Source organism: Vibrio owensii CAIM 1854 = LMG 25443 (assembly GCF_000817815.1).
GTDB classification, from domain to species: domain Bacteria; phylum Pseudomonadota; class Gammaproteobacteria; order Enterobacterales; family Vibrionaceae; genus Vibrio; species Vibrio owensii.
In genome coordinates this window covers 1-40,384 of record NZ_JPRD01000050.1, presented here as the reverse complement: position 1 = coordinate 40,384, position 40,384 = coordinate 1, and the positions used below count along the sequence as shown (strand labels likewise).

Genomic DNA, 40,384 nt, shown 5'->3' with positions numbered 1-40,384 from the left:
CTCTACTACTTCACATCCAAGTTGATTACAGTAAACATAAATACATCGATAAACTTCTTTACCTATATTGTTCTTCAAGATCCTAAATCGATACTTTGGAGTCCACACTATATGGTATTGACATCGCCAAAATACGTGGGAAGCTTGATTGTATCTACTCATGTTATTTGTCCTCTTTGACTTCTGGAAAAATCAAAGACGCATTTAGCATGAGTAGTTTTACAGGCAAAGCCGAAACGGATGATAACCACCTACTGAAGTAGGTGGTTTAGGGCTGAAAATAAAAGAGATCGCATATTGCAATCTCTCTAAATGACTAGTGAATTTCACTAAACCGCCAGTGACATTCACGATAAAGCTTAAAACTGGCAGAAGATCTCATTTCGAGATCTTCTGTTTATCGATACACTTCAAGCAATTGCTGAAACTTTAAATCTATGACGATGTAAGTCGCGGCATACATGATTGCGAAGGTAATCGCACTGACGCCTAAAATTAGCTTGGGTGAAATCACCCTTTTTAATGGTTTCTTGAGGTATTTGGCCTTAAGGTTAACCAGAGAGACTTTCTCTTGCTCTGCCAAACGTTCATCACGTACTAAGCGATAAATGGTATTGCCGATTTCTGCGAGCTTTTCGTTACCGCGTTCTTCACGGCCGTATTTGCCCTGAAAGCCAAGTTGAAGCAGTAAATACAGAAACTCGATAACGTGACGATACTTGCGTGGGTCTGCTTTTAACCGCTCGAGAATAACGAAGAACTTATCACCGCCAGATGTTTCGTTGTGGAACTCTGACAACAAACTGTTCTGGCTCCAATGGCTATTCGCCCCCCACTCTTGTCGACAAACCGATTCATCAATTGCAGCACACAAACAGTAGCGAATGACCAAAATAGATGCGCGATCCAATTCCATTTCATTGAGCTTACGTTCGCCTTTTCTTATCTCGCGAGCCACTTGCTCACGAAACGGCATTGGGTCATCAAGCCAAGGAATTGAGGACATACAAGACAAACTGGCGACCAACCATGAGAACTGATCGACCAAAGGATTGATGCCCATGTTTTCGATGTTTAGGTCTTGTACCGCGATGTTACGAGATAAGTCAGGCGCTGGCATCACCTCCATAGGTTTACCAGGCTCTGGTTGGAATAAGACTACGGTAACGTCGGTTTCTGCATAACTCATAGACGAACAGCCCATAGTTGCAACGACAAGTTAGCAAAGTCGCCGGCTACGTGAACCGCTATCGCTGCTGTGTTTTTCAGTGCCGCCCACTCTTCACCTGTCTTATCCAGTTCGAAATAGGTGTAGCCAGCGTGGTAAGGCAATGCACGAGGTACAACTGGCATTGGTTTTATCTCGATACCCGGCAGTTGAAGGTTAATCAAGTCACGAATGTTATCGATAGAACCGATCTTCGTTTGGCTAACAAACTGGGTATGAAGAACATCCAAAGTAACATCGGCTTTAACCGCGAGGATAAACGTCGTGGTGTCAATGATCTTGCTGTCTGGAATCGCTGCCGTTCTAATGCCGTAGTTTTGGTCTCTCAACGTGAGTGGCATTGCACGCTGCTCAGACATCACACTTAATGTCATCTTCGCACTATCAAGTGTGCGCGATAGACAGCTGGTCAAATCGCCGTGATTGTACTTGGTAAACTCAACTGGTCGACGAGATGCCGAACACAAAGTTGAAAGCTCCCCTTCTGCTTGAAGAAGAATGCGGTAAAACGATTCAGGATGAACCCCTTCGGCACTCGCAAAATGCCAGAATAATGGCTCGTACCGGTTTAGAGCTTGGAGCAGCATGAAATCAGAAACTGAAGATACGCCTTGTTGGTCGACAACACCTAGTCGTTGAACGATAGACTCTGCGCGGTGTTTCAGCATAGAAGCAAATTCAGTTGCGAACTTGTTCAGTATGGTTGAAGCATGGATATCAATACAAGTCGGAATAAAGCTCTCATCTAGGATAACACTGCCATCTGGCTTCACTTCTGAGATCTTTAGAATTGGAATCGATGTGTACGAACTCTTGTCTTCGTGGTCGTACATCAAGCAAAAGTTAAGCTTACCGACAATGATATTTGCCATGTCTTCTGAATAATAACAAGCATCGACGGCTTCTTGCGATTCCATCGTGTAACGTGCGCCGTCTTTCTTGGTGCCGAATAGCTCCGAACGTTCAGAAGGTAACGGACAGCAAAGGTAAACCACTTTATCGGCAATCGAAGGATCAACATCTTTTACTTCTGGCAGTTCAGCGAGCAGTGGCAGATCAAAAGGAGTTCTGTCTTGAAGAATGCCTTCAGCTCGAGTAATACCAATTTTACCCAACGCCAGCAGTTGCGAGTTGATCTCTAAACGTTTAATTCCCCAATGTAGAGGCGACGCATTGGCGCTCAGCATGCTCGACAGTTTACTTTGTGAACGATCGAGTTGCTGAAAGTGCTGCGGCTTCATGAACATTCCATCTTGCCAAACAACTGGATTGTATAAAGACATGCTTTTATTCCTTAAAAGTAAACTTGTTCAATGCCGCGAGTGTTGTCGGAAATTAACTCACTGCCTTCTAACTTGAGTTTGATGTAGTACTCGCTCTTCTCTTCAATCACTTCGACTTTACGCCAAGAAGAGCCGTCAATATCGCGAAACGCTACCGAGAACCCAACGGCACGGGTCGCAGGGTCAAGCTCCAAGAACTCATGGATTTTTTCACCCGGTTGCATTTGGTATTCGTAACGTTTGATGTATTCATCGCCCAGTGACGCTTTATCATTCTCAAACAAGGCAAAGAAATCTAAGCTTCGAAACAATACTGGTGATGTCAGTTCATGCACGCGCAAAATCACCGGAGAGGATTGTCCGCCTTCACGAACGTTAAGAACCGAAGAAGCCTCAATCACTAACTCGATTGACGACGTTTCAGGTGTAATACCTGTTGATTCTTTAAATTGGTCCCACATGGAACAGCCGGATAGCAAAGCACATCCGAGCAACATCGCAATACTACGCATGGCTTCCCTTAATCGCTTTGGTGTAGTTTTTCTTGATCAAACCTTTCAACGATGTCTCATTCATTTGGCGACGGTTATTCGCATAGAACTCCAGATATTCACCCCACAATTTTGATTTGGTAGTGAACATAGATCTACTTGCGACGTCGTTTGCAAACGTGACAGGGTCATTCGTTTCAGATTGCTCGATCAACAACTCATTGAGTGCTTTATTAAAAATAATTTGATGGTCGTTGATCTCATCTAACATCTGCTCGACCAACTCATTAGGAGACAGTAGATTCTGGCTGTTTAGTGTCAGCATCAATTCAGCTAGGTTGGAATCCGCTTCGCTTAAGCCCTGCTCACCTTTAAGTGACTCCACTTCATGAAGGTCTTTTTGCAAGTTGTCGATACACAAACGAAGACAGGTTCCCATTTGTTTAAATAGGAGAGCTTCATTGCTGATCAATTCTGGATTATTGATCCCTAAACCTTCGTAGAACGCTTTGCTAATGTCGGAAGAAAGAGTGCCTTCCTCAGTAGCGATAGATTCATTGCTGACGAAACCCACTTTGGTTTCCGTAACTTTTGATTCTTGCTGAGCAGATTGCGTCGAAGGAATAAAGGCTTGTGTTACCTCCTCCCATTTCTGACCAACAGGTTCTGTTTTTTGTACCGACTGTTGGACTGGTGGTGGAGTTGGTTGTTCAAATTGTTGTGGGCGAGATTGGTGAACTTGAGGTTTCACTTTCTCAGGTTGAGAGACAAACGCTTCAGAGTTATCTACACCATCTGAATTCACAAAATCTTCAGGAATAAAACTGTTTTCTCGACGAGGCTGTGTTTCTGGTTCAACAGATGCATTACTCGCGGCGGATCCAGCTAACCAATCTTCTGGGATTAGGTTCGGAATATCGAATTCAGAGTGAATACTGAAGCTATCATCCACAACTTGTCTTGTGTTTTCAATTGGCTTAGTTTGTGCGGCTTCAGGCTTTTCGACATCACGGATAAGATGGTCATCTTCACGCTGCATCGAAAACTTGAGGTGTGCGATAGGGTCATCGCTGTCCACATCGTCCTGTTTCGTCTCCATGAACAGATCTTCTAACGCGCCGACTTTTTCGTCTTCCTCAACGACAGCCTCACCCAAATTAACTAGCGGATCATTTGAGACACGTTCAGGAGCAATATCGGCAGCAATATCTTGAGCCGCAGAAACGTGCTCTAAAGAAACACCAATTTCGTACTGGCCAAGGGACACTACGTCACCATCAACAATCGAAACTGGTTGGTTTTTAAGGATCTTATTGCCGTTTACCATAGTGCCATTGGTTGACACATCACTGATGTAATATGTGTCGCCGTAAACACTAATAAGGCAGTGGGTTCCAGAGATAAAACGATTATGGTCAGTTAAAGGCAGTGTACAACTTGGCGCACGCCCTACTGAGCCACCACCTTCAGGCATTTCAATATGCTTAGCGCCCGTGTATTCCTCCGGGCACTTTGAAATGAATAGGACTAGCTGATGTGTTTGCATTGCTAAACCTTAAAATAGTAGGGAAACGGACAGCTCTACTCCACCAATTCCATCATTGACTACTGGAAGAATGTAGGAAGCTTGAGGAATGATCTGGATGTGGGCATCTGGATTACTACCAAGTTTTATTGCGGTACCAAGAGTGACAACCGCACCAAGTTCAAACTGGTCAATGTCTTCAATGCTTTCGTAACGGTAACCGTCTTGGTCTACTTTCCAACGGTTTGAATACTGCGAATAGCCGAACGAAAGTCCAGCGCCGACGTAAGGGGTAAAGATGCTCCAAGAGCTCAGGGCATATTGTGGAACAACACGAAGCTCGTAGTTTGTGACTTCTTGATAAACACCGTTTGAAGGTGCGTCGACATCTTCAGCAAGGTAATTAAGGCCCAACCACCAACGCCAACGGTTGTTGTTTTCATCGATCGGACGTGTATGAACTAGACCGTATCGCAACGTGTCTACATCACCGCTAGAACCTTCATCATAGTCAATACTTTCGATTGTCAGCATGTTGACTGAGCCACCATATCGTTCCCCCTTCGCAACAGCAAAAGTAGAAAATAGACACATGGCTGAGATTAGCCCAACTTGACTTGGTTTTAGCATTTCGTCCCTCTTTGAAAGCCTTGTAATTATATTCAGGGGCGAAAGATATCAAGTCTCTTTGCTTTTTCAATATGGTAAAAAATAGTGCCGTTAAATAAGGCAAATAAACTACAAATTAAGGCAGAATAACTAAGAAAAATTGCAGAAAGCAGGATGATTATATTGATGAAAATCAGAGCGAATTTGTCATGACTTTGGTGAAGGTTTAAGGCTGATCAGAAATTACAACCATGTGTAATGTTGCAAAGTTGAGGTCGAATACGATAAATTGGGCATATAATAGTAAAGACTAATCAAGAATGATTTAATTTAGATAATGTCAGATTGCTCCCGTTAATATTGCGTTATCATAAACTATGAGAAATAATAAAAAAGTGTATTTATTAACCAATTGAGAGCTTTTAATGCGACACACATCACTGTTACCAATACGTTAACAATCAGCACTTTCAACGAAAAACGTGAACGAAGATCACGCATAGTTAAATTATACGTATTTAGCTATTATTTATTATTCAATTTCTTTCTTTTAACTATAAAATCCCACCAAAAATACATCGTAGCACCACATTTGTCATTTTCCTGTGAGTCGCTAGTTTTTATAATCAGTTGGAATTGGAAAATATGTTTTTCAGCGACTTCACTAGAAGGCCGATCGATGAAAGTAATCCAAGCGGCTCAAACCCTAATGGCTTAGATGATTTTGACGAAATAAAACGTCAAATAAATAACCTTAACAAAGTAACAGGCAGAGTTTCTTGGAAGACAGTTCAAACGCTGTCCAAAAAGATTCTAAGCACTCAAGGCAAAGACTTTCGTTGCAGTTGCTATTTCACGGTTGCAGCAACCTCTAATGACGGTTTGAAAGGCCTAGTTGAAGGCTTGAACTCGTTGCTCGACTTATGCGTGGTGTACTGGTACACCGCTTACCCAGAGCATGCAAAAGCGAATGCCCGTATCAGCGCTATCGAGTGGATGGTTGAATACACTGAGAAACGGATTAAAAAGCAACGCGCATTACCAGAGGAGCTTCCTCTTATCGAAGCAGCACATCAACTGTGCTTACGCATCGAGGAAGAGTTGCGCCTTCACTACGGCATTAAAGCCCCATCTTTTGGTCGTATTCGTCGTATCTTGAATCAGTGGATTGAAGAGATTAAGGAAGCAAAAGCCAAAGAAGTCATGGCGTTAGAGGCGAAGCAACCAAAACCAGAAGTTCAAGCGCCATCAACAGGGATTAAAGTTGAAATCGCCCCTCCACCGAAAGTCGACGCTAAACAACCACCAGCAACACCACAGCCCGAGTCACAGAAATCGAGCCGATGGGCACTCTTCTCTGTGGTTGGTTTGTTGACAGCAGCATTGGCTTCTCACTTTATTTACAAGCAGCATCAATACGAAACGCTGAAAGATGATATCAAACACGCTTCACTGACAGAACTGACTAATATCGTTAGCTCGTTTAGCGTTGAAAACAAAGATCACCGACTTGCTTTACGTTCAGCGACTGTAGAACGCCTTGATACATTGATGACCGATTGGACACTCGACCCAGTGAAGGTAAGTAAAGTAAACACCATTGATGAACTGACTTATGAGTTGACAGAAATCTACCCAGATTCATCATCTGCTCAGCAACTTCGTGAGAATTTTTTAGACCAACGTTCTCGTTTCGAAAATGAATTCGATGTCATATACAAACGGTTTGCCTATGCTAGGACGGTATTTGCCAATGTCGCTAAACAGAATTCAGATAAAGACTCGAAGAAAGCGTATGAATACAGTAATTCGCTATTTCCACTTCTAGGTCGAATTGAATACGCAGAAAAGAACACGCAGCAAAAGGAAATTGAGCGCTCCCTCCTTTTACTGAACACCTACCTATATAAAATTAATCAGCTAAAAACTGCGTCAAACGACAATAAATAACAATACAAGTAAAGAAGTTATAGGCTTATGTTCAAACAAAAAATACTGAGAAACCCGATCGTGGTTTCTACCATAGTGGCTCTGGTTTTAGCCGCGATATTTGCAGCAGTATATTTATTCTTACTCGAAGATGCAGATAAGCTTTATCTATGGGTTGGTCTCGGAGTCATTGTCACCTTTTATCTTATATTCCAGTTTTCACTATGGCTTAAGAAAAAGAACAACTCAAAAGCTCAGCGTCTAGAAACAGAAGAAGAAGCCCTTTCGATGGTGATTCGCCCTCTTCTGACTAATTCAGGCAAGAAGCCAATCTATCTTATGATTGGTAATAAAGCGTCTGGGCGACGTCAATTCTTGTTTAATTCGAGCGCAATTAAACCAATGGATCGTTCTCGCACTGCAAAAAACGATTTCTTTGAATGGTATGAATCGGACAGCGCGGTTTACGTCAAGCCAGATCAGCGTCTCGTGTTCCAAGAGGTATCAAGCAGCGATGCGTCACTGTGGAATACCTTTGTCGATGAAGTGATTCGTCACCGTCCGAGAAAGCCATTTTCAGGTTGCCTGTTCTTTACCGACTTTGAGTTCATGATTGTTTCTGAACCAGAGCAAAAAGATTACACCATCACGGCCTTATTGCAGCGTTTGAGCTCCATCAGCGAAAAAACTTCTTCAGCATTGCCTGTTTACCTGATGATGTCAAAACTCGACAAGCTGGATGGCTTCAAAGAATACGTGCATTTTAGCTCGCTTAAAACGCGTGTAGAGTTTTTGTCTATCCCTTTGAAAGAAGCAAAAGGTGTCATCACAGAGTATTACCGCGATGGTTACCGCAACCTAGTCAAAGTGCTTGAAAGCAACGCTTTAGATGCATCAGCAAACTCAACCGATATCGACGAGAAACAAGCAATCCTTGCGTTTCCTAAGCAATTTGAACTTTGCCAAGCGGAAATCAGTTATGTACTTGAACGCCTTTGTGACGCGAACAGCGGCGTTTATTCTCTCGATATCCGAGAAATTTTCTTCTGCTCTAGCTTACAAGGTGGTCGTAAGTACAACCTGTTAGCAAAAAGCTGCAGCAATTACTTTAATTTGCCGATCATTGCGTCAGAGCATACACAACTGACAGAAACGCCCTACTTCTCTCGTTTCCTGATTGATTCTCAGATTTTGCCAGAGAGCGATTTTGCCGGTGAGAACAAAACGTACCTGCGTTTGATCCAACGTCAAAGCCATTTGGCTATGTTGGCGTCCGTTATCTTATTGGCAGGCGGTACCTATTTCTTTGTTACGACACTAGACAGCAACCTACGTGTCATCAATCAACTGCTTGGCATAGATGACAAAGGTCAGGTAGAGCAAGAAGCAAGCTTTAACCAGTTATTGGTTAACGCAACACGCGCAATTCAACCTTCATACAGCGCATGGCTAGAAGGCTCTCGAGCCCTAGACGAAGAAGTCTTACCATTGAACATCAGTCGCCTAGACCAAAGCACAAGATTGGCATACGAAGCTCTGCTTAAAGAAGTCGCACAACAGCTTATGCCCGTCGTAGAGAGAGGTTACCGTCTCGAGTTGACTCACAATCAACATGATATTGCCGCGACGTTGCCATTGCTAAAAGGCTACTTGATGTTGAATGACCCATCAAAACGTGACATTCAGTTTCTACGTCGCCAAACACTTCAGACTCTCAACGATTTGAGCGATAAGCCAGATGTTGTTAGCCAAGCAATGCGTTACTTAGATGCCTACTTCCGCACTCAATTTGCACCGGTTGATATCAACATGGACATTGTGCGCGCGACTCGTCGCTCATTACTGGCTAACTCCAACGTAGATCTCGTTTACGCGGGCATTTTGAACCAGGCGGATGCCATTGACCTTGGCACGCTCGATCTTCAACGTGCCGTTGGTTTTGAGTTCAACAACGTGTTTAACGAACCGCTAGACGACAATCGACTTGTGATAGATAAGGTTTACACCTCAACAGGTTTTAGTACCTTCTATCGCCCTCGTGTTGATTTGATGTCACAGCAAGTGATCAGCGATAACTGGGTTTTAGGTTTATCAAACCACGTGATTCCAACCAAGCAAGAGCAGGATGCGTTTAAGACTCAGGTTCGTAAGAAGTACACCGATGACTACATCAACTACTGGCGCAACGCACTGAGTGAGTTAAAAGTTCAGAACTACAGCAATGTGGGTGACTTGACGAACGCTATCGACCTTATTTCAGGTCCATCTTCGCCAATGACGACCGTACTTAAGCAAGTTTACGCGAACACTCAGTTCTCTCCTGTTGGCGAAAAGAACGCGTTAATCGCTAAAGTGAACCCGAAACTCGCGGAAGTGGCAGACTCGGCATCAGAAGCAGTAGAAGAAGCCGTACAACCAGATTACTTACTGATGAAGCGCGTTGAGCAAGCTTTCCACTTGTTGAACCAACTTCAAGTTAGTGAAACACCAAACTCCCCTACTCCATGGGATGAAACCATTACAGCCTTGAGCCGCGTTCGTACTTACATGAAAGACATCGCTGATGCGCCTGATCCACAAATGGCTGCGTTGGCAGCTGCTCAGCACCGCATGAACAGCACAGAAGCGGATCCGCTTATCAAACTTAAGCAGATTGCTCAAAAGTCACCAGAGCCAGTACGCAGCTGGTTGCTTGATGTGGTTCAGCAAAGCTGGTCAGTGATGATTGCAGAATCAGCAAAAGGCATTCAAACCCAATGGTACAGCGAGATTTACACCAAGTTTAAAGAGCTAGGACTTGGTAAATACCCATTTGATTTAAACGCGACAGAAGAAATCTCGATTGAAGACTTCGAATTGTTATTTGCATCAGGTGGTTTGTTAGACACGTTTATTCAGAAGAACTTCGCACCGTTCTACGATACAAACTTGTGGATACCAAAACAGGTGGATGGCGAGACAATGCCGCTTTCACCTGCCCTATTGGTGCAATTGCGCAATTACAACGTTATCCGCGATACGTTGATCAATAAGAGCACAAACCGAGTTTACATCCCGTTCAGTGCGAAAGTATTAGACCTTGATTCCAGTGCTATCAGAGCCAGTCTTAAAATTTCAGATACTGATATCAACTACTATCACGGTCCGAGCCGAATTCGTGAGATGGAGTGGCCGCCGCAGAACGGTGACTTCAACATTAGTATCACGATCCAAGATGTGACAGACGAGGGCAAGCAGCACGTTCTTAATAAGAGTGGTCAGTGGGCGATATACAGATTGCTAGGTGATTCGACCCTGACAAACACTCATAACGGTAGCTTCGTCAGTGACATAAAAGTGTCTGGGAGGGACTTGAGCCTTCGTATCACTCCTTTGACACAGAAAAACCCATTCACTCTAGCCGAGCTGTATAACTTTACACTCCCAGAGTCGATTTAATAACTATATAAAAACCAGAATAGGCAGAACACATGATTTCAAACATGACTTTACAAGGCTTAGACAAGTTAGACCGCAAAATCCTTTCCAGTCTGTTATCAAACGGACGAGAGTCAATTGCGAATCTATCTAGAAACATCGGTTTGTCTCGTACTGCTGTCGCAGAAAGAATCAATAGGTTGGAAAAGACTGGGATCATCAAGGGCTACACTGCCCAGATCCGAGTCGAAAATGAGGGTCGCAAAGCAGCCAGCTATCTGCTGATCTCTTGTGAAAAGGGCAAGAAAAACGAAGTAACGAGTGCCCTTAAAGAGATTCCAGAGGTACGACTGACAAGCGTTGTGGGAGGTAGCTTCGACATTATTGCTCTTATCGAAGCTCCGGACCTTCAGTCTATTCACCACCTATGTAATGAAATTGAATCTTTCAGCGGAATTCAAAAACTCGATACGACGGTTGTACTCCACCAACCAATCAGTCGATAAGTTATTTGGTTCCCGCCGAACATTCTTTTCAGACTAAAAAGCCGCGAATACATCGCGGCTTTTTTTGTGTTCTTTTTGTACCTAACGCTTCTTACGCATCCGATTCTTATTCATCCATTTCGGAATCATCGCAAAGCATTAGATACTACCAATCACACGTATTTTAGCGTCTGCTTCGCTAGGACTACCTAACCAGAAAGTTTGACCTAAATGGTTCCCTTCCCCATTACCCAGTTGGTTATCTGGAATAGAATCAAGGTTAACCGTCAACTTAAGATCCCACGACATCGGGTCACGCAGAATAAAACGCATCAACCCCACCAACGTCTTGTGCAATTCACCATCGTAGGAGAACTGTTTAAACGTTTCAAAATCAATGTTGTCGATACATAAGTTAAACTTGCCGTTCAAATCCGCAATGCTTTGGCCCAAGTGCAAGCTTTGTCCCAACACACAGTTAGCGCGATTGAGTTTGTTACGCTGACTTTCAGCGATTTCTACGCGTCTATAAACCCACTCTTCAATACGCACATTCGGCAGTGAAAAGTAGTGCGAAACAATACCGGATATCAGCTTAGGAGAGCGTGTACGTGTCGATAATTGGTTAACGTAAGACAGAATCTTCGCTCGGTCTAGCTCCGCGACATCACAATCTTGCATCACGCCAGACAGACCTGCCAAATGCAATATCCTTCCCGAGAACGCGTCGCTCGCGCCACTTTGGTATTGCACGTGATAGCGATACTTCTTCCAAACTCGATACAACAAACTGGTGTAGCGGTTATGGAAAAAGTCGAAGAAGTCTTTTACCGGGTTATCATCAGGATCTCGCCCTGCAAGCTTCTCTGTATAAGAGGCTGGCAGTGGTGAACTTGAGCCATGCAAACCAAGAAAGTTAGTCTCAACACGAGAATACTGTTGCCCGTTTCTCTCCATATGAGTGATAAAGTCCATATCACTCTTCGGAAAGCACAGATTTGGCGACACACTGAATTCAATCCGTTCCTGATGGAAGTATTTGTTCTCACCTACTGCGACAAAATTGGAATTTGGCTCTAGTTGGTAGTGTTTCTCCAGCAGAAGTACCGCTTGGTAGAAACTAAACTCATTCGACTTATCAGAAAGTGTATTAATCATAGAATCGTCTGCTGTCCGATTAGGCTTGCCCAGTTGTACACTTCGCCAGTGGCTTCATCAAACACCTCCAGTTCAGTAAAGGAGTTCACACTCGAATACAGACGGATGAATTCGTTCAGTACCGTTGCCATAAGGAACATATCGCCTTCATTCACGAAGAACTTAGAGTTAGTCACCAACTTGAATTGGTTACCACGTACAGAAACGCCACGGAACACACGGTCAATTGGCTTCATCTCTGACGAAATAATGCCATCAAGTCGATGAATCGACGCGCGGTGGGCTTGTCTATCGACACGAGAATGGAAGTCGTAAGTCGAGAGCAACACTTTCAACACATCGATATTCGCTAAAGACAGGTAGTTGAGCGACATGTTGGCAATCAACTGCCATTGAAGCTCGCCATTCACCTGAGGGCTTACCGATTGTGTTGGCTTAGTGATGTTTTTAAACGTCGCATACGTTGGTGACTTATGGGTTGCGTAGGTAATGTCACCCACCGAAAGACGTTCTGCCAAATCCGCGTTGCTGCATTGCAGTTTCATCAATACCGTTTCAGTCCCTAAATCCGCAATGTCGCCATTGTGAGTATGGAATGAGATATAGCGCTCTAACCCTCTTCCACTTACTCGCTCACCTACTTTGGATTTGTAGAACTCTCGCTTATCACGTTGGTTGATTTGGTGCTCAAACGACTCAAATTCGATTAACGGTTTACGACGGCGTTCGTCCTTACTCCAACTCTCCACTTGCTCAATCCCATACACTTCATAGTGTTCTTGAGTATTGCTTTGAGGGCGTACTTTGTATTCATTACGGCGATGCTCTAGGCGAATTGGATCACCGTCTTTCTCGAACAAGTTAACGGCTGGCGTACAATGCAATCTTAAGTGCTTATCTTTCAAAACCACTTCAGAAGGTAAAGCACGCTTAAAGTGGAATTTGATTTTGACCGTGCTGCGTTGCGGAATGCCTTTTAACCACTCTAATCCCTTGATGTCGAAGAACATGAACTTATCTGGCAAAGAGAAGAATTCTTGTAGCAAGCGGTAACCTGCGAAGGAGTTTTTGCTGTAAGGCAGCAAAGCTTCGTCTTCTTCATGCCCTACTGGCTTAACGTATTCTGGCCCTAGGCGGTGTTTGTAGCCACCACCAACATCTAGCTCGACGTAATCTAGGTAGCGGAACAACCATAAGAAGACGGTGCGAGTAATATGAATCTCACCATGCAAGTGCAAGCGCAACGTATCTAAACCGATACGAGACAGTTCAAGACCATGCTCCGTCGATAACGTCACATCAATCGCTGAACTGGTGCGGCTGTTGGTTTGTTCGATATTAGTGATCGTGATTGGGTACAGATTCACATCGTAACAAGTGCGGAACAAGCACTGCGTGCCTTCGACTTGTTCACTCGCCATCTCCGCGCCACGTTTCACCACAGTTTTCTCAGTAACACTTCCCGTATGTGGTTTCAGCTCACTGATGCACAAAGACGGAATTGAACGCATGTAATGCGGCCACAGCAGAGTCATCAGAGATTGCGTCAGCTCCGGCAGTTCGTCGTCAATCTTTTCGCGGATACGTCCGGTCAGAAAAGCAAAACCTTCAAGCAGTCGCTCGACGTCTGGGTCGAAGGTTCCTTCAGAGAGAAAGTGAGTTAACTTCGGGTGATATTTGGCAAACTCACTACCCGACTCGCGCAAATACGTGAGTTCATCTTGAAAGTATTTACTGTTACTCAAGTGGCACCTACTAAACGTTAAATTGGCCGTCGGTTCCCATGTAGACATCGATCGACATTGGGACTTTACCGCCGTTATGGGAAACTTCGCCGCGAATACCAAAGCCGAGTTGTAATGGGTTATGGTGGTCTTCACGGTAATGAACCTCGACATTCAGTAGTCGCGGTTCAAAGCGTTCTATGGTTGATGTGATGTTTTTTTGAATGTGGCGAACGAGGTTTGTGTTATTGGAAAGCACATCGTTGAAATCTGGCAGGCCGTACTCATCATCAATCATGGCGTTGCCAGAATGTGTGTTTAATAAGTCGGCAAGGTGCGAATGAATAGACTCAATTAGGTGCTTGTGAGAAACCACTTTCTCGTAGCAGTTTTTTGGCTCACCCAATTCAATCCGTTCTAGAAGACGATAACCTTTTTCCATGTTCGTTCCTACGAAAAAAGCAGCCAGTCTTCACTGGCTGCTTGATGGTTTCAGTAATGGGTTATTGGTCTAGTTTACCAACTAGAGACAAGTCGAAGCTTGCGCCCATGTACTTGAAGTGAGGACGTACAGACATCGATACTTTGTACCAACCTGGATCGCCTTCTACGTCTGATACCTCTACCTTCGCAGCGCGAAGTGGACGGCGACCACGAACTTCCGCTGGCGGGTTCTCCTGGTCAGAAACGTATTGACGGATCCACTTGTTCAGTTCGATTTCTAGGTCGGAACGCTCTTTCCAAGAACCGATTTGCTCACGCTGTAGCACTTTGATGTAATGCGCCAGACGGTTGATGATGAACATGTAAGGAAGCTGAGTACCTAGCTTGTAGTTCATCTCTGCTTGTTTGCCTTCAGGCGTGTTCGCAAACACTTTTGGTTTTTGAACAGAGTTTGCAGAGAAGAACGCCGCGTTGTCAGAACCCTTACGCATCGTTAGAGCAATGAAGCCCTCTTCTGCTAGTTCGTACTCACGACGGTCAGAAACAAGGATCTCAGTTGGGATCTTAGTTTCGATTTGACCCATTGCTTCAAAGTTGTAAACCGGTAGGTCTTGAACCGCACCACCACTTTGAGGACCAATGATGTTCGGACACCAGCGGTATTTAGCGAATGACTCACTGATCTTAGACGCCATCGCGTACGCTGAGTTGCCCCATAGGTAGTTATCGTGGCTGTCTGTTACTTTCTCATCGTAGTCAAACGCCTTAATTGGGTTATCTTCTACAGAGTAAGGTGTACGTAGCATGAAGCGAGACGTACATAGACCTAGGTAACGCGCATCTTCGTGCTCACGCAAACCACGCCATTTCGCGTACTGTGGACCTTCGAATACAGACTTAAGGTCTTTTAGATTTGGTAGCTCTTCGTAGCTATCTAGGCCAAAGAATTTAGCCGATGCAGACGTGATGAACGGTGCGTGAGACATTGCGCCCACGTTCGCCATGTATTCCATCAATTTGATGTCAGGCGTTGATGCTGACATGTCAAAATCACAGATTACAGCACCAACAGGTTTACCACCGAATTGGCCGTATTCACGTGTGTAGATCTGCTTGTAAAGACCAGACTTCACCACTTCTGGTGCGTCTTCGAAGTCATCAAGAACTTCGTCTTTCTTCGCTGAGATCAATTCAATTTGAATGTTCTCACGGAAGTCAGTGTGGTCAACAAGGTACTTAAGACCACGCCACGTTGATTCAACCGCTTGAACTTCTTCGCTGTGAAGAATCGCATCAACCTGGTTCGACAGTTTTTGGTCGATTTCAGAGATCATCAGATCAACCAAAGATTGGTCTACTTTCTCTGTGTTCGAGCTGCTTAGTAGCTCACTGATGAATGCTTCTACGCCGCGTTTTGCAACGTCAAAACCTTCATCACTTGGCTTTAAACGAGTTTCATTAAGAATGCTATCCAGAAGTGAGCCTGACTCAACTAAGGCTGCTTCTTGTTCTGGCGCTTGTGCTTCTGCAGACATGATATCCCTTACTCTTCTTTCGCTTCTTGGTCGGCGCCAATGCTTAGTTCATCCAACAGTTTCTTTCTCGCTTCTTCGTCTTGAAGAACCGATGCGATCTTCTTACGGAACGCAGGAACGTTTCCTAGAGGACCTTTCAGTGCAACCAAGGCTTCGCGAAGTTCAAGCAAGCTGTTTAGCTCAGGTACGCTTTTCGCGATAGCTTCAGGAGAGAAGTCCTTCATGTTTTGGAACGTTAGATCAACGCCGATTTGACCACCTTCTTCTTCAGAAAGACGGTTTTCAACATTCACTTTAACGTTTGGAGACATGCCTTCTAGCACTTCGTTAAAGTTGTCTTTATCGATATTGATTGGAGTACGTTCTTCGATTGGCGTCTCATCTGCACGTGCAGTAAAGTCGCCAACTACCATCATGCTCAGCGGCAGCTCTACGTCGTCTTGCGTATCACCTGTTGCTGGAACATAACGGATATTAATTCGCTCTTTAGGAGCCACCGAGCCGTCACGTGACATAATTAGTTCCTTATTTAACTCTTTAATTAGTCATAAATTGCTTTCCACTCTTCATACTTCTCAGGCAAAAGATCCTTACTTCTGAATAACTGATGGAGTGTTTTTCGAATCAGGTCTTCCAACTGTGACGATAAGTGGGGTTCCCAGCTCGCGAGATTAAACGCTTTTTGTACTTCCCAACCCTTCTCAAGATAAGGCAGACACAACGGGTATAATCCAACAGACTGGTAAGCTGCTATCAATTGTAAATACAGCATAAACTGACCACGTCCCGAGCTATCCAGCTCGAGTTTGCGGGCAAGTTCTGCGGCATATTCCCCTAGGTTTTCTAGAGTGATATCCTCCATCGGCAGCGAATCTTCTTGTGAAATCACAACCGTTTGAACAACGGACTGAGACGTCGAAGAAGTTGCATCCTGAGTCGATAACCAGCTCAAGGTCGCTTCATCTGCAAATGGTAAAGAATTCTTAAATGAGAGGTGCTCGATGCCCTCTAGCGAATCAACAAAACGCTGCACTTCTTGTTTCACAGCGGTCGCTGCATCGTCGAAGCCCAAGTTATTGAGCATCGAATACACAAAGTAATGACCTGTCAGCCAAAACGGCGCATCCGTTAATGTGCGCTCTAAACGTTTAATGGTGTCGATGTCGCTTTCTTGATTGGCTTTATCTCGGTATTCCGCCTGTTGATCGGAAGACACCGCCAAGCTCAATGGAGTTTGATTGTTTTGATGATCAGGCAGACCATCAATATCATCCCAAGTCAGATGACGATAAATTCGGTAAGCCAGCGGATCACTTGGATTTGCATGAAGCATGACTTCTGCAACCTTCTTCAAGGTGCGCTTAGAAGCCGTCGGTGAAGAGAAGTCCGTATCGACATCCACTTCTTTTGCTACCGCTTTCTTAACTGGTGCAGGTTTAGGGGCCGGCGTAACCGTCTTTGCTGGAGCGGTTTGCACTTCGCTCTGTGCCGGCGTTTCTAATGCGGCATGCTGCGTAGTGGGCGTAGATATCGCCTGTTCAACAGTGACCGATGCATCATCAATTTGGTCATCAGCCGCAGCTTGTTGAGATAAAACGTTGAGCTGCGTGCGAATCTCAAAGAAATCGGCTTCTGAGTCTTGGTAAACATCGTCGAATTGTCGCTGAACCTCTTCAATGGTCGAAATGCAGCTTGAAACCAGCTCCCATGACTGAGCACTTTCTGCTAACTTACCGCTTACCAATTTGAACTGATGGTTCAGCCATTCGACCGCGCCATCTCTGCCCCGCTTTCGCGAAGGATACAGTTCAACACCAAAGCGAATTAACGCCTCACTAAGCAGCTTTAGACCTTGCTCAAAACCTTGAAGACCAAACTCTTCCGTTAACGCGCGTACAAGGTAACAAATGGCTTTTAAGTCTTTGCTGTGGTGCTCTAGCACTTCAGTCGCATGCATTTTTACGACGCCCCAATCGACCGTTTCACCAAATAAGGAACCGAATTTCTTTACTTCAGATTCCATCATCTCGTAGCAAAACTCGTAGCGAGCATCTTCACCCACTGGCGTTGCATCAGAGATAGGGGCCAATAAGCGTTCGATATCGATAACAGACATTAGCCTCTCCCCTCTGCTAGATAATCTCTCAGAGCGCGTTCAACGGCGATTGCACCACGTGCTGGGCGAGAAAGTTGATGACTTTTATCAATTGAATCCGTAGCCATGCTCTCAAGCAGATCGGTAATTTCACTAAACTTCTTCGGCGCGTTTTGCTCAAGGTCAGCCAGTGAATCGTGCAATTTTTGCTTATCAAACACCGATTGCTCAGTCACGGTGCTAAATAGAATGTATTCGCTACGAGCAACAATCAGATCTTTGACCTTTTTGTTCAGCGCTGGCGTGTTACCAAAATAAGTCTTAGCGGCCTTCGCCTCTTCAATGGCTTTGGTGTAGTAGTGATCTTTTGCGTGCTGCTCGATAGACTCGTTGATGTTTGCCATGACCTTGTTTGGCAACACTTGACTGTAGAAGTAGGCTTCCGATTGATTTAACAACCAAGCCGCTTTCATCTCTTCGTCAGCCAACTTAGTTTCACCATCAAGGATTAGATTAGCAATCTGCTCGTCTTTGCTTCCCGCAACCGCAGAGATTTTCATCGAATCAACCGACGCGACATTCAAACCTGCCATCACTTTGGTTAAGGTTTTGTCTGCGTATGGGAATAAAGCACCATCATCGACCAATTTTTCTCGTAACGTCACCAACTCTTTACGCAAATCTACTAGCGTCTTCGGTAAGTCATCCGCTAGAGCTTGATAAGAGGTCAATTGCGCCTGATTATTTTTGTACAGCTTAGACAGTTTCATTTGCTGCACTTGGTAGGCTTCACGATAAGGTGCCGTCGACATGACGTCTTTTTCCATATCATTGAGCGCCTGCTCGATAGCCCAAGGAGGCTGAGCCAAGAAAGAAGCGGTTTGTGCTGGTTTGATCGTACTCGCCAAAGGAGTTTCGTTTTGTGAAATTGTCGGTTCCGACTTCACAATCGTTTTCCACTCAGGCTGGTTTTGTTCATATAAGTAATGGCCTGTAATTGCCATCACGCTCAATACCAAGCTAGCTTCGAGCACTTTAAAGCGACCGTAGCCGGATTTGTCTTGTGGTTTACAATGCGTCAGCAATAAGTCGGCATTACGCAAGCTGCTAAAAATCGGCGCATTCGACTGTGAATCAATAGATTGAGTGTCAATGCGTGCAAGTTGCTGTGCAAATGAAATCGCTGTGTAGCCATGCCCTCTTGGGTTATTAATCACTTGCTTAAGCAGCTTCCAAATATGGTTTGGAATTAATGCCGGACGTTTGCGATCTTTTAATTGCTTGTGCCAAGCGTCACCAAAGATCGAACCAATAAATAAATGGCCCGTCAGTAATGCAAGTGAATAAACATCGTCTTGTGGCTCGGTAGTACCTGTCTCAAGATAAAGAGGTGAAGCGTAACTTAAACTTGCCTCAGCATGAGATTCTGTCTCACCAATATAGCGAGCCGCACCAAAGTCGATGAGCTTGACGTAGTCGCCTTCGCTCACCAAAACATTTGATGGTTTGATATCAAGATGACAGATACCTCGGGTGTGCATAAATTCCAGCGCACCTGCGAGTTGGTAAACTAGCCAAGCAATATGGTCGTGACGGAAACCTTTAGAAGAGTGACGCTCCATCTTTTCTGCGAGTGATTCGCCTTGAATCCACTCGTACATTAAGTATGGGCGTTCAAATTCGTTACCGATTTTAATGAAATCCGCAACGCTAGGATGTTGAGAAAGTTCTAATCTGCTTGCCTCATTGACCAACATCTTATTGGCAATGTCTGGCGCATCTTCGTTGACGACTTTACAGCAGATTTGTTTTTCTGGTTGGCCTTTTTTGGCGAGATGGTAAACCGTAGTTCTACCATTTTTCGATGGCAGCGTGTCTAGAACATCAAATTGTGAAAAAAGCACGTACTCAAGCTTTGGCTTATTTTTCTGCGCCAACCTTTGCTCGTTCTGTTTCTTTTTCTCAATGGCTTTGACAACCAATTGATCAATATATCCTTTGGCTGCTCCCTGCTTATCAGACACTTTGCACTCTTTTATCGAACAAATATCATTAGGCCGAAATAATATTTGCTGAAACATCCTTGTTTCAAGGCTGGTATTTAAAACGAACAGTAACGCTATTACTTTAGTTATAATTACTAAGTTATTAGACTCTTTGACTTACGCTTTCACTACATAAGTTATGTTGTTTTCATCGATTAAATACCATGCCGAGATTATGAGAGCATTTTAATAAGGTTTTGCGTGTTGTTTTGTACTAGCACGCCAGTAATTGAAGTAGCCCTTTATCACCATTAAAATCAAACATTAATAGCGATGCAGGTTGGTTAAAATGATGATTTTTAACCGTAAATCCAATCAAAGCGAGTGAAGAACTACTGCCCATCGTGCCCCATAACTCATTGATAAGCTGCGGCTGTTCTGGATTGGTGAAACGTTCTGCTTTGGCCCCCAATGCAAAGCCGTAATCTTCCGTGTGCATACGGAGATTCGTCATATCGGAATACACTTCACCAAATGAATCGAGCTTTTTACTCGCGCGCTGAACAAGGCGAAACATGCCTCTTCGGTCTGACGTATTTAATTCCGTATCAATATAGCCAAGCTGCGCTTGAGGTTTAAGTTTCAATGTTTCTACCGTATTTCTTCGGCAGAGAATTAAGCCAGCCCCTCCCTCACTCGGAATAATGCCCCACGGATTATTGGTACTCATAACCATGGCATCATCGATGAGCGCTTGCATCGTATCCACCATAGAATCGACGCTAATACACATCATGGCATCGTATTTATCCAAAGACTTCATAGCCTGTAGCACGAAGCTAGGCCCACTGGCATGCACTGCTTCGACCACAGAAAGAAAGTCAGAATAGTCACTTTCACCAAGCCATTCTTGCATCTTTACTAATGAAATTGTCGTTGGCACAGCAATAAGTAATGGAATCGGCTTCAAAGAACGAGGTAACTGCACAAGCAAGGAATTCAGTAAATTTGCAGTTAATTCGCACGTTTTTTCAAATAACTCGTTCTCTTTTGTGTACTCGATTTTGGCAAACGTGAAACGCTCAATGCCGTCTTTACCAACCACTTGATCAAATCTCGCTAAATCAGCGTTTGCGACACTGGTTGCGATATCCAAATTCATGCCAGTAGGTGTCATCACTTCCATCCCTAGCACGTAACGGCCTGTTGAATTATGCATGCTCGCTTACCTCTTCCAACTTAGTGATTGATGTCGACACCAACAAATGCTCTTTACCCTGACAAGGAAACGCCGCGGTGTAACTGATTGATATGGTTTTCTTTTCAGCATCCACGAACAAGGTGTACATCGCCATATCGGCTTGGTAGCTGTTGTCTTTGAACGTCGCGATTGCGCGATATTTCTCTTTAGGAACTCGGAATGAAAGCGTGTCATCATGACAGAAACCACTCATCATCAAGCGCTCACCACCATGAAGAAAGCCTTTGCATTGTTGGTCAACAGGCGCGCTTTGGAAGAACCGCTTATCAAAGTCGAGCGGTAACATTGGCTTGCGATTTTCAATCCAATCCTCATCAAATGTCCCCGCCAGTTTTTGGCGCGATTCAAAGAAAGGAGGAACAGGACCAAAGCCCGCTACGCGAAGGTTTTTCGAAGTAGAACTCCACTCTTCTCTCGGGTAGAAAACCGAGGGTACTTTCTGTTCGAGCAGTTCGTTGTTGGAATCGGCAACCCCGCCACCGACTCGGTTACGTAAATCACCACCAATTGCACAGGTGTAATCAATGTCTTTTTCAATAAAAGGAATAGGCTTACTGAGCGTGATACTGCCACCATGTTCAACCCAAACACGTTCACCATGTATCGCCAGGGTTTTATCAATGTGGCCATCAATCAACACGCGACACTCTTGGTATGTCACTGGCTTTTTCGCGTAACTGCGCGCTTTACCGTAAACAAGCACATCTGTGTTGGCTTTGGTATACGCGAACTCGTGGTCGACTTTCATCGCAGAGAAGCCTTCTTCGCCCAAATATTGGGGGTCATCGAAGATTTCGCTTTCACCTAATTCGTGCCAGACCACACCATCGAATTGCCAAGTACGTTTAGCGACCACAACCCACACTTCATCGCCGTTTTCGTCACGTTGAAAACGACCTTTAAGTGATAGCTCAGGGTGCGCTTCAATATCCCATAACTGCATTGCTATTCCTTAAGTTGAATCGTTCGCTCGCAGAAGGTGCGGCCTTTAAATTGTTGAAGTTCCAGTCTTGCTGATGTATCGGCATCGCCATATCCCAAGGTACGTACGCTCTGGATTGAATGCAGATTTGGCGCCATAACCAATCGCGGAACAACACATCAACGTTGGGATCTTGCATCGCTGCCAAAGTAGACTCGAAGCTCAATGCGTACCCCAAGCGGCTTGGTAGATTTTGGACGTGTTTTTCATCTTCCACCCATTCATTGAGCAGGTCGACGATCTCTTCCCACTCATATTCAACACCAACGTCTTCAGGAGTCAGGGGTAGAAGCTTTCCGTAAACCACATACAAAGCTTGAATCCAAGTTTCACCGTCATCTTCTTCCAGAGTTTCCAAGTGCTCGATGATTTCTGGCACTAACTTCCAATCGCCACTCAGAGCAAAATCAACGGGGGCTAATGACGAAGAGATATCAAACGCCTCAAACTCTTTGAGTTCTAATAGCTTCGCGAAAGTCAGCACTTGATCAGAAGGCAAATCACTCGGCTCAATACCAAAACACTGACGGAACCAGGTGCCTCTGTCGCGTTTAGTGATCAATCGTTCAAACAGATATTGTTCAGAGTTCGCATTGTCATTAATCCATTCAATCCCCTCTTCCACATCTTGTAATGCCAGTAGAGGTAGCGCGATATTAGAACGAATAACTTCCGCTTTATGCCAACGTTTAATTAACGCAACACTTAAAGCTTGACGCAGACGCAAGCACTCAAAGTACAACGTACTGGATTGTGCTTCGCCCTCGATGAGTTCAGACATCACGCTATCAATGTGTTCAACTGGAGATTGCGTGACAATGACCATAGCCGTTTTAGTATCTAACGCCTCGAGTAAACTCAATCCACATAAAAGATTATCCAACTCAGAGCCCAATTCACCCTGAAGCATCAACCAGCCGTAAATTTCCGGCTCCTGGCCTCTTAATTGATGAATCAAGCCCGGTGCTAATCGATAAAACGACAAGTAGACCTGCTTGAGCTCTTCAATTTGACGCTCAATCAGTTTGAGATACTCCAACTCACGACTTGGATAGCCCCGCTTGTGAATTTGAATTCGCTGCTTGATTAAAAATCCGATGCTTTCAGAAGCAATAGACAGCTTTTCATTACAAAAGCTCAGCCAAGTTGGCGGTAATTGGGAAAGGTCGTTCACAGCACGCTCAGCTCTTGCTAACGCGCCTTCGACTTCTTGATTGGTTATTGGTGCCTTTAGGTGCTCGACACCGATTCTTTGTCGCATCTACTTATCCGTTTTTAGCGTGCGATAACGCGATTGCAATTAGTTAACTCGAGTGGCTAGTCAATTCGTTACCACGAGATAAAGAGTTAAAACGAGCTAACTAGTTAATTGCGATCGTTCCGCCTTGAATTTTTTGTGCTTTCTCTGCTTGAGAAGTGACGTATTTCGCTTTAGTGGTAATTCGGCCATCACGCCCGCTGTAGCGAGTTTCTGTCTCACCACTTCTGACGATCAGTTCTTGCTCTGTCTCGATAACCATCTTCTTCGCTCGCAGTACAAACTCATCAGAGTCATCCAGAATGGAGAAGAAAATGTCCGTCACAAGAGGCAAGCTTAAGTCGTCGTTCAAAAATTCGATTCGACAACTTAATCGATTATCGATAGCCATTTGCAGTTCAGAGCAACGAAATCCACGCCCTAACCTTGCGGTAAGTGGTTGGTTAAATGGGTTGCCATCAAAATCAACGCGGACACTGCCCGTTGATTCGTTTATGGCGACTATGGTTCCAAAACGCGAAAAGCAAGCCGGTGAATCGGCTTGCTGCTTCGTGATGGTTTCAGTAATAAGAGGTTGTTTTTCCATCATTAGTTAATCGCTACGTTACCACCTTTCACGACGACTTTATCGCTACCTTCAATGGTGATTGAAGAACCAGATAGCTTGATTGAACCGTCACTGTTCATCACTAATGAAGAACCGCCAGTTTTCAGCACAATCTTGTCACCACTGATGATTTGCGTTGCGCCATCGGCTTTGTATGACGTATTACCTTTCACCGACACGGTTAAGTTGCCGCCAACAGTTTGGTTATCATCCGCACCAATGTCTGAGCTCTTCGATGCACCAACGGTTAAGTTGCTGTTTTCACCCACATCCAGATCATCATTCTTGCCAATCTTGGTCGTGCGGTTATCACCAATCTCTAAATCAGAATTGTTTTTCACATACTGAGTTTCGTTGGCGTTGTAAGTAACAGTGACGTCTTGCTCTACGGTTTCCGTAAAGGTGCTGTTTACTTGTGTTGTCTTGTGACCATCAATAGTTTCTTTGTGATCACCGTGCACTTCGTTAGTTTGATGACGCGCTACCTTTAAGAACTCATCCTGACCGATGTCTCGGTAACGGTTGTTGAGTACTTTCGTCGACATGTCTTTTTGAGCGTGAATGTAGACTTCTTCTTGGTTCGCTTCGTCCTCAAAGCTCAGCTCGTTATAACCAGTGCCTTTGTGCGTTTGAGTACGGAACGTGGTACGCGTTTTGTTCTCTGGTAACGAGTACGGAGGGAAATGTAGGCCGTTATAAACCGCGCCAGTCACTAGTGGACGGTCTGGATCCCCTTCAAGGAAGGTCACTACCACTTCATGGCCAATACGTGGTAAATAAACCGCACCCCAAGTAGGAGCCGCCATAGATTGGCTTACACGAATCCAACAACTCGCATGTTCATCATTATCGCCATAGCGATCCCAATGGAACTGAACTTTGATTCGTCCAAGCTTATCGGTGTAGATCTCTTCGCCTGCCGGGCCAACCACAACAGCAGTTTGCGGGCCGTCAACAAGTGGCGCAGCCATTTTTGGTGCTTTGAATACCACATCGCGTGGAATACAAGAAAACTGGTTGTAGTAGGTAGTCGGCATCCCACTGGTTTCGTCTTCATGCACTTGTGGATCTTGCCCAGTATGCATGACGGACAGCATGATGTAATCACGGTTAATTTCTGAACGAGGATGCTCACCGATATTGAAGCTGTAACCAGACGCCAAACGCATTACGTCACTGCTTGCTTCCACTTGTTGGTTGTCCACAATGTGCTCAGACATCCATTCCGTCGTTCTCACCTGCCCCATTGCAGGATCAACATAACGACCTGGGTAATCAAACTGCTTCAAATCTTGGTCAAGGTCACCCGCGTGCGTCATCTCTTGCGGGATCTTTGGCTGCTCGTAGTTGTAATCCGTGTACGTAACCTGACCAGTTCGAACGCGGTTAACAAGCTCTAGGTCAGAGATATGCTCGCGATCGGCAACACCGCCGCCGTCAGCGTGGAACACAATGGGCCCGATGTATGATGCATTGATTGGTGAGCTCACCAAAGGCGTGATGGCATCGTTACTATCAACAATCACCATGGTGTGGTTTGAATCGGTATGGTCAAAGTAATACCACATACCGTGCTCTGCCATCATTCGTTGAACGAAGTGCAAGTCAGATTCACGATATTGCAGAACGTACTCTTTTGGAGGGTAAGTACCCGAGACTTCAAATCGGTAATCAGTGACCGCTCCATCATCTAACACTTCAGTGATGATATCTTGCGCTGACTTTTGTTGGAAAATGCGACAATCTTGGCGCTGAGATAAGAACCAAGCTTGAGGAACCAAAACCAATTGATAGCGAGAAAAACGACGCCCCGTACCTAGGTAACGAACTTCGTTTACTACGCCGTTGAATACGCGCGCAGCACCGACACCCTGTCCATAAAGAGTCAGCGTGCCCGCTTTACGAATGAGAGCATCAAAAGAGATATCTGGATCAAGTGAAAGTAATGAGAGACTGATGTGAAAAGGCTTCGAAAGCTCTTCATTCACTTGAAAGCTTTCTACTCGAAACTCGTGCCCACACCCTGGCACTTCAAATTTAAATTCTACGTCATTCACCATATCTTTTACCTGATACAAATAATCGAATTAGGGCCAACAATTGTTGGCCCTGAATCTTTACGCAAAAAGCAATTATGCTTCGCGTGGAGCACGCCAGTCGTCGTTACCAGCTGTACCACAGTTTTCGTGAGTTACTTCGATTGCACGGTAAGTCAACTTAAGAACTTCTTCTGTCACGCGGTCTGCAGTTGCAGCATCTTGACAGTGGTTCATGCGAGTTTGGATATCTACAAGTAGCGCATCAATCAGTTTGATTGAGTAGTAGTGCTCTTGCTTACCTTGAACTGAAGTACGGTAGAAACGAATCACACATTCAGGAAGTTTTTCACCAGATACTAGTGCGTTGAATAATAGTGGAGAAGAACGGTCTTGAACTTTAGTTACAACAAGTGGGCGGTGTACACGTTGACCTGTTGGCTGACCGCTTTGTGGGTCACGTGGCACTGTTAGCACGTGGTCTAGCTCTTGTACTAGGAACTCATCAACGTGAGCTTCTTGCCAAGTGTTACCTACAGAATCTGCAGAGTAAGTATCTTTAGTGATGTGACCTTGAGTTTCACCTTGGATAGACATATATGCTGGAGTTGGCATCGTTATTTCCTTTTCTAAAATCTGTTTTGTTTAAATCACCAAATCGCTTATCACCGCGACTACTTGGTATAATCAAACTCCGTGCCAACTTTTATAAACCTTTAAATACAACAACTTAGAGAAAAATCAGCTTTATTTATCAATTTATTAAGTACAATTTATTGGATGAAAAACCAAAAAGTTGGATTCAAATAATAATAAATTGTTTCGATTATAAAAAGTGAAAATAACCATATATTTAAGGCAGAATAAAGTTAATAACACTAGCGATTTAGGCACATTAACCAATAATTAATTCAGAATAACAATGAATATTTATCAGTGGTAAATAATCACACTAATATCATCATTAAAATCACCAACAAACGATAGTCAAAATATCTTGATAAAAAAACCGCACTGTCACTTTTAGTATAATAGCCGCTACCTCTTTTCCTCTAAAGAATAAAATGGCTATGATAAATATAAACCTTTCTTCATTAATTCAGCGTCTACACCCAATTGCAAAAGTGGCATTAGAAGACGCCGCTGCACTTGCAGTCTCTGAAAAAGCAAACGAAGTTCAAATTGAGCATTATTTACTGAGTCTATTAGAAAGGCCAAATAGTGATTTTGACGTCTTATTAAGTCATTTTGATTGTTCTGAGAACTTATTAAGACAATCGGTTCGATCCACACTCGATACCAACGCCAAAGGAAATGGCAGCAAACCTGTTTTTTCTGCTTTATTAATCGAATGGTTACAAGAAAGCTGGCTGGTTTCTTCTTTAGATCTATCCGAAACACAAATCCGCTCTGGCACCCTACTCCTTACTCTTGTTAGCAACCCTCTCCGTTACGGCCAACATGGTTACGCCTCTATCCTTGAAGCGGTAAACCCTGACAGCCTTAAGCGTAACTTTGCAGAGCTAACAAGCCACTCTATTGAGGCCCAAGTTGCGACATCAGAGAAAACACAAGCTCGTGAAGATGGTTCTGCACTGAGCAAATTCACGACAGACTTCACTGGTAAAGCACGCAAAGGCGAAATCGATCCTGTCTTCTGCCGTGACCAAGAAATCCGCCAAATCGTGGACATTCTTGCTCGTCGCCGTAAAAACAACCCTATTGCTGTTGGTGAGCCGGGCGTTGGTAAAACCGCAGTAGTAGAAGGCTTGGCACTTAAGATTGTACAAGGTGACGTACCAGACAACCTCAAAGGTGTTGAGCTTTACGGCTTGGACATGGGTCTTCTGCAGGCAGGTGCAAGCGTAAAAGGTGAATTCGAAAAACGCCTAAACGCGGTATTGGATGAAGTGAAAAACTCGCCAACCCCTATCATTCTTTTCATCGATGAAGCACACACCCTTGTTGGTGGCGGTAACCAAGCAGGCGGCAGCGACGCTGCAAACTTGTTAAAACCTGCCCTAGCACGTGGTGAAGTGAAAACCATCGCTGCGACAACATGGTCGGAATACAAGAAGTACTTCGAGAAAGATCCAGCCCTTGCACGTCGTTTCCAATTGGTAAAACTCGACGAACCGTCTCCTGAGCAAGCAGCATTGATCATTCGTGGTCTTCGCCCTGCATACGAGAAGTCACACAATGTTTACGTGCGTGATGACGCCATCACTGCTGCGGCAGCACTTTCTGCTCGTTACATCTCTGGTCGTCAACTGCCAGACAAAGCGATCGATGTGCTAGATACGGCGTGTGCACGAGTGAACATCAGCCTTAATGCCATTCCTGCTTCTGTTGAGACTCTGCAGCAAGAACTTGCAGCTCAACAGCGCGAGCTAGAAGCTCTTGAGCGTGACGCTCTGCAGCAAACTGGCGACAAGCACAGCCTTGCTAACATTCCAGATCTAAAACTGGCAATGGAAGCAACGAAAGAAGAGCTAGCAGAACAAGAAGCGCAATGGCACAAAGAAAAAGAGCAGATCCAAGAGATGATTGCTCTACGCTCTCGCTTGCATGAACTGGTGTTTGGCGAAACAAACGAAGAAGAGCTTGTTGCAGACGAAGATTCAGAACAAGAGCAAGACGTTTCTCCATATGCAAAAATGGATGAAGAAGCAGTTCGCATTGCAATTTCAGCCTGCCAAGAACAGTTAGACGCAATCCGTAGTGGCAACCCACTGGTTCACTTTGAAGTGGGTCCAGATGAAGTTAGCCACGTGATCTCGGACTGGACTGGTATTCCAATGGGTAAGATGCTTCAAGACGAAGCAGAAACCACACTAAAACTGAAAGAAAGCCTAACACAAAGCATCAAAGGCCAAGAATACGCTATCGATGCACTGTCTGAAGGCATTCAAACCGCAAAAGCAGGCCTAGGCAACCCAGACGCACCGACGGGCGTATTCCTACTGGTTGGCCCAAGTGGTGTGGGTAAAACCGAAACGGCTCGTACGATCGCTGATCAAATGTTTGGTGGTGAGCGCTTTATGACGACCATCAACATGTCTGAGTTCCAAGAGAAGCACACGGTATCTCGCCTAATTGGTTCACCTCCGGGATACGTAGGTTACGGTGAAGGCGGCATGCTGACAGAAGCGGTACGTCAACGCCCATATTCTGTTGTACTGCTAGATGAAGTGGAAAAAGCCGACCCAGAAGTATTGAACCTGTTCTACCAAGTGTTCGACAAAGGTACGTTAAACGACGGCGAAGGCCGCACCATCGACTTCAAGAACACGCTGATTATCATGACCAGTAACCTTGCAACGCACGAGATCGAATCTTTAGTTCATCAATCAAAAGACATCGATGCAAACATCATCGCAGAAGCTATCCGCCCTACTTTGAACCAACACTTCAAACCGGCGCTATTGGCACGTATGTCTGTGCTTCCGTTTGTTCCGCTGTCTGATGAAGCAATGACAGAAATCATTCACCATAAGCTGAACAAAGTTTCTCAGCGTCTACAGAGCCATCACAAGCTGTCTCTGAGCTACGAAGAAAGTTTGGTTGAGTTCGTACTAGGTAACTGTCGCCTTGCTGAAACGGGCGCGCGTAACATCGACGCGGTTATCAACCGTCAGTTACTGCCTCAGCTCTCGACTCAGCTACTAGTGCATGACAAGGATGATTCACATACGCAAATCGAAGTGTCTGTCGATGAGCAAGGAACACTAACCTATGCGTTCAGCTAACCATAGCGAACTTAGCAACGCCCTACTTGCGATCAGTCAATCTTTGGCTGATCGCAGCCAGCTTACCCAAACCTTGGATGCTGTGTTGACCGCGGCGAGACAAATGACCCTCGCAAAGCACGGCATCATTTATGTTTTGGACCAGACTGGTCAGGCGTTGATTCCAAGTACCGCTCACCATAACGATAAAACGATTGTTTCCCACCCTTGGGAGGCATTGCAGATTGATTCCGCTAGTGAGAACGACCCATTTAACTTTGCCATTCGCAATGGTGAAGTGGTATTGATTAACGAGTTGTATAAGTACAACGGTTATGACTGTGACAGCATCTATCAAACTGAGCAGACGCTAGGGCTAAAAAGCGAGAACTTGCTGGCGTGGCCTTTGATTGATAGCGAAAGTAAGACCATTGGACTCTTGGTCTTGCTCGATTTAAATGTTATCGACAATGAGGCTGCATTAACAGAGTTTTGTCGTATGGCTGCGAGTAATATTCGCCAAGCAGTTTGGTTAGAGCAATACGGGCAAGTGATTAAAAGCCTCAGTGCCGATAATCAAGCCCTAGTGCGTGAGAACACTCAGCTCAAAAAGCGTACCCAAAAAACCTATCAGGGCCCGATTGCAGAGAGCGAAGAAATGCTCAATGTCTTGAATCGTCTTGATAAGGTGTTATCTCTTCCTGTCGACGTTCTGTTGCGTGGTGAAACTGGTGCCGGTAAAGAAGTGATCGCGAAATACATTCACGAAAACTCTAACCGAGCAGAACAACCTTTGATCGTTCAAAACTGTGCGGCTATTCCAGAGCAGTTGTTGGAATCTGAGCTTTTTGGGCATAAGAAAGGTTCATTTACGGGCGCAGACAAAGACAAAGTCGGCCTGTTTGAAGCAGCCAACGGCGGCACGCTATTCCTAGATGAGATTGGCGATATGCCAATGCTACTGCAGGCAAAATTGCTGCGAGTGCTACAAGAGCGTAAAGTTCGCCCAATCGGCACCAGCAAAGAGATTGAAGTGGACGTGCGCGTTATCGCCGCAACCCACTGTAATCTTATGCAGCAAATCAAAGATGGTGGGTTCCGTGCTGACTTGTTCTATCGCTTGAACGTATTCCCGATTACGCTGCCTCCCTTGAGAGCACGCAAGTCGGACATTCTCCCTCTCGCAGAACACTTCGTGCAACACACCACCAACACGCTAGGTTTACCGCAAGCACCAGGGTTAAGTGCCAACGTCCGTAAACAGCTTCTCGCGTACCCATACCCAGGCAACGTGCGTGAGCTTAAAAACATCATCGAACGCTCGGTACTGCTGTCCGATTTTGAAACCATCACTCACATCGAATTTGGTGAACAAATCCCAGAAGATACGCCAAGTGTTGAAGTAAAAGCGGCATCACCTGCCCCAGAACAACCTGCTTACGAGCCAGCACAAGCGGATTTAGAAGACGCTTCAATGGGCCTTAAGGACGTTGTCAGCCAATACGAGCGCACAGTGATAATCGATTGCTTAAATGCCTGTAATTGGCACACCAAGAAAGCCGCTGAGCAATTGGCACTGCCAATGAGTACCCTCAACCATAAGATGAAGAAATACGATATTTCTGCTGCGGGTTAAGCGAGAAGCGAGAAATCTTACTTCAGTTTCCATTGATAAGAAAAGAAAAACCGCCCGAAGGCGGTTTTTTTATTTATTGAGAATCGACGCTTCAATGATAGTTGCTAAGTATGGGTCTCTAATCCAAGTTACCAAACGTTCTGTACGCTCTTCTGGTTTCAGTTTTGCCCAGTTGATGTACATATCTTTATCAACTTTATAGCTTGGGTCTTCACAATCAGAAAAATAAGATAACTCATCTACATTTTTGTACTGCCTGCCCAACGACATCTCAAAGCTTTCAAGTTTAAACGGCGTTTTTTCCGCTATATTACGTTGTACTAGAGAGGACACCTTTAGAACTGCTTCTTGGAATCGACCAGATGTCGAGACAACGGGTCCAAATGGTCGAAGCCCCTTGATTTCTTGCCCGTTCAGCGCTTTAAATGCGAACTCGAAACGAGACGCGTAGACCACCTTACCATCGAAATCTTCATCCATGTCTATGTTGGATAGAGCCTCAGAGACAAAATCTGCGTCTATATTTTTGTTAATCACATCGCTGTCATCTAGCGTCCATTTAGAACCGTCTTTCTTTAGTATCCCAATATAAGTAAGGTTACTTAGATACTCAGGACCAGCGGTAGTTTCAGATCCGAATACGGCTTCATTATCAAAAGTAGTAGATAGCTTTAGTGAAACTGGAACACTCTGCCATTCGAGGTTTTGTCCCTCATATGACTCTTTTCTGTGCTTGCCACCAATAAGCATAACTTCCATAGCGAATGACTTATTCGAAGTCCAATCAAAACCTTTGAGCTCATCAGCAGTAGTGAACATACTGTCTTCGTTCATAAACTGTCGTTTATTTCCGTAGTTGACCGCAATCGCACTGTGCTTAATGTCATCGATAACAGGCTTAGTCGGGCCTTTATGAACTTTACTATGTAAGACAAAATCTAGCGTTAACAAATCTTTCTCTGACACACTATTTCCGTTCGCTATAAAACCCGATTTAGCAGAGAGTGTATAGTTATGGTTTGTATCGACCCCGACAGGAATCTGTCTAGGTGACGTAATAAATCGTCCGACTGTCTTGTCCACTCGTACTGGTAGCTTATAGTTGCTTCCAGATAGAGTGAACTCATAGGTCATATTTTTGAAGCCACCGCTGTTTACATATTCTTTGAGTACATCTTGTTGGGAGTCAATTTTTATCACCTGCCCAAAAATCGGACCGAGAGCAACTTTAGATAAATAGCCACTATAATCAACTAAATCATGCTTGGCGATCAAAGGCTTCACACCAGAGAAGACATCATCACCAAAGTAAAAATACGGCTCAAACTCACAACCAATCAGGACTTTGCCGTCTGCTTTTTCCGCCTCAAAAAATTCGGCCAACTCACCTTTGGGGTCTACACTAAACTCCTCGTGTTTCATCGGTTTGAACATCAAATTAAACTTAGGCCCACTGGTATTAAGTAAACCATCAGTACGCTGATAAGACATCTCACACTGAAACACATTTGACGTCATCTGTTTCAGACTTTGTTTGCCTAACACCATTTGCCACTTCAAACGGTGGAAAGGCGATAATCGCACCTTTTTATTTGCTTTTAATCGTACCTTCTCCCACTCATCAAAGGTGACCCATTTGGAGTTGTCATGAGGCTCAGAGACTAATAACCTAACGAACCCTAGGTCCTCTTCTGATAATTTTTTAGACTCAACATTAAATTGTGTAGCAAACTCGACTAAGCCTCGTTGTTGATCACGATTATAGAGCTTGTCTTGCACAGGAAACGCGACATTAAACGCCCCAGAAACATCTTTCCTTTTTGGAGCAATATAGTTGGCTTTGTTACGAGTGATGATTTTTTCAGCGATTTCTTCACCGTAACTTTCAACTAATTGCTTGTGTCCCTCACGACGCATGAGTTCTTGGAGCCACAAGTTACACAAGTTTTCTTTTAACTCTGTGTTTAATATCCAGCTGTCGGTTTCGATGTATCGCTGAATGTATTCATCGATGGCTAAAACTTGCCACTGCTTTGTGAACTCTTGTTCGCCCTCAGCACAAGCTCTTTGAATCAAAAGTACCAAACCATTAATAGCAAGTGCACGGCGTTGATAGCGCTTAATCAACTCCTTTGCACCCGTTGCTTTTCCTAGGTGCTCGACTAACGCCTCTGAAGACGTAAAATACATCTCGGTCAATTGAGTATTAATTTCAGCCAATGAATCAATAATCTCTGTGGTTTCATGGCTAAGTTGTTCAATCGCAGATATGCTTTTTCTAACTTCGTTGTAGGAAGACAAGTAATAATCGAAGAGCGCAGAGTCTAGCAACTGGGCGCCACTCATCAGCATTTTCCCGCCTTCTTTGACAACGAAAAAGCCTCTTGCTGCCTGTCCTATTATCGGAACATAGCAAGCCATACCAACGATCATCTCGAAGATAGCTAGCTTGAGCTCTTTTGCAATTGCTTCTTCTCCCAAGTTCGCATTTAACTGAGCTAAACGCGCTTGCTCCATAGCCTTAAAGCCGAGTCGACTCGGTGGAATTCTCGCCGCAAACTCTTGTAGGTAGATTCGAACCTCAACACGTCGGTTAATATTAAGTTGCGCGTTTTCGCGTTTGATTTCGTTGTTTGGTACCTCGACTATCGGTCGACGTTCGCCAAAAAATCGAATGTCACTAACTGAAGAAAAGAACTCAACAACATGCTGCGCTCGCTGTTGCGAAAGGTTTTGGTTATATTCTGAATCACCGTTTTGACAGGCATGCCCTTCGATTTCGACAACGGCATTTGGAATCTTCGATAGCTCTTTATCAACAGCAGCCAAATACGACAAGTGCAGGGCTTGAACCTGGTTGTTATCAAAAGGAAAAACCAAGCGTAAACCGGCACCTTTATGGTCTTTAACAAACATTGCACTGTCTTCAGCAACGTCATTAGGAATGCTGTCAGTAAACGTTACATTGTCGCCTAACTTATCTATGATTTGCTTAAGTAGTAATTCCCCACTCTTCAGACTTTCTTTCCAGACTGGTACCCAGTTCAGGTAATCGCGTGATACCTGCTCAAAATAACTTTTCCTGAGTTTAGCTTTCTCTTCTGCTAAGCGTAATTGCTCGCTTTTGTCAGTGATCTCTTTTATCTCATAGAAGGTGTTGATTGCATTGAGCCCTGCACCAGCAAAGGGCGACAAAAAGCTTTTGATACTGCCGTTACCTGTCAACCACGTTCTTGCAGCACTCCCCGCCACAACGTGGGCATTACCATTTCTCGCAGGTTCAATAACCTTGGTAAAGAACTTACTTTTATCAAACCCTTTCTCTTTGAGAAGCGTTTTTAAGCCCACTTGTGCTGCACGCTCAGATTCCGATGCTGCTTGGCGTAAATCTTGAAGAGTTTGGTAAGCTGCTGCGGTCGCCGATACGCCAAATGAAAACTCCAATGCCGAAATCATGGCTGGAGGTAATGCGCCCTTGTCCACTTGCCCCCAAAACGTATTTGCTAAACTCCCAATCACATCATGTTTACTTGATGGGTTTTGATGAATATTAATGCCAGCATTAACCAAACTTGGTGTAACTTTTGTGCCAACCTCCCACAGCGCAGCACTCATACTGGCAGTCGTTCCGCTATTCTCTAGGTTTTCAAGCTCCCCCATTCGGAAGGCTTGTAGAGCTTTAAACTGCGTAGGAAATTGGTATATCAAAGACTCTTCAAGTGAGATCATGTCGCCCGCAACAACCGCGATCTTACCAAACGGGGTTGTTTGGCTGAGCGTGATGTATTCTCGCAGCTCGAAGCTGACTTTAGTAACGATCCCGAAATCATCGTACTCTTTGGTTACATTGGTGGCATTCTGTGCAAATTCGGGAATTACACCTCCAAACTTTCGGTCGAAAACCACTTCTATGGTGTACATACCATCAGTAAAAACGTCCGACGCTAACGGAAATAACGCTATTGGCCGACGCGAGCCGCTGCTTTTATCAAGTTTAGCCTGCGTTACAACATCCTCATATTGCATGCTTTGATGTGCGCCCGTTGTCTCGTCGAAACGCTTTATATCAACCACAGCGAGGTCATAGTCATCGGTTGAAAATACTACGGCGAGAAATGAGAACGTTGGCACGATAAAACCACGAATTGGCTTATCTTCAGGAACAGAGTCATACCATTTATTATATGCAACTTGCTCATCAGTTAGTGCTTGAGTGGCTACTTCATATTTGGGCGCAAGTTGTGAGCGCTTTACTTCTGTGACCGCGTATTCCACTTTTTTTCTAGCGAGTTCAATGTTTGCTTGCTCCCATGTCCCTTTAGACTTCCTAAGATAGAGACAAGGTCTGAGCACACCTTTTTGATTGGCCGGGCATTACTCTGCGCACCAATCGCCAACTCTGTAAGCATTGACCATTCAGGAAAAGACAGCTTGTACGTCTTCTGTGTTAACTCATGTACTGGCGAGCGCAGTGCCAAAACCTGATTGACGTTGGTTTTTGGTTTTTTCTGAACAGAGTTGCCCAGTACATGCAAACGACCTAAATCGTCTGTCGCCCAAAGGGCAGCGCTTTCCTCACCTAGATTTATGGCAATAGGAAGACGTGACATAAGGCGAATATTTTTTAACTCTTGTAATGAGGTAAGATCTTTTTCAGTATTGAGTGCTTTATATTGAGGGTTCTGTACATCACCAACATTAGGAAAATCGACGCCAAACAAATAGATATCTGTTGGTAGATACTTAAAGTCGTTACTCATCGTTATCTACCTCCAGAAAACGCCCATCATCGGCATCTGCGTTATAGAGTACTGGTGTTATCGCGTTCTGACCAGATTGAATCACTTTCCAGCCTTGTGCGCCTTCACCATTCATCTTATAGCGGTAATCTGCCCCATAACGCTTGATCATTATTAAAGCTGTGCCAGTTTGCGTTTCATTGCCGTTGTTACTAATGTTGTCCACTTCCGCATAAACTTTCTTTTCATCGCCTTCCTTAGAAAACGCGAGCCAAGTTTTATTTTCAACGTTGATCAACACCTTACGATACGAGTTTATTCCCCATACATACTTACCATTGGGGCTGATCGCAATTTGACGGTAAATGCGCTTCTCAATATCGACAGAGTCTTTAAACTCGTTTTCAGGCAAAATAGCGTATAAGCGTTTGAGCGTCTTGGCGTCATAAACTCCAACCCCTAAGCCCGCTGCATTGATTAACTTACCATCTACAATGACCGTATTTTCAGACAACGGTACGTCCACCTCTTCTTTGACTCCTGTCGCGAGTGTGTATTTGAAGCGCTTAAAACCGTCTGAGAAATAGATGTAGCTAGAGTCGTCCGCCCAGACCAAATAAGGCTTGGTGCGCGCACTGCCCAGTTGAATAGTCTGTTGCGTTTTTAAGTCAAAGATCGCTTTTATCAGAGGCTCGCCATAACTGTATGCGTATGCCACATAACGATTATTCGGTGAACGGCTCATCATAAAGGTCTGTGGAGATGCCGTACTTGGCATATCATCTGTAACTAAGCGTAAATCTGTCCCATCGATTTTCATGCTCCAGATTTTGTAGCCATTTTCGTAATCGTTTACGAGAGGGTCACGAGAGCTGACATTATTCCACCAAAACTGAATTCGAGGTTTGTCATAGGAGCTTGCATCAGATAAATTTTCACGAGGCCACTCTTTTGCCCGGCGAATCGCATAGCCTGGTTTGACAGGAACCGTGCCCGGATACTCTGGCTTAGAAAGGTCTTCAGAATAAACAATAAAGTTGTGCTCACTTTGCCATTGGCAGCGTGGTCCTGTCACATCTTTGCGTTCTAATGACGTTGTTTCACCAACGTTGTAACAAGCCTTTTTAGTGGGGTCTTTTTCTACGGACTGTATTGTAGCAGCATTCGAAGTTTGATTACTTTCTTCACCACAACCACTTAATAACGTCGCTGTCGAAAGAAGCATGATACTTAACGTTGTTCGTTTCATTTTATAATAGTTCCGTGAGCTCAATATCTTGATAAATTACTGACATTAAGACCGTTTTATCTGAGTTATGAGATCGGCAATGACGGGTTAGATTGACCCTTTTAACTTCTGGTAACCAACCACTAAACACGACTTCTTTACAATACTGATTCACAAACTCAGCCTCGCGCAAAAAAATCTTTTGGCTCCATGTTTCATCAACACACGCCAGTTGGAAATAATCATCTGGTTGATCGCATTGGGGGTTACTCTTATAAGTAATTACGATGCCTTCGCTTGGGGAGTTAACAACAGCGGCAGCAACACCCTGCTCTTTTTGACTGACGACATTGTAATCTGATTTGCTTAACACTTGAGTATCTAGATTCGGCAGCGAAATCACAGGTTCGGAGCTCGCATCAAAGTTATGAGCAGAAGAATAATCACTGAGGTCTACTTTAACCGCTTTCTCGTTATTCCCGCTCTTTAACTCATTGAGTTGCTGAGTATTGAGTTGAGCCCGAGAATAATAAAGAGCAACATCACTCTGTACGCTGCCGTTGATTTTGTATGGAAGCCAAATATGAGGCAAAGGAACACCAAGCGGCTCTCTCTTAGTTTTACTTCCAGCCTTAAATGGACTCAACTCGGTTTGAAGTAATTCTCTGTATGTTTCGCCTTCATTAGGCCAATCAGCGACCACTACCTCAACTTCTTCTCCCGTAAGACCAAAAACACGGGCGCAAGCGTATTCGTCCAACACACCCTCATAGACTTTTTTACCGTCTTGGTACAGCTGAAACGCTTCCCCTGACAGAAATGCTTCGGAGTCTTCATCATATAAGCTGATATCGACCGATCTTTGAGGCGAGGACTTAGTGCTTTGGTAGAGTGATAGATCGACATCAGAAAAGCGTCCGTCGTTTTGAACTTGGATTTCTCGCCAAACTTCTGATTGCCAAACGACATAAATATAACCGCGATCAATAGATACATACCCTGAATCAATCTTATGAACTGGAACTACCGGCACCAACACGTTATCCCACTCATCCATCTGAGTTTCTTTATCAATGGGTTGTAGGTCTTCGGCAAGTTTAAGCAAGATTGGCTGAGGCTGGTCGGAACAAGGGACTTTGATATAGAGCGTCTTACCCTCAGCTTCGAGATCCTTAAACGTCGCAAGGCTCCGGTGTTTGTTCTCTGTATCAGCCTTTCCTATTGTGACTTTTTCTTTTTGAGCGTCCGTTTTACCCAACATCAAACATGCTGCATTACTAGACCACTGCCCTGCAAACTCGACAACGATTTTTTGATCTGGGCTTGGCTCAGAAGGTACATGCGTGTAATTACGAACTAAAGCAACATCATTAGTAACCTGCTTGTAACCCGCTTTAAAAACTTTGCTTTCATTCGAAGCAGATAAAGAGTCAACGAGTGTTTTAAGTCTAGGGAAGCTTTGTAACTGAGAGTCAGTTAATGGCGACCTACGAACAAAGGAAGATAATGAGACCCAACTGCCTTTGCCAAGTTCGGCTCTGATCGCTGCTAGCAATCCGCTGGTCGTTTTTTTAGAAGAAAGAGAAATCTTTTGCGCAAACTCTTTAGGGAGGTTTCTAAGGATGTCATCTGCATTTCGCAAACGCGAAAGCTGCCCTATACACTCGTCTGGTGTAAGAACATAAGATAGCTCGCTGGAGGATAGCTTCGAGCTAGGTATAAATTTGCAAACTAAATGCATTTGAATTCTCCACAACCAACATCGTAAATATGGTTGCGGTGACATTTAAGCTGATAAGGCTTACAAGTACGATTTGGTGCGCTAATGCTTATAACATTCAATCACATAGAAAAATCAACAAATAAGCTAAAAGCCACCCAAAAGACACATTCGCTAGCAAATAAGTCATTTTAACTACAGAAAAAGACAAAATAACTAGACATTAAAATTAAAAAGAAGGATTAAAATAAAAGGAATTTTTTTATTTTTGGGCAGAAGTTAACAGTTTCGATACAGACAATAAGGGAGCGAAGAAAGGCTCTAAAGCAATGACCTTCCTCAGTAACAATAAATAATAGAGTTGCTACTGAGGAAGTATGAATAAAAAAGGTGAGTGCGTGTCACACCCACAAAAACGCGTAACCGCTTTGATGTGATGCTAGGCTGGTGTCACTTCATTACGATTACACAACTGTCAGGTAGTACCCTACCTTATGCAGAACTCTATACTTGGGGTATAGCGATGGGTGTGACTATATAATATTGCGACATATTCTCAACGTGGCATATTCACCACCACATTCTGGAATTGACCACCACAATCACACCAATACCATCTAAAAACAAAATAGATATAGTCATTCTAGATATTTGACCTTGTATAAAGACCATCAAATCATCTGTCGCAATTATTAGAAAAAGCTAATCATTTGACTTAGATCACTTAACACCAAGTAAAAAGAAAGCGAGCTAAATGCTCGCTTTGTATTACGCAACCTTTTTCAAGGCTATATCTTCCTTAGCTATATACAGATAATCAGAGACGGAAAGCACTTTAACGATAGTGCTCGAATAGTTAAAAGTCGTATTGACCTCAGTAGCACTTGCAGATAGCGAATTTGTGCCATTTGCATAGACAGTAATTGTGCCCTCTTTCAAAGAAGACAAATCAAGATCAACGGTCCATGTTCCATCACTGAGCACAGATGCATTACCAGTAGTTGGTTTATCATCAGCATCAACAGCTCTGATTTCTATTATTTCACCCTCTTTAAAGCGAGTACTTGTTCCATTGACAGTTACTGTTGTATTACCAGACACATCACTGATGGTTCCCATAGTGATCGTTGGTGTAATTGGCATTGAGTGGCTGCTGTCATCTGCGCCTGTGTTACCTGACAAGTCTTGGTAGTCTTTCACCACCAAACCTACGGTCAACCCTGACGTGACGGGCACGACAACGTCACCAGTCCAGACTTTCGCATCCGCTGTCTTAGTCAG

28 protein-coding genes and 1 pseudogene are annotated in these 40,384 nt (G+C 44.3%); 5 read left to right on the top strand and 24 right to left on the bottom strand.

Annotated elements, in window-relative coordinates:
- The 6 genes from H735_RS30445 to H735_RS23820 form a co-directional block, all read right to left on the bottom strand.
- A partial coding sequence (locus H735_RS30445) for a transposase (protein ID WP_202905998.1) occupies window positions 1–162 on the bottom strand: 162 nt, incomplete at its 3' end.
- A gap of 235 nt (window positions 163–397) precedes the next feature.
- Window positions 398–1,189: a type IVB secretion system protein IcmH/DotU gene (icmH, locus tag H735_RS23840; protein ID WP_020195821.1), complete on the bottom strand. Its 792-nt coding sequence runs from the start codon at window positions 1,187–1,189 to the stop codon at window positions 398–400.
- Entirely contained in the window at window positions 1,186–2,511 is a 1,326-nt protein-coding gene (gene tssK / locus H735_RS23835; RefSeq protein WP_020195820.1) for a type VI secretion system baseplate subunit TssK, read from the bottom strand. Before tssK ends, icmH begins: the two co-directional genes overlap by 4 nt.
- An 11-nt stretch (window positions 2,512–2,522) precedes the next feature.
- The gene (gene tssJ / locus H735_RS23830; protein WP_020195819.1) at window positions 2,523–3,023 is read right to left on the bottom strand and encodes a type VI secretion system lipoprotein TssJ; all 501 of its coding nucleotides are present in this window, start codon (window positions 3,021–3,023) and stop codon (window positions 2,523–2,525) included.
- On the bottom strand, window positions 3,016–4,548 hold the full coding sequence (locus tag H735_RS23825; RefSeq protein ID WP_020195818.1) for a type VI secretion system-associated FHA domain protein: 1,533 nt from the start codon (window positions 4,546–4,548) through the stop codon (window positions 3,016–3,018). The genes tssJ and H735_RS23825 overlap by 8 nt, the downstream gene beginning before the upstream one ends.
- 9 nt (window positions 4,549–4,557) lie before the next feature.
- Window positions 4,558–5,157: a hypothetical protein gene (locus tag H735_RS23820; protein WP_020195817.1), complete on the bottom strand. Its 600-nt coding sequence runs from the start codon at window positions 5,155–5,157 to the stop codon at window positions 4,558–4,560.
- A 624-nt stretch (window positions 5,158–5,781) separates the two neighbouring features.
- Here H735_RS23820 and H735_RS23815 point away from each other — a divergent pair.
- The 3 genes from H735_RS23815 to H735_RS23805 are packed head-to-tail and all read left to right on the top strand — an operon-like array spanning window position 5,782 to window position 10,988.
- Entirely contained in the window at window positions 5,782–7,086 is a 1,305-nt protein-coding gene (locus H735_RS23815) for a type VI secretion system ImpA family N-terminal domain-containing protein (RefSeq protein ID WP_020195816.1), read from the top strand.
- Window positions 7,087–7,113: 27 nt separating this feature from the next.
- A complete protein-coding gene (gene tssM / locus H735_RS23810; RefSeq protein ID WP_042980505.1) occupies window positions 7,114–10,503 on the top strand; it encodes a type VI secretion system membrane subunit TssM in 3,390 nt (1,129 codons plus the stop codon).
- 32 nt (window positions 10,504–10,535) lie between these two features.
- Complete coding sequence (locus tag H735_RS23805; protein WP_009705245.1) at window positions 10,536–10,988, top strand: Lrp/AsnC family transcriptional regulator; 453 nt, start codon at window positions 10,536–10,538, stop codon at window positions 10,986–10,988.
- 138 nt (window positions 10,989–11,126) lie between these two features.
- Here H735_RS23805 and tssG read toward each other — a convergent pair whose 3' ends face one another.
- The 13 genes from tssG to H735_RS23740 all read right to left on the bottom strand — a co-directional run bounded on the left by tssG (window position 11,127) and on the right by H735_RS23740 (window position 26,667).
- Window positions 11,127–12,125, bottom strand: a complete 999-nt coding sequence (gene tssG / locus H735_RS23800) for a type VI secretion system baseplate subunit TssG (protein ID WP_009705244.1) — start codon at window positions 12,123–12,125, stop codon at window positions 11,127–11,129.
- A complete protein-coding gene (tssF, locus tag H735_RS23795) occupies window positions 12,122–13,870 on the bottom strand; it encodes a type VI secretion system baseplate subunit TssF (RefSeq protein WP_020195814.1) in 1,749 nt (582 codons plus the stop codon). Before tssF ends, tssG begins: the two co-directional genes overlap by 4 nt.
- 10 nt (window positions 13,871–13,880) lie before the next feature.
- A complete protein-coding gene (gene tssE, locus H735_RS23790) occupies window positions 13,881–14,291 on the bottom strand; it encodes a type VI secretion system baseplate subunit TssE (protein ID WP_020195813.1) in 411 nt (136 codons plus the stop codon).
- A gap of 61 nt (window positions 14,292–14,352) precedes the next feature.
- Entirely contained in the window at window positions 14,353–15,828 is a 1,476-nt protein-coding gene (gene tssC / locus H735_RS23785; RefSeq protein ID WP_005437988.1) for a type VI secretion system contractile sheath large subunit, read from the bottom strand.
- Window positions 15,829–15,836: 8 nt separating this feature from the next.
- The gene (gene tssB / locus H735_RS23780) at window positions 15,837–16,343 is read right to left on the bottom strand and encodes a type VI secretion system contractile sheath small subunit (RefSeq protein ID WP_005437995.1); all 507 of its coding nucleotides are present in this window, start codon (window positions 16,341–16,343) and stop codon (window positions 15,837–15,839) included.
- Between the two features lie 26 nt (window positions 16,344–16,369).
- Entirely contained in the window at window positions 16,370–17,944 is a 1,575-nt protein-coding gene (gene tssA / locus H735_RS23775; protein ID WP_020195812.1) for a type VI secretion system protein TssA, read from the bottom strand.
- A complete protein-coding gene (locus H735_RS23770; protein ID WP_020195811.1) occupies window positions 17,944–19,947 on the bottom strand; it encodes a serine/threonine protein kinase in 2,004 nt (667 codons plus the stop codon). The genes tssA and H735_RS23770 overlap by 1 nt, the downstream gene beginning before the upstream one ends.
- Window positions 19,948–20,182: 235 nt before the next feature.
- Window positions 20,183–21,127 carry a hypothetical protein gene (locus H735_RS23765; protein ID WP_020195810.1) on the bottom strand — a complete coding sequence of 315 codons (945 nt, stop codon included), beginning with the start codon at window positions 21,125–21,127 and terminating at the stop codon, window positions 20,183–20,185.
- On the bottom strand, window positions 21,120–22,112 hold the full coding sequence (locus tag H735_RS23760) for a DUF2169 family type VI secretion system accessory protein (protein WP_020195809.1): 993 nt from the start codon (window positions 22,110–22,112) through the stop codon (window positions 21,120–21,122). Before H735_RS23760 ends, H735_RS23765 begins: the two co-directional genes overlap by 8 nt.
- Entirely contained in the window at window positions 22,093–23,412 is a 1,320-nt protein-coding gene (locus H735_RS23755; RefSeq protein ID WP_020195808.1) for a hypothetical protein, read from the bottom strand. Before H735_RS23755 ends, H735_RS23760 begins: the two co-directional genes overlap by 20 nt.
- A gap of 100 nt (window positions 23,413–23,512) precedes the next feature.
- Complete coding sequence (locus tag H735_RS23750) at window positions 23,513–23,998, bottom strand: hypothetical protein (RefSeq protein WP_020195807.1); 486 nt, start codon at window positions 23,996–23,998, stop codon at window positions 23,513–23,515.
- A complete protein-coding gene (locus H735_RS23745; protein ID WP_020195806.1) occupies window positions 23,998–26,076 on the bottom strand; it encodes a type VI secretion system Vgr family protein in 2,079 nt (692 codons plus the stop codon). The genes H735_RS23750 and H735_RS23745 overlap by 1 nt, the downstream gene beginning before the upstream one ends.
- 72 nt (window positions 26,077–26,148) lie before the next feature.
- Window positions 26,149–26,667, bottom strand: a complete 519-nt coding sequence (locus H735_RS23740; RefSeq protein WP_009705234.1) for an Hcp family type VI secretion system effector — start codon at window positions 26,665–26,667, stop codon at window positions 26,149–26,151.
- A 455-nt stretch (window positions 26,668–27,122) separates the two neighbouring features.
- Here H735_RS23740 and tssH point away from each other — a divergent pair, with 455 nt between their 5' ends.
- Together tssH and H735_RS23730 are read left to right on the top strand one after the other, a co-directional pair.
- The gene (gene tssH, locus H735_RS23735; RefSeq protein WP_027726660.1) at window positions 27,123–29,801 is read left to right on the top strand and encodes a type VI secretion system ATPase TssH; all 2,679 of its coding nucleotides are present in this window, start codon (window positions 27,123–27,125) and stop codon (window positions 29,799–29,801) included.
- Window positions 29,788–31,416, top strand: coding sequence for a sigma-54-dependent Fis family transcriptional regulator (locus tag H735_RS23730; RefSeq protein WP_020195804.1), 1,629 nt, complete (start codon window positions 29,788–29,790; stop codon window positions 31,414–31,416). Before tssH ends, H735_RS23730 begins: the two co-directional genes overlap by 14 nt.
- Before the next feature lie 69 nt (window positions 31,417–31,485).
- On the opposite strand, the gene H735_RS23725 is transcribed toward H735_RS23730, so the two are convergent.
- From H735_RS23725 to H735_RS31235, 5 genes and pseudogenes are all read right to left on the bottom strand, one after another.
- Window positions 31,486–35,691 carry an OmpA family protein gene (locus H735_RS23725; RefSeq protein ID WP_020197547.1) on the bottom strand — a complete coding sequence of 1,402 codons (4,206 nt, stop codon included), beginning with the start codon at window positions 35,689–35,691 and terminating at the stop codon, window positions 31,486–31,488.
- Window positions 35,667–36,176 (bottom strand): hypothetical protein, encoded by a 510-nt coding sequence (locus tag H735_RS31735; protein ID WP_020197546.1) that lies wholly within the window; start codon window positions 36,174–36,176, stop codon window positions 35,667–35,669. The genes H735_RS23725 and H735_RS31735 overlap by 25 nt, the downstream gene beginning before the upstream one ends.
- Window positions 36,169–37,404, bottom strand: a complete 1,236-nt coding sequence (locus H735_RS23715; protein WP_020197545.1) for a TolB family protein — start codon at window positions 37,402–37,404, stop codon at window positions 36,169–36,171. The genes H735_RS31735 and H735_RS23715 overlap by 8 nt, the downstream gene beginning before the upstream one ends.
- Window position 37,405: 1 nt before the next feature.
- Window positions 37,406–39,124 carry a hypothetical protein gene (locus tag H735_RS23710; RefSeq protein WP_027726816.1) on the bottom strand — a complete coding sequence of 573 codons (1,719 nt, stop codon included), beginning with the start codon at window positions 39,122–39,124 and terminating at the stop codon, window positions 37,406–37,408.
- A gap of 747 nt (window positions 39,125–39,871) precedes the next feature.
- Window positions 39,872–40,384 (bottom strand): annotated as a pseudogene (locus tag H735_RS31235) (tandem large repeat); the annotation flags it as partial.

Bases quoted from the DNA above. Each gene is read 5' to 3' on its own strand.
- tssK (WP_020195820.1), bottom strand. From the start codon at position 2,511: ATGTCTTTATACAATCCAGTTGTTTGGCAAGATGGAATGTTCATGAAG.
- H735_RS23745 (WP_020195806.1), bottom strand. From the start codon at position 26,076: ATGGTGAATGACGTAGAATTTAAATTTGAAGTGCCAGGGTGTGGGCAC.
- H735_RS23730 (WP_020195804.1), top strand. From the start codon at position 29,788: ATGCGTTCAGCTAACCATAGCGAACTTAGCAACGCCCTACTTGCGATC.
- H735_RS23710 (WP_027726816.1), bottom strand. From the start codon at position 39,124: ATGCATTTAGTTTGCAAATTTATACCTAGCTCGAAGCTATCCTCCAGC.
- H735_RS23805 (WP_009705245.1), top strand. From the start codon at position 10,536: ATGATTTCAAACATGACTTTACAAGGCTTAGACAAGTTAGACCGCAAA.
- H735_RS31735 (WP_020197546.1), bottom strand. From the start codon at position 36,176: ATGAGTAACGACTTTAAGTATCTACCAACAGATATCTATTTGTTTGGC.
- tssH (WP_027726660.1), top strand. From the start codon at position 27,123: ATGATAAATATAAACCTTTCTTCATTAATTCAGCGTCTACACCCAATT.
- tssA (WP_020195812.1), bottom strand. From the start codon at position 17,944: ATGTCTGTTATCGATATCGAACGCTTATTGGCCCCTATCTCTGATGCA.
- H735_RS23760 (WP_020195809.1), bottom strand. From the start codon at position 22,112: ATGCAGTTATGGGATATTGAAGCGCACCCTGAGCTATCACTTAAAGGT.
- tssC (WP_005437988.1), bottom strand. From the start codon at position 15,828: ATGTCTGCAGAAGCACAAGCGCCAGAACAAGAAGCAGCCTTAGTTGAG.
- H735_RS23815 (WP_020195816.1), top strand. From the start codon at position 5,782: ATGTTTTTCAGCGACTTCACTAGAAGGCCGATCGATGAAAGTAATCCA.
- H735_RS23755 (WP_020195808.1), bottom strand. From the start codon at position 23,412: ATGCGACAAAGAATCGGTGTCGAGCACCTAAAGGCACCAATAACCAAT.
- tssG (WP_009705244.1), bottom strand. From the start codon at position 12,125: ATGATTAATACACTTTCTGATAAGTCGAATGAGTTTAGTTTCTACCAA.
- H735_RS23715 (WP_020197545.1), bottom strand. From the start codon at position 37,404: ATGAAACGAACAACGTTAAGTATCATGCTTCTTTCGACAGCGACGTTA.
- H735_RS23765 (WP_020195810.1), bottom strand. From the start codon at position 21,127: ATGCATAATTCAACAGGCCGTTACGTGCTAGGGATGGAAGTGATGACA.
- H735_RS23750 (WP_020195807.1), bottom strand. From the start codon at position 23,998: ATGATGGAAAAACAACCTCTTATTACTGAAACCATCACGAAGCAGCAA.
- H735_RS23740 (WP_009705234.1), bottom strand. From the start codon at position 26,667: ATGCCAACTCCAGCATATATGTCTATCCAAGGTGAAACTCAAGGTCAC.
- H735_RS23825 (WP_020195818.1), bottom strand. From the start codon at position 4,548: ATGCAAACACATCAGCTAGTCCTATTCATTTCAAAGTGCCCGGAGGAA.
- tssJ (WP_020195819.1), bottom strand. From the start codon at position 3,023: ATGCGTAGTATTGCGATGTTGCTCGGATGTGCTTTGCTATCCGGCTGT.
- tssM (WP_042980505.1), top strand. From the start codon at position 7,114: ATGTTCAAACAAAAAATACTGAGAAACCCGATCGTGGTTTCTACCATA.
- tssE (WP_020195813.1), bottom strand. From the start codon at position 14,291: ATGGAAAAAGGTTATCGTCTTCTAGAACGGATTGAATTGGGTGAGCCA.
- H735_RS23820 (WP_020195817.1), bottom strand. From the start codon at position 5,157: ATGCTAAAACCAAGTCAAGTTGGGCTAATCTCAGCCATGTGTCTATTT.
- icmH (WP_020195821.1), bottom strand. From the start codon at position 1,189: ATGAGTTATGCAGAAACCGACGTTACCGTAGTCTTATTCCAACCAGAG.
- tssB (WP_005437995.1), bottom strand. From the start codon at position 16,343: ATGTCACGTGACGGCTCGGTGGCTCCTAAAGAGCGAATTAATATCCGT.